This window comes from Oleiagrimonas sp. MCCC 1A03011, assembly GCF_003267965.1.
Lineage (GTDB): Bacteria > Pseudomonadota > Gammaproteobacteria > Xanthomonadales > Rhodanobacteraceae > Oleiagrimonas > Oleiagrimonas citrea.
Genome location: NZ_MSPY01000009.1, coordinates 1 through 57,671, shown reverse-complemented (window position 1 = coordinate 57,671; position 57,671 = coordinate 1). Strand labels below are relative to the sequence as shown.

The window sequence follows — 57,671 nt, the reverse complement described above, 5'->3', positions numbered from 1 at the left end:
TGGGTCTTGGGCGAGGAGTCCGTGGCGTCGAAGTTCTGGTTGCCGTAGGTGACGTTGGCGAACAGGCGGCTGCTGCTGGCGTTCAGCGAGTCCAGCGCATTGGTGCGCACGGTGCGCAGGTGTGCGGCGCTGGAAGCCAGCGGTGCTTCCGCCAGCAGCGAAGTCTGGCGAGGTGCATTGATCTCGGCCACCACGTACTGAGCGAGCAGCCGGTGCGCTGCGGTGGTCGGGTGTACACCATCCGCGAACAGGTAGGAGTCCTGCGCACCGTCGGGATAGGTATACGGGAGGCCGGAGCCCTGCGGTCCACATTGCAGCGAGGTCGAGGTCAATCCACATGCGGCATCGGTGACGTTGCTGAAACCGTAGGCCTGCGGGTTGCCGATGACTTCGCTGAAAAGACTGTAGGTATCGACCGGAATGATGTTGAGTCCCTGGTCGCTGAGTTGCTTGATGCCGGAATTCAGCGCGCCGTTGTAGACCAGCGAAAGCGAGGTCAGGCTGGCGGAGGCGCTGGCGCCTGCAGCAAGCCCGGACGGGGTCTTGCCGATGTCGGGAAGGTTGAACACCAGGACATAGTTGGCGCCGGCGGCATGCAGCTTGCCAATCAGGTTGACCTCGCCGACGGCCGCGGCACCGACCATGGTCGGGATCTGATTCGGGGCGACCGCGCCGGAGGTGGCGTAGAAAATGTCATTGGCGCCGCCCCAGACCGAGTACAGCGTATGCGCATCGGCGGTACCGCCATTCGCGGCCAGGTACATGTCCAACTGCTGGCCCAGAAGCGGGATCGGGCCGGCGCTCGAGTTGTTGTTGATGCCGGCTCCACCGAACGCGTAGTCGGTGCCGCCGGTCACGGACGGCGTCAGCATGAAGCCGAAGGAGTTGGCAATGTTCTCCACCGCGACCGTGCCGGGGTTGGTGGTGAAGCGCGTAGGTGTGGTGGAACCCAGCGCCAGCGACAGATTGCCGTTGTCGCTGAGGCTGTCACCGAAGACGACCATGTTGTTGAAATCGGTGGTGGCGGCGTGCGCGGCGCTGGAGAAGGCCAGCGTGGCGACGATAGCCGTGGTGAGGTGACGTAGACGGGGCATTGCGTGGTTCTCCCTGAACAAGCGGCTCTTGTGGGCGCACCCGTGTGGATGCGCGTGGCTGCAACATTATCGTAACGATAATCCAGTCCGTACGGCAGCGCATGTTGCGATGCGGAATCGTAGGCTTGGCTGCGTTTGCGCTTTCCCCAGGCTGTGAATATTCTTGCAAGACGCAACGCGCACGAGGCATGGAGCAACGTGCGGGACGGTTGCGTTTATCAAAATGGTAGGGGGATTCATGAAGAAGTACGTACGCATGACTGCGGCGCTGGCCGTGGCATTGATGCTGGGTGGCTGCATGTCGAGCCTGATGACCAAGACGCCGGGCGCGGCGCCTTCTCCAGAGCCGGGGAAAGCCTTGGTCATTTTCATGCGGCCGTCATCGTTCGGTGGTGCGATCCAGTCGTCGGTCTATGACACGGGCAAGCAGGGCGACGATTTCATCGGTGTCGTCTCGGCGAAGACCAAGCTGGCCTATCAGGCCGACCCGGGAACGCATCTTTTCATGGTGGTGGCCGAGAACGGCGACTTCATGAATGCGACGCTGGATGCAGGCAAGACCTATTACGTGCTGGTCTCGCCGCGCGTGGGCGTGTTCAAGGCCCGTTTCTCGCTGCTGCCGATCCATAACGATCCGGCGGCGAAGTACTCGCTGCAGTCCCAGCGGTTCCAGAGCTGGAAGAGTGAAACCAGCTTCGTCGTCAAGACGCCGGCCGCCGACCAGTGGTATGCCGAGCACAAGGCGAGCGTGAACGCCAAGCAGGCGGAGTACATGCAGAAGTGGAATCGCGCCGGCGCGCAGCAGAAAGCGGAGCTGACGCTGCATGCCGCGGACGGCATCTGAGTCGCGAGCATGACAGAATGGCCGCGCTGCCGAATGGCGGCGTGGCCATCTTCGATCAGGCGGCCCGACGACGCTTGAGGTGCACCAACAGTAGTGAGATGGCGGCTGGCGTGACGCCGCTGATGCGGGCCGCCTGGCCGATCGTGGTCGGACGTGCGTGCTGCAGTTTGGTCAGCACCTCCGCGGACAGGCCGCGCACGCATGTGTAATCGAAATCATCCGGAATCGCCGTATGTTCGTTGCGTCGATGACGCGCGATTTCCTCGCGCTGGCGTTCGAGATAGCCGGCGTACTTGGTTTGCACCTCGACTTGCAGCGCAACCTGGGCATCCTCGACGCCCGGGCCGAAGCCGTCGACACCGGTCAGCGCCGCGTAATCGAGTTCGGGGCGGCGCAGGAGATCGAGTGCGCTGGATTCCCGGCTCAAGGCGATGTCGCGATCACGGACGAGTGCATCGCCCAGCGCGTTGCCGGGTGCCACGTGCAGGGCTTGCAGGCGAGCGCGCTCGCGTTCGACAGCATCGCGCTTGCGGCATAGTGCAGTGTGACGCTCGGGCGTGACCAAACCCATCTCGAAGCCCTTGTCGGTCAAGCGCAGGTCCGCGTTGTCCTCGCGCAAGTGCAGGCGATACTCGGCGCGTGAAGTGAACATGCGGTACGGCTCCAGTGTGCCGTTGCTGGTCAAGTCGTCGATCAGCACGCCGATGTACGCCTCGTCGCGACGCGGGGTCCATGCATCGCGCTCCTGCACCAGGCGCGCGGCATTGAGGCCGGCGACGAGTCCCTGGGCGGCGGCTTCCTCGTAGCCGGTGGTGCCGTTGATCTGGCCGGCGAAGAACAGTCCGGAGATGGCGCGTGTCTGCAGGGAAGGCAGCAGGCCGCGCGGGTCGAAGTAGTCGTACTCGATGGCATAGCCGGGACGCGTGATGTGCGCATGCTCGAATCCGGGGATCGATCGGACCAGGGCCAGCTGCACGTCGAACGGCAGAGAGGTGGAGATGCCGTTGGGATAGATCTCGAAGCTGTCGAGACCTTCCGGCTCGACGAACACCTGATGCGAGGTCTTGTCGGCGAAGCGCACGATCTTGTCCTCGATCGAGGGGCAGTAGCGCGGTCCGGTGCCTTCGATCTGGCCGCTGTACATCGGGGAGCGATCAAGCCCTGCGCGAATGAGGTCGTGCGTGTGTTCGGTGGTCTGCGCGATCCAGCAGCTGACCTGACGGGGATGATGGTCCCGATGGCCGAGGTAGGAGAACACCGGCATCGGCGTGTCGCCCGGCTGCTCCTGAAGGCGGCTGTAGTCGATGCTGCGGCCATCGATGCGCGGTGGTGTGCCGGTCTTGAGGCGATCCGCAGCGACCGGCAGTTCGCGAAGTCGCTTGGCCAGTGCGGAAGCGGGTGGGTCGCCGGCGCGTCCGCCGCTGTACTGGCTCTCGCCGATATGGATGCGGCCGGCCAAAAAGGTGCCGACGGTCAAGACCACGGCGCGGGCGCGAAATTGCAGACCCATCTGCGTCACCACGCCCGTCACGCGCCCGCTCTCGATGAGCAGGTCGTCCACGCCCTGCTGGAACAGGCTCAGGTTCGGCTGGTGTTCGACAGCATGGTGGATGGCGGCCTTGTAGAGGTTGCGATCGGCCTGACAGCGCGTGGCGCGGACGGCCGGTCCCTTGGAGGCATTCAGGGTGCGCCACTGGATGCCGGCATGATCCGCGGCCTGCGCCATGATGCCGCCGAGCGCATCGATCTCGCGCACCAGGTGTCCTTTGCCGATACCGCCGATGGCGGGGTTGCAGCTCATCTGGCCGATGGTTTCGAGATTGTGCGTCAGCAGTAGTGTATCCGCGCCGCAGCGGGCCGCAGCCAGCGCGGCTTCGGTGCCGGCGTGGCCGCCACCGATCACGATGACGTCGTAGGTATGCGGATGCTGCATGGCGAAATCGGACGGAAAAGCTGAAAGTTCAGTATTTTAGCCGTCTTGATGACGACAAGCCATGGTTGCGGTGAAGCCTGTTGCGCGATGGAAGAGGGGTGATGCCGGAGGTTGGCATGAAGCGTGCATGATCGTTCCCTGCACCCTCGCCGGGCATAGGCGCTGCGCTGCGCGCGCTGAGACTGGTTTCAGGGGCCGGTCGCGTGCCGGCGAGGGGAAGCACCTGCTGTCAGGTCCGACAGCCCTGCCCCGAGCAGGAAAGGAAGGATCTGGCACCCGGCGGTCCTCAGGAACAGGGGGAATCCAGGATGACCGTGTGCCGGGTGCCAGAAACTTTTTGATCGTTGACGGCTTAATCGGCTGCGCCCCCTGCGTCAGCCTTGACCGTTCATGGGACCGATCATGGAGCAATCATCGTGAACCGAGAATGACTCCATGCCGGACATGGGGCACTTGGTGTGCGGTTGTTGGCACTTTACGACGCTCTGCGTCAGGTCGCCATAGGAAAAAAGGCTAGGTGGCATGCGCCGTTTGCACCATGGGCGCTTGGCACGATTGATGCATCCGTATCCGTGAACAAGCGGCACGTGTTCATCAGGGGATAGACCATGTTTTCGAGTGAAGAACGTAAAAACGATCCGATGGCGTTGCATCACGATCTCCTGATCGAGATGGGACGTGTGGAACTGGCGATGGAAACGCAGTCCAGCGAGGCCGATCCGCTGCGCAAGCAGCGTCTGGAATTGCGCCTGGCCAAGCTGCAGGATGCCGTGCGCCGCCTTTCGGCCTGATCGTTTCGACGCACATCGATTTCGGCGATGCGCTTCGGCGCACCGCCTGCCACGCAAAAACGCCACGCCGGCATCCCGACGTGGCGTTTTGCTTTTCTGGGCTGCAGCCGACGAACCGCTTACTCACGCTCCCGGCGTCGCCGGTCATCGACCGAGCGGCGGAGCAGCTTCGGGTTGCTGCGATGCGCAGGTTGGCGTTGCTGGCTCTGCTGGCGCTGCAAAAGTCTCTGGCCAGCCGCACCGAGGCGATTGCTGTGATGCTCGTTGCGGGAACGGGTCGGATAGGTGCGGCGCTGCGCGTGTTGGCGTCGGTCGCTGTCGCTTCGCGAGCGGTAACGGTCGTGGTCGCGGCGGTAGTCGCTGTCGCGATGGCGCCGATCATCGCGATCGCGGTAGCGCCGGTCGCGGTCATCGTGCCGGTAACGACGGTGGCCGTCCCCGTAGTAGTAGATCTGCGTGTGCACGCCCGGTCCCCAGGCATAAGGCGTGTACCACGGGTCTCCGTAGTAGGCGGAGCTGCCGCCGTAGATCACGGTCTGGCTGCGGGTGGGGGCCTGACCGTAGTAATAACCGCCGTTGCCGCCGCTGTAGCGATAGGCCGGGGTGACGCAGCCGCCCAGTGCGGCAAGAGCCAGGACCGAGGCAGCGAGAAGAAGAATGCGTTTCATGACAACCCCTGAGCGCGTCGAACGTGTGCGGAACACGGTTTCACTGTAGAACCGCACACGTTAACGGCAGGTAGACAGTGGACTCAGCCTTCCAGCGCACGTTGCACGATGTCGGCGAGGTCGCGCGACAATGCATGCTCCGAGGCCAGGGAGGCGAGCGCCTCGTGAGCGGCCTCGCGGCGCATGGGTTCGAGTCGCCGCCAGCCGTTGAAGGCATTCGCCAGCCGGGCCGCGACCTGCGGGTTCAACGCATCGATCTCGGCCAGTTTGGCGGTCAGGAAACGGTAGCCCGCGCCGTCTGCGCGATGGAACCCGGTCGGATTGGCCCGTGAGAACGAACCCAGCAGTGCGTTGACCCGGTTCGGATTGCGCAGGGTGAAGGCGCTGTCGTCCAGCAACGTCTCCACGCGTTGAAGCGTTTCCGTGCCGGGGATCTGCGCCTGCACGGCAAACCACTTGTCCATGGCCAGCGGCTGGGTGTGGTGACGTTCCCGGAACGCGGCGGCGGCCGCATCCGCGTGCGGTCCCTGCAAAAGGGTGTGCAGAGCCAGCAGGCGATCGGTCATGTTGCCGGTCTGTGCGAGCAGCGCTTCCGCGCGCCGCAGCGCGGCATCCGGGCGCACGCAGAACAGTAGGCGAAGTATGGTCTTCTTCAGGCGACGGTGGGCCTGCGAGACCGGGTCGAGATCGTCGCTGGCTACCGATTGCAGCGCGTCATAGCGATCCTCGAGACGCTCACCGCCGATGCGGCGAGCAAGGTGGTCGAGTAGCGATTCACGGGCGGCGTGCACGGCCTCGGGGTCGACATCCTGCTCGATACGCTCGGCCAGTTCGATCTCCGAGGTCGGCATCAGCAATTCAGCGAGCAGCGCCGGATCGATATCGGCGTCCTCGAACAGCCCGCACAGGGCATCGCACCATGCCTGCAGCGCGGCCGAACTGGTTTCCCCGCCAAGCATCGCATCGAAGGCGCGGCCGGACAGTTGCTGGCCCGCCGCCCAGCGGTTGAATCCGTCGGGATCGGCGCGCAGCAGCGTGGCCAGGTCCTCGGGTACGTAATCGTGTTCCAGTACGACCGGCGCGGAAAAACCGCGCAGCAGCGAAGGAATGGGCGCTTCCGGTACGTTCTCGAAGACGAACTGCTTTTCGGCGCCGTCCAGCTCCAGCACGCATTCGCGGCTCGGCACGCCTTCTTCGTCCCGCAGGTGCAGCGGCAGCATGTGACCGCCGCGATCGAACAGGGCCATGCGGACCGGAATCGGCACCGGGTGCTTGTGCGGCTGTCCCGGCGTGGCCGGCGTGCGCTGGTGCAGCGTCAGCGTGTAACGGCGTTGCGAGGCGTCGTACTCGCCCAGCGCACGCAGGCGTGGCGTGCCGGCCTGACCGTACCAGGCAAGATAGGGCGTGAGATCCATCCGGTTCGCTTCGCCGAGGGCGGCAAGGAAGTCCTCGATGGTGGCGGCCTCGCCGTCGTGACGGTCGAAGTACAGGTCCATGCCCTTGCGGAAGCGCTCGGCGCCGAGGCGGCCGGCGATCATGCGCACCAGCTCGGAACCCTTTTCGTACACGGTGGCGGTGTAGAAGTTGTTGATCTCGCGGTACTCGCTGGGCCGCACCGGATGCGCCAGCGGGCCGGCGTCCTCGGTGAACTGCGCGCGGCGCAGCAGCGAGACATCCTCGATGCGCTTGATCGAGGGCGAGTTCATGTCCGCCGAGAAGCTCTGCTCGCGGAACACGGTGAGACCTTCCTTCAGGCTCAGCTGGAACCAGTCGCGGCAGGTGACGCGGTTGCCGCTCCAGTTGTGGAAATACTCGTGCGCGACGACCGCCTCGACGTGCTGGTACTCGCTGTCCGTGCTCATGTCGGGCGTGGCCAGCAGGTACTTGGCGTTGAAGATGTTCAGGCCCTTGTTCTCCATCGCGCCCATGTTGAAGTCATGGGTGGCGACGACATGGAATACGTCCAGGTCGTAGTTGCGGCCGTAGGTCTCCTCGTCCCAGCGCATGGAGCGCTCGAGCGCGTCCATGGCGTAGCCGCACTGATCGATGGCGTCGGCCTCGGCCCACAGATTCAGCGTCACGTCGCGGCCATCGGCGGTGCGGTAGTCGCGGCTGATTTTCTCCAGGCGTCCGGCGACCAGCGCGAACAGATAGCTGGGCTTGGGATGCGGATCGACGAAGCGCGCCCAGTGGCGGCCGTCTTCCAGTTCGCCGGCGCCGTCCGGGTTGCCGCCGGCCAGCAGCACCGGGAAGCGCGTGCGGTCGGCGCGAAGGGTCACGGTGTAGGTGGCCAGCACGTCCGGGCGGTCGGGAAAGAAGGTGATGCGGCGGAAGCCCTCGGCCTCGCACTGGGTCAGCAGGAAGCCGGCCTCGGACGAGCCGGACAGATACAGCCCCTCGAGCTTGGTGTTCTCGGCCGGCTTTACCCGCACCAGCGTTTCCACGACGCTGCCGTCGCGCACGCCGTCGACCTCCAGCGCGTCGTCGTGCTGGCGGTAGCGGTCTTTGTCGAGTGTCTCGCCGTCCAGTTTGAGTTCCAGCAGCTCCAGATCCTCGCCATCCAGACGCAGCGGGCGCTGACCGTCGCCGTGCACAGTCAGCCGTGTGCGAATGCGGCTCGAGGCGATGTCGAGATCGACCTCCATCTCGACGCTGGAAACGCGCCAGTCGGGTGCGGCGTAATCGGACAGTCGGACGGGCAGAGCAGAAGCGGACATGTGCAGTCAGGGGGTGTGGGTGAGGGCCGCAAAGGCTAACATGGCAGGCATTTACAAACACTTAGGAAGCCCATGTCCGTATCGTCCGAAGGTCGAATCGCGAATCTGCCGACGCTGGCCGATGTGCGCACTGCCGCCGCGCGGCTGGCGGGGCGGGCGCGGGTCACGCCGATCCTGCGCAGCGAGGTGCTGGATGCCGCGGCCGGTGCGCGACTGCATTTCAAATGCGAGCATCTGCAGCACAGCGGCGCGTTCAAGTTCCGCGGCGCGTGCAACGCGGTGTGGTCGCTGGACGAGGCGCACGCCGCGCGCGGGGTGGTCACGCATTCGTCCGGCAATCACGGCCAGGCGCTGGCGCTGGCGGCCGCCTCGCGCGGTCTGCCCGCGCACGTGGTGGTACCGGAGGGCGCGGTGCGGGCCAAGGTCGAGGCCATTGAGGCCGCCGGCGCGCGGATCTACCGCTGCGCGCCGACCCAGGCGGCGCGCGAGGCGGAGGCCGCTCGCGTCGCGGATGCCACAGGCGCGACCCTGGTGCATCCCTACACCGACTCGCGCGTGATCGCCGGGCAGGGCACCGTGGCGCTGGAGTTGCTGCAGGCTGTGCCGTCACTGGACACGCTGCTGGTGCCGGTCGGCGGCGGCGGACTGGCCGCGGGCTGCGCGCTGGTCGGGCGCGGGATCGCCCCGAATCTCGCTCTGCTGGCGGCCGAACCGGCCGGCGCGGACGATGCCGCGCGTTCCCTGCGTGCCGGGCGGCGCATCGCCGACGTGGTGCCCGAGACCGTGTGCGATGGCCTGCGCGCGACCGTCGGCACGCCCAACTTCGACATCCTCAAGGCGTGCGGGGTCGCGGTGCTCACCGTGACCGACGCGCAGGTCCTGGCAGCCATGCGCCTGTTATGGCGGGAGTTGCGCCAGGTGGTCGAGCCGTCCAGTGCCACGGTGCTGGCGGCGATTCAGGCGCACCCTGAAGTCTTCGCCGGCCGTGAGGTGGGCGTAGTGTTGACCGGCGGCAACGTCGATCTGGATGCGCTGCCTTTCGGCTGAGACGGCGCGTTCCAGTCGGCCGGCACGCACCATGCATCCAGACGCGGCGCCCCTGCGTATCTGTGCCGTGCCCTCCCGAGTGCGGGAGCGGCGATGACACAAGAAACAGGGGTTGCCCATGATCCATCATTCGTACGATTACATGCTCGTTCTGATGTCCTACGTGGTGTCCGTGCTCGGCTCGTTCACTGCACTTCGCCTGATGGCAGGCATCCAGGACGTGCACGACAAGGCCCAGCGCTGGAAGCGTCTGGTCCTGGCCAGTCTGGTCGTCGGCGTCGGCGCCATCTGGGCGATGCATTTCATCGGCATGCTGGCGCTGAAGATGCCGGTCACTGTGGACTACGATCCCATTCTGACAGCCCTGTCCGCGCTGGTGGCCGTGGTGGCGTGCCTGATCGGGCTGTCGCTGACTTCGCGCGGTGACCATTCGCGGCTGAACCTGCTGACGGCCGGCACCTACATGGGCATCGGCGTGGCCGCGATGCATTACATGGGCATGGCCGCCATGCGCATGCCCGCGACCACGGTCTACAACGGCGCCATCACCTCGCTGTCGATCCTGATCGCGGTCGTGGCTTCGGTGGCGGCTCTGTGGATGGCCTACAAGCGCAGCAGCGCGCTGCAGTCGATGTTCGGTGCGCTGGTGATGGGCCTGGCGGTGTGCGGCATGCACTACACGGGCATGGCCGCAGCGCGTTTCGTGCTGATTGGCAAACCGGATACGGCCGGCGCCCACAGCATCGACAGCCTGTACCTCGGTCTGATGGTGTTCGGCGTCATCGTCACGATGCTGGTCGGCGTCCTGATCGCGGCGTTGAAGAACCGCCAGGTGCTCGCCATCGATCACTGAGCGAACGCGGCGGACGGGCCGGCCGCAGCGGCGGCCGCGCCTGTCGTCCGCGCGGCGGGCCGGGTAGGCTTGGCGTTCCGAATCAGGAGCGCCGCCCATGAAACGCTGCCGCTGGGCCGAAAATAGCGCCATCGAGCGCGACTACCACGACACCGAGTGGGGCACGCCGCTGCACGACGACCGCATGCTGTTCGAGTTCCTGTGTCTCGAGGGCGCGCAGGCGGGGCTGTCGTGGCGCACCGTGCTGGAGAAGCGCGCGCACTACCGCGAGGTCTATCGCGATTTCGACATCGCCCATGTGGCCGCGATGAGCGACCGCGATCTGGAACGGCTGCTGCGCGATCCGGGCATCATCCGCAACCGGCTCAAGGTCAACGCCATGCGCGAAAACGCCCGCGCCGCACTGCGCGTGATCGACGAGGAAGGCAGCCTGGACCGCTACCTGTGGTCGTTCGTCGACGGCGAGCCGGTGCGCAATCGCTGGAAGCAGCACAGTGATGTCCCCGCCAGCACGCCGGTGTCCGAACACATGAGCAAGACGCTGAAGAAGCGCGGCTTCCGCTTCGTCGGCCCGACCATCTGCTACGCCTTCATGCAGGCCACGGGCATGGTCAATGACCACTTGGCCGGTTGCTTCCGTCACGCGCAGGTGGCCGAAGGCTGAACGGCCCCGGCGCTCATTGCGCAATCTGCGGGGGTCGTCACGCTATCGCGTTTCGTTCGCGTGCCGTTTTGCCGAAATCCCGATTCGGTCAGGGAACGTTCGGTTTCTTCGGCTTAGAACACGGGGTCACGGAAACAAGGCAGCCGCCAAGTACGGTTGCCAGGCCGCAGGACAGGCCCCGATGACACCACACATGACGGGAGCGGGAACATGCATACACGAGGACATGCCGGCAGGAAGCTGCTGGTTGCTGCGCTGACGGCCCTGCTGGCCAGTGGCGCGGCCTTCGCCGACGACGGCGGCGGCGCCACCACGACCGATACCGCCGGCGGTACGCGAATCGTCACCCAGTACACGACGCTGGCCGGCTCGGACAGCAACGCTCAGGCTCTGGTCGACGGTCTGCGCAACGGTACTGACATCACCCTGAGCACCGACACCACCGCCAGCGACGGCACCACGACCACGTCGGACACCACCTTCACGCCGGCCACCGGCGCGATGGGTTACGGCAACGTCAACATCAGTCTGGCGCTGGCACAGGCCGACCTGGCCGCTGCCGGCATCACCGATCCGACTGCCGATCAGCTGGAAGCGGCGCTCAACGGCGGCACCGTCACGCTGGACGATGGCAGCACCGTCGACCTCCAGGGCGTGCTGGCATTGCGCGCGTCCGGCCAGGGCTGGGGGCAGATCGCCCAGACGCTGGGTGTGAACCTGGGCGCCGTGGTTTCGGCGTCGCACACCACGCACAGCCAGGCCGGCATGACGCACGGCAAGCCGGACGACGTGGCCGCGAAGATGTCCGATCACGCCCACAGCATGGCGTCCGCGAGCCGTCCGACGCGCCCGGACGTCGCGCAGCGGCCTGAGCGCCCGGATCGTCCCGATCGCCCGAGCAGGCCGGACCGTCCCGAACGTCCGGAGCGCCCCGACCTGCCCGATCACGCGGGCCGTCCGGGCGGTTGATCGCGCCTTCGCGCGATGCATCCATCGTCTCCCCTGAAGTACCGGCCGGGCGCTCTGCGTCCGGCCGCACCACCCCCCGAAGGACAGAATCATGATCCGCATGCGGACGCTTAGTCTCGGCCTGCTGGCCGCATTCGTCGCGATGCCGGCGCTGGCCGGCACGCCCAGCTTCACCGCCGGCGCCGACTACACCTCCGGCAAATACGGCACCGACACCACCACCGACATCTGGTCGGTGCCGCTGACGTTCGGCTACGACACCGGCAAGTGGCGCTTCAAGCTGACCGTGCCCTACATCCACATCTCCGGCACCGGCAACGTCGTGCCCGGCGTGGGCAAGGTCAACAATGGCAATCCGCGGGGTCTGGGGCGCGGCAACGGCAATGCGGGTGGCGGCACCACGACGACGACCACGCAGACCAGCAGCAGCGCTTCCGGGCTCGGCGACGTGGTGGCGAAGGCCAGCTACAACCTGTTCTACGACCAGACCGACCGCTTCGGCATGGATCTGGGCGCGAAGGTGAAGTTCGGCACCGCCGACGAGAACAAGGGCCTGGGCACGGGCAAGAACGACTACGGCCTGAACCTGGACGCCTACAAGGGCATCGGTCACTGGACCGTGTTCGGCGGCGTCGGCTACATGAACTACGGCAGCTCGCAGTACATCAAGCTGAAGAACGGTGCCAACGCCAACGTCGGCGCGAGCTACCGCTTCAGCAAGTCGGACAGTCTCGGCGCGTACTACTACTACCGCGAGCGCATCGCCGACGGCGGTTACGCGCAGAAGGAGCTGACCGGCTACTGGAACCACAACCTCGACGACAGTCTGCGTCTGCAGGCGTATGTCATGACCGGTTTCTCCGATGGCAGTCCCGACTGGGGCGGCGGCGCGTCGCTACGCTACATGTTCTGAGAAATCGTTCGATTTGCACGGATCACGGACGGGCGCCTTCGGGCGCCCGTCTTGTTTTCCGGGTTCAGCGTTTGCGCCGCGAGCCGCGCAGCTGATCGAGCGAGAAGCTGGAAATTGTCCCTGGCACCATTTTTTGGCAGGTTTGAGCGGTGCGGAGCGCCAACGCAGGTGTTGTTGGTGTTTGCGTGCAGTGAAGTCACTACACGCGACTGCAACCGCGCCCCATAGTGGACGGTCACGTATAGTGCGGCGTCGCAAAAATTGTCCCTGGCACCATTTTTACCATTTTTAACGCTGGCACCATTTTTAATTGCGGACGGTCTATGGCGTCGATCCTTGGCGGATTCAGGCGCGATTCTATGGCATTTCTTTGGGTTATGTGAGATGTAAGCTATTAGTGCTGCATCGCAGGCTTTAGGTTCGTGGCCTTGATGCACATGAGCGTATGAATCGAACCTATTTCTACTATTTTGGAGTTAAGTGGTGAAATCAAAGACTGATATGTACGAAGAAAAGTGCGATGCAATTGAGGATTACTTGCAACGGGAGTTTCCTCTGGCAACTATCGAGCAAGGCCAAGTAGATTGTGATCGTGGCTATAGGTTGAGAGAAGGAAGCACGCTATACCATCTGAAGGTGGGGCGCGATTTTATCCAAGACCACAGCGTAGAAAAAATGCTAGATCTGTTCAATTACTGGATTCTCAGCACGCTTCTCCGAGATAACTCACCGCTAGGGGTACTTGTATCAAACACCTCACGTCCATCGACATACTAATATCGGTATGCGTAAGCATCAGGCAAGGGTATGAACGTCCATCTCTGTTCGGAGGCTGCCCACGCAGGCAGAACGAAGGGCAAACAGGCTGCAAGGGGCTGTTGTCGACCCCAAGCGGCCGGCCGCATGTAGCTGTATAAACCAAGCATGTGACCCTCTGCTCCGATGCGGTGATGCCAGAACCAGAGCATCGTCGCGCATGCAAGTCGGACTCTCCGTGCTTACAGTAGGGGAACTGGACGACATCGTGTCAGGACCCATATGACCGAGCGAGCTTCTTGGTTCACGGCAAGACAATCCGATGGCACCGACATGGCGCCAGAGCTACTTCGCTTCGGCGAAACTATCGGGCTGGAGCGCGTCGCGCGTGGGCGGTACAGCCTCTTGCTCTTGCTTGGCCTGTTCGGAGGTGCGCAATCTCGCACGCAAAATCCTGCCAAAATTGTTAGAGAGATCGAAGTATTGGAAGGGCTTCGTGAGGCAAGCAACCTCAAGTCCGAAGCACAGTTTGATCGAGTCCCACTCAAGGGGCTGTGGCACAAGCACTATCTCCAGGATGGCCTTTCGTCTATGGCGCGAAATCTGCGCAAGGGGATGTATAGGAACGGCCTTCCGTGGCTTGAGCAACAAGTTGCCGCAGCGGAGGCTTCCGGGGAGGAGAGATTCCTGTCAGCGGAAGACTGCGCGCGGATCGCACATGACGCGGTCGTGAGCAACTGGGAGAGGCTCGTCCAGGATTCGGCACTCACCGGCGAGTGGCTGATTTATGCGAAGCATCAGGGCAAGAACTACTATCTTTGCCTTGGAGAACATACGGCTGGCGATGCGGTATTGCGGCAACAGATCAACACCGTCTGTCTCCAGGAGTTCCCGTTTCTCTCGCAAATACTTCATCCGCTTGCCAAATAACCGGGATATACATCAACCCCGTCATTGAGCGGACGTCTTTGAGTTGGCTGCTTGACCTGAAGGCCACCGTTCAGGTCAAGCATTGAGCTGAGGCTTCTGGCCGGAGGCTGCTCTTGCAGGCCGAGCGAAGGGCGAGCAAGCTGCAAAGGGCAATTGTCGGCCCGAAGTTGACGTTCATGGACCCGGTTCTCAGTCAGGCTATACGCTTGGTTGTTAGCCGGACCCGGCACAGATAAGCTCCCTTCAGGACAAGGAGTTACCTCATAATTTCTTGGCGCGATCATCTATGAATAACTGGACCCACGGGCCCGTGTTATTCAGCGGTTAAGCCAACTCGGGAAGTTTTATATATCTCATGACTCATGATAAGCAGAAGCCGATAGTGGAGAATTTCCACAAAGCCACCACTTTACTCGCAGAAAAGTTAGTGGGTGAAACTTCGGATAAATTTTCGACATTTCCATTTGTGGCAAAAGTAGATAGTGGTCATTATGCATTGTTCGTTCCAGGCGTAAACCCGAACATAGCAAATTACGATTACATACACGCCTTTATCGTTAATGCTGGACTCACCCTTGAGTTAAAGCTAAAGCACCTTCATATGCTGGAAAATAAAAAGACGCCAAGAGGTCACAACCTTCTTACCTTGTTTAATGAACTTGGGGAGGACACGAAAGCCTTCTTAAATAACCATGTGGAACAGCAAACCAAAAACTCCAGCGCGCATTTAGCGATAACAGAAGCTGCAAAAATAAATCTCAACATATCAATTTCTTGGAAGGCTGGTCTTATGCTTCAGAAGTCTTCATATGCGTTTGAGCGCTGGCGTTATGCATATGAAGCGCAAAACGATGGATCATGGTTTTACGGCTACATTGAGCTATATAGAGCACTCGACGCTCGTATAAAGTTGGTCTAATAGTTTTTTCACGGCGGACAGCTATGCCGCCGCTTAACTCAGCGTTGACCGTCCGCTTCTGGCCGTTTCCGGTCATATATTGAAGGCCATAAGCAAATGACACGGGCACTATCTGTCTCACGTATTCACGCTCGTCAGGTGGGCAACGTTTTACATACCTCTGGCGCTCTTGAGTGGGTTGTGCCGTCTGTGATGGTTGGAACCACAACCTGGACGAAGATCTACGCCTGTAAGTCCTCGTCATGATCGGGTTCCCGGACGGCAGCCCGAATGGGAGTGGTGACACTTCGCTGCACCGGATGCTCTGAACCCCGCCCCGGCTGCGGGACTGGCAGGCGGCATCTTCGTAAGCCGGCTTGAGCTTGGTTTTCTTAGCGCTTGCGCCGCGAGCCGCGCAGCTGGTCGAGCGAGAAGCTGGCGATTTCGCCGCCGCCCGCGGCGCGGCGCGACTGCCCGCTGGGCGGTCCCCAGGCGTGCGCGGTGACCACTTCCCAGGTGGCGGGGATGCGGCCGTCGGTGTTGCGCATGGCTTCGTAGTGGTCGAGCATGCGCTTCCAGCGGGCCTTGCCGGTCAGGCCGCGCGGGCGCGCGCTGTCGGCGTGGGTCGCGCCCAGGCCTTTCAGATCACGCGCCAGGTCGGCCGGTTCGGCGTAGGTCAGCGTGTAGCGGTCGACGTCCAGCACTGGATCGCGCAGGCCGGCGTTGATCATCGCGTCGCCCAGGTCGTGCATGTCCAGGAATCGGCCCACGTGCGACTGCTGGTCGGTCTCGGCCCAGGCCGCGCGCAGTTCGCGCAGCGTGTCGGGGCCGAAGGTGGTGACGGCCATGAAGCCGCCGGGCTTGAGCACGCGCACGAATTCGGCGAACAGCGCGGCGAGGTCGTCGCACCACTGGATGCACAGATTCGAGTGCAGCAGGTCGATGGAGTGATCGGCCAGCGGCAACTGCGTGGCTTCGCCGGCCACGCGTGCGAAGCGTCGACGCCAGCGGCTGTGGCGCGCGGCCTGCTGCAGCATCGGCACGGCCAGGTCCACGGCGATGACGTCGGCCTTCGGATAGCGCTGCTTCAGCAGCGCGCTGCCGCGGCCGGTGCCGGCGCCGAGGTCGAGCACGCGCTGTGGCGTCTCCAGATAGAAATCGAGACGGTCGTGCAGGGCGTCGAGCACTTCGCGCTGCAGCACGTCGTGCTTCTCATAGGTGGTCGCGGCGCGACCGAAGGCGCGGCGCACATGTGCGCGGTCGAGGTGGAAGTCGCTCATGCCGACGCTCCTTCCAGCAGCGGGGCCAGTGCCTCGACGACCTGGTCGGCAAAACCGATGAAGGCGGCATGGCCGGCGCGGGGAATGTCGATGTAGCGGCCCTCGCATTGCTCGGCCGCCCAGGCCATGGCCGCGCCGGGCACCAGGCGGTCGCGGTGGCCGGAGATCCATACGCTGTCCTGCTCCACGGATGCCAGCTCGGCGCGCAGGTCGCTGTGATCGAGCAACGCCAGGCCCTGCTTCAGCACGCGCTTGTCTGGTGCGCCATGCGCGAACACCAGCGCGCGCAGGTTGCGGATCTCCTCGCGCGCGTGCTCGCTGCCCATGGCTTCCAGCGCCAGGAAACGATCCAGCGTGGCCTTGTAATCCTGGTCGAGATCGTCGCTGAACTGCTCGAACACGTCCGGCTCCATACCGTACGGCCAGCCGTCCTTGCGCACGAAGCATGGTGTGCTCGAAAGCATCGCCAGACCGCGCACGTGATCGGGATGACGCAGCGCGCCGGTCAGCGCGATCAGGCCGCCCATCGACCAGCCCAGCCACACGGCGGGCGGCGTGGCCTCGGCGATGGCGCGGGCGCAGGCCTCGGGTTCCAGCAGCAGCTCGCTGTCGCGCGAACGGCCGTGGCCGGGCAGGTCGACCACGTGCATCGTGCAGCGGTCGTCGAGCGCCTCGATCAGCGGTTCGAAGACGTCGCCGTGCATGGCCCAGCCGTGCAGCAGGACGAGCTGGGTGTCGCCGCGACCGCGGGTTTGGATGAACAGAGAGGACATAGCCGATTATGATACCGAGAGGTGAACGGGCCGGCGTCGTGCGCGACGTGCGCCGGCGCATGGGGACGGGTGTCGACATGCGGTCGATCCCGGTGATGAGCAGCGTTTCAACAGGGGGAACACGACATGGCCAGTTGCGATCAGTGCGGTCGCCTGATTCTGTTCGGCGGCAAGCGCAGCGGTGACCGCGTGTACTGCGGTGCGCGGTGTGCGAGTTACGACGCGGAGATCGCCCTCGGGCGCAGTCTCCCCGACGCGCAGGTGCGCGAGGTGATGCAGCGCTGGCGCAACGAACCGTGTCCGCAGTGCAACGGGCCGGGACCGGTCGATCTGCGCGTCAGCCACAAGGTGCATTCGTTCGTCTTCATGACGCAGTGGAGCAGCCCGCAGGCGATCTGTTGCCGTCACTGCGCGCGCAAGCGGCAGCTCGGGCACGCGGTCTATAGCCTGCTGCTGGGCTGGTGGGGTTTTCCGTGGGGCCTGGTGATGACGCCGGTCCAGGTGACGCGCAACCTCAAGGCCCTGTTCGGCGACCAGGCCGCGCAGGCGTCCACGCCCGCATTCGAGCGCGCGGTGCGCCGGATCATGGTGCGGCAGTTGCAGGCGCAGCATCAGCAGGAATCCGAGGCAGGGTCGGCCTGAGTTTTGCGCGGCAGCGCGGCGAGGGCATCGAGCAGGCGGTCGACGTCGTCGTCGCGGTGCGCGGCGGACAGCGTGATGCGCAGCCGCGCCTGGCCGTCCGGCACGGTCGGCGGGCGGATCGCGCCGACCAGGAAGCCGGCCTGTTCCAGCGCGGTCGCGGCGGCGCTGGCGCGTTCGGCGTCGCCCAGCAGCAGCGGCTGGATCGGCGTGGTCGACGGCATCAGCGGCAGACCGAGCTGGGCCGCGCCGCTGCGGAAGCGTTCGATTAGTCCGTGCAGCCGTTCGCGGCGGTCGTCCGCGGCGCGGGCGATGCGCACGGCTTCCAGCGTGGCCGCGGCCAGCGCCGGCGGCGGCGCGGTGGTGTAGACGAAGCTGCGCGCGAACTGCACCAGCCCGTCGATCAGCGCGGCCGAACCGGCGACGAATGCGCCGCCCGTGCCCAGCGCCTTGCCCAGCGTGCCCATCAGGATCGGCGCGTCGTCCTGCGTCAGCCCCGCGTCGGCGAGGCTGCCCGCGCCCTGCGGGCCGAGCACGCCGAGGCCGTGCGCGTCGTCGACCATCAGCGTCGCACTTTCGCGACGGCACAGCGCGGCCAGCGCGCGCAGCGGCGCGATGTCGCCGTCCATGCTGAACACGCCGTCGGTCGCCAGCAGCGCGGCGTCATTCGGGTGCGTGGCGAGCTGGCGAGCGGCGGCGTCGACGTCGGCATGCGGATAGCGGCGCAGGGTGGCGGCGGTAGCGCGCGCGCCGTCGATCAGGCTGGCGTGGTTGAGTTTGTCCTGCAGACACAGGCCCGGCTGGCGCGTGTCGGTGCGTCCCAGCAGCGCCTGCATCACGCCGAGGTTGGCCATGATGCCGGTGGAGAACAGCAGCGCGCGCTCGCGCCCGGTCCATGCGGCGAGCGTTTCTTCCAGTTCGGCATGCGCGCGGTGATGGCCGCTGATGAGGTGCGCGCCGGTGCTGCCGACGCCGTGTTCGGCGGCGGCGCGTTGCAGCGCGGCGATCACGTCCGGGTGCGCGGCCAGGCCCAGGTAATCGTTGCTGCAGAACACGATGAACTCGCGACCGTCGAGGCGACAGCGGCCCGCCGCTGTGTGCTCGGCGGCACGCAGGCGGCGGTGCAGGCCGCGTTGCACACGTTCCTGCGTGGCATGGGCCAGCTGATCGAGCAGGTTGGGGCGGTTCATGCGCGGGCTCCGGCGCTGTTACATTGCCGGTCACGCGCGCACGGGGCGTGCAACGGGAGCCGTACATCGTGACATGCCGTCATGCCTTGATCTGTTTGATGCTGGCGCTGTTCGTCGCGTCCGGCGCGCAGGCATCGTCCGCGACGGGCGATCTGGCCGGCTACCGTCTTCAACGGCAGACGCGCGTGCAGGGCGTGGCCGACAATCTTTCGGGACTGGCCTACGACGCCCGGCACGACCGGTTGCTGGCGGTGGTCAACAATCCGTCCACCTTGCTGGTGCTCGACACCGACGGGCGCATGTTGCGTCGTATCGCGCTCGACGGTTTCGAGGACACCGAGGGCGTGGCGCTGCTCGCCGACGGTCGCGTGGCGGTGACCGAGGAAGGTCGCAACCAGATCGCGATCTTCGCGCTGCCGCCGAAAGGCATCGACCGCGCCCGGCATCGGGATGCACGTATTTTCCGGTTGGATCTGTTCGCGCATGGCAACGACGGCTATGAAGGGTTGGCCTACGACGCGCGTCACGATTGCTTCTGGATGGTCAAGGAGCGCCGTCCGCGCGGCTTGTTCCAGTTGTGCGGCCTGCTCCGTGGCGGCACGGTGCAGGCGATCACCGACCACAGCGCATGGCTGAAGGTCGCGCATCCGGGCAAGGACCTCTCCGGCATCGAGTTCGACGCGGCCAGCGGGCATCTGCTGTTGCTCAGCGACGAGTCCCGGCGTGTCACCGAGATCGCGCGCGGCGGCAAACGGATCGCGCGCCGCGCGCTGGACCAAGCCCATCCGCCGCAGCCCGAAGGCATCGCCGTGGACGGACACGGACATCTCTACATCGTCAGCGAGCCGAACCTCTTCTACCGTTACGGGCGCGACTGACACGGCGCGGCTTCACGCCGCCGATTCGGCGCGCGCCTCGCAGGCCGGCTCGACAATGTCGGCGTGTACGGTCTCGGAGGTCTCGGTGACCTGCAACGGCTTCAGGTCCAGGCGCTCGAACAGCTTGCGGTCGCGCTCGGCTTCCGGGTTCGAGGTGGTCAGCAGCTTCTCGCCGTAGAAGATCGAGTTGGCGCCGGCGAAGAAGCACAGCGCCTGCATCTCGTCGTGCATCTGCTCGCGGCCCGCCGACAGGCGCACCATCGAGTCCGGCATCATCAGGCGAGCCACGGCGATGGTGCGCACGAACTCGAACGGGTCCAGCGCCTCGGTGCCGGCCAGCGGCGTGCCTTCGACCTGCACCAGCATGTTGATCGGCACCGACTGCGGATGTTCGGGCAGGTTGGCCAGCGTCTGCAGCAGGCCGGCGCGCTGGCTGCGCGACTCACCCATGCCGACGATGCCGCCGCAGCAGGTCTTCAGGCCGGTGTCGCGCACGTGTTCCAGCGTGTCCAGGCGGTCCTGGTATTCGCGGGTCTGGATGATCTCGCCGTAGAACTCCGGCGCGGTGTCCAGGTTGTGGTTGTAGTAGTCCAGGCCGGCGTCCTTCAGCGCCTGCGCCTGTTCGGCCTTGAGCATGCCCAGCGTGGCGCAGGTTTCCAGGCCCAGGCCCTTCACCGCGCGTACGATCTCGGCGACCTTGGGAATGTCGCGGTCCTTCGGCTCGCGCCACGCCGCGCCCATGCAGAAGCGGCTGGCGCCGGCTTCCTTGGCGGCCTTGGCGCGTTCCAGCACGGCGTCCACGCTCATCAGCTTCTGCGCCTCGACGCCGGTGTGGTAGCGCTGCGCTTGCGGGCAGTACGCGCAATCCTCCGGGCAGCCGCCGGTCTTGATCGACAGCAGCGTCGACACCTGCACCGCGTTCGGATCGTGGTGCGCGGCGTGCACGGCATGCGCGCGCGCCAGCAGGTCGTTGAACGGCAGGGCGAACAGCGCGGCGACTTCCTCGCGCTTCCAGTCGTGGCGAATCTCGGCGGACATGGACGGTTCCGGTGTCGGGAAAGGCGACAAGTGTCGGAAGCGCGCCCGAGGCTGTCAACTTGAACGCTGCGTATGGAGTTGACAGTGCGGCACTTGGGAGGTCGCCGGCAAGCCGCTAGGATCGAACGATCCCACCATTACAGAGAGAGGAGTCACCCATGAGCACCGGACAAGGCAGCGCCGGCAACGTCATCGCCGCACTGTGCAGTTTCTTCATCCCCGGCCTCGGCCAGCTTTTGCAGGGGCGTGTGCTGATCGCGCTGGTCATGTTCGTGCTGGCCGCCGTGCTGTGGTGGTTCCTGCTGGGCTGGATCATCCACCTGTGGTCGATCATCGATGCGGCGTTGTTCAAGCCGAAGCGGTAGGCGTATGGAAGAACGCCGCCAGCCCTCATTGCGGTCCAAGCTCGCCGGAATTTCCCCTCAGTGTGGACGAAATGAGTTCAAGGATGGAACTTTCAAAAGATCAAACTGATTCGGTGTCACTTGCAGCGCTTGCTGCAGATGCAGGGGTACGCCTTCGGGCAGGGCAGTACGATTGGCTTGCTTCCTCGTACGGTTACGCGTTGGCATACGATCGCCCGATCCCCGATGCGATTCAGCAGGAACTTCAGGCTTCTCTGGACGAGTTGGGCGCAACGTCGCTCGTGAAGTCGGACCTCCCACCGAGGACATCGGTGGCGTATTTCAAGCCGGGTGAGTCGTTCTTGTTTGCCGTGGCAACATGTGAATTGCCTACGGATGCTTCGGGTTCGGTGCAGCTGGAATTGATCGTCACGATCAGGGATGACCGAACATATTTATGTATCGAGGGGATTAGTGCGCAATTCTGAAATTTGCATATTGCGCTTTTGATTGGAACGACAAAAAGGGTATGGCATGGAAGCCTTGAACCATCTGCGCCGAGTCGGCGCGCATCTTTCACTTCGTCTGCTGCCGCCTCGCTGTCTGCTCTGCGGCGCGCCCGGCGACAGGCTCGATCTGTGCGCGGCGTGCCGCGAGGACTTGCCGGTCAATACCGTATGCTGCGCACGCTGCGCGTTGCCGCTGGAGCATCCGGCGGCGCAGTGCGGCGCGTGTCTGCGGCGGAAACCGCGCTGGGATGCGGCATGGGTGCCGTTTCGCTATGCGTGGCCGCTGGATCGGCTGGAGGCGCGTTACAAGTTTTCCGGGCAGCTCGCCGCCGGGCGCACGCTGGCGGAACTGTGGGCGCAGCGCACGCCGCCGGCGAAGCCGCAGTGGATCGTGCCGGTGCCGCTGCATCGTCGTCGGCTGCGCGAGCGCGGCTACAACCAGGCGCTGGAACTGGCGCGCGTGCTGGCGCGGCGGCAGCGCGTGCGGCTACGGCATGACGTGCTGCGGCGGGTACGGGCAACGCAGGCGCAGACCGAACTCGATGCCACGGCGCGTCGGCGCAACGTGCGCGATGCCTTCGAATTGCGTCTGACCGCGAAGCTGCCGGCGCACATCGCGGTGGTCGACGACGTGATGACCACGGGCGCGACGCTGTCCGAATGTGCGCGGGTGCTGAAACGTGCCGGCGTGCAGCGCGTCGACGTGTGGGCGCTGGCCCGCGCGCCGCTACCGGGGCAGCGCTGAGCGAGCGATACGTCCTGACGCTTTCGGTGCCGATACCACAAGGGCGGTAACGGCAGAAGCACGGCCAGACAAGACCGTCTGGATGCGGGCGGCGTGCGCGCCCGCACCGATTTCTGTGCGCAATGGCGCGCATCGCGCCATTGTGATGGCGATGCCTACGCGGGTCAGCGGATCGCCAGCGCGATGGCCAGCCCCATCCACAGCGCGAAGCCGACCCAGTTGTTGTTGCGGAAGGCGTGGAGGCAGGGCATGCGCTCGCGCCCGCGGATCAACCACTGCTGCCACACCATCAATCCGCTGGCGGCGACGACGCCCAGCCAGTACGGCCAGGCCAGCTGCGCGCGGTGGCCGACCATGACCATCGCCAGCAGGAAGGTCGCCATCAGGATCGCGACGATCACGCGGTCGAGCTCGCCGAACAGGATCGCGGTGGATTTGGCACCGACCTTCAGGTCGTCCTCGCGGTCGACCATCGCGTACTCGGTGTCGTACATCGTCGACCACACCACGTTGGCCAGGAACAGCAGCCAGGCCATCGGCGGCACGTGGTTGGCGACGGCGGCGAAGGCCATCGGGATCGACCAGCCGAAGGCCGCGCCCAGCACCACCTGCGGCAGGTGCGTGTAGCGCTTGGTGAACGGGTAGATCGCCGCCAGCGCCGCGCCGCCGAAGGACAGCTTGATGGTCAGCGGGTTGGTCAGCAGCACCAGGCCGAAGGCGACCAGCAGCAGCACGAAAAACACGGTCAGCGCGCGCTTCGGCGTGATGCGTCCGGCGGCGATGGGCCGCTCGCGTGTGCGCTGCACCTGCGCATCCAGCTTGCGGTCGGCGTAGTCGTTGATGGCGCAGCCGGCCGAACGCATCACGAACACGCCGAGGGTGAAGATCAGCCACGGCTTCCACGGCGGAAAATCCATCGCCGCCAGCCACAGCGCCCACCAGCAGGCCCACAGCAGCAGTAGCGCGCCGACCGGGCGGTCCATGCGCGTCAGCACCAGCATGTCGTAGGTCGGCGCGCGCCAGCGCTCGGGCAGGCACTTGAGCAGCCAGCCCAGCACCTGGCCGGCGCGCTGCGAGCTGTCTTCGGTGCGTTGGACGCTGGTGCGCGCACGCGGCGGGACGCGCGGCGGCGGACGGCGGCGGGGAGCGGGGCGTGGCGGACGATTCATGCGCGCAAGTGTAGCGTGCGCCGCGCGGCATTCGAGCGGGTTCTGTCACGAGCCGGTCAAGCGTTCCGTGCTAGCGTCGAGGTACGACTCACGGAACGAGCAGACCCATGCCACGACACCTCGATCACATCGCGCTGATGGTGCGCGATCCGATGCGCACCGCCACCTGGCTCGGGACCCTGTTCGACGATGCGCGGGTCACGCCGGGCGAAGGCGACCATGACACGCGCGTGCATCTGGGCGGCGTCTGTCTGGCGCTGGTGGCGGGCGAGCCGCCGGCGAAGACCAACGGCGACCACATCGCCTTCGCGGTCGACGCGGACGAGTTGGCGACGTGTGCGCAGCGGCTGAAGACGCAGGGGCGCTGCGTGCAGCTCGCTCGTGGCGAGACGGCGTTGTACTTCACCGACGACGACAATCACGTGTTCGAGCTGGATGTCGTGGCCGAGGCCAGATAGATACGGCGCATCCGCGTCACGCCGCGTGCGATTCAGGCGACTCGCTGCAGTGCTCGACTTGCAGCACGTCGACCAGCTTGCGGGTCTGGTTGAGAATCTGCGTCAGCCTTGCGGCATCGCCGTGGACGGTCAGGGTCAGGCGCGAGACGGCGGGGTCGCGGGTGGCGGCCACATGCAGGCTGTCGATGTTGTGGCCGCGCGCCGAGAACAGTCCAGCCACGCGCACCAGCGCGCCGACTTCGTTCTGCAGCAGGATCGAGAGCGTGTGTTTCATGGTGTTCTCCGTCGGAAGGCTTCCGTCAGAACATGGCGGTGACCGACGGCGCGTTGTCGCCGTCCGCGTCGCGCGAGGGGATGAAGTCGCCGGTGATCATCTGCGCGTAGCGCGCGCCGGGGCCGATCATCGGGTAGACGCCGGCATCCGGGTCGATCATCACTTCAAGAAAGGCGGGGCCGTCGAAGGCGAGGAAGTCGGCGACAGTGGCGGCCAGTGCGCGCGGGTCGTCCAACCGTTTGGCCCATGTGAAGCCGTCGGCCTGCACGGCCTGGATGAAATCCTTGCGGTGCAGGCTCTTGTCCGAGGCCATGAAGCGACCGCGATAGAACAGCTTCTGCCACTGCCGCACCATGCCGTCGCCGCAGTTGTTGAGCACCACGATCTTCACCGGCAGGCCGTAGGTGGTGACGGTTTCCAGCTCGCCCAGGTTCATGCGGATGCTGGCGTCGCCGTCGATGTCGATGACCAGCGCGTCGGGCCGCGCGCACTGTGCGCCGACGGCGGCGGGCAGGCCGAAGCCCATCGTGCCCATCGAGCCGGAGGTCAGCCAGTGGCGCGGTTCGCGGAAGTGCAGGTACTGCGCCGCCCACATCTGGTGCTGGCCGACGCCGGTGGTGATGATGGCGCGGCCCTGCGTGTGGCGGTTGATTTCCTCGAGCACGGCGTAGGGCTGGATCAGCGTGTGCTCGCGGTCGTAGTTCATCGCGTGGCGCGATTTCAGCGCGGCGACGTGCGCGTGCCAGTCGCCGACGTCGAGCTGCACGTCGTGCGCGCGGCCCCAGGCGGTCAGCTGTTCGAGCGTTGGCGTCAGGTCGCCGACGTGGTGCCAGTCGACGGTCTTCACCTTGTCGATCTCGGCCGGGTCGATGTCGATCTGGGCGAGGAACTTCGCGCCCGGCGCGAAGGCGTCGGGCACGCCGGCGACGCGGTCGTCGAAGCGCGCGCCGAGTGCCAGCAGCAGGTCGCAGTCCTCGACTGCGTAATTGGCGTAGGCGGTGCCGTGCATGCCCAGCATGTGCAGCGCCAGCGGGTCGGTGGTGTCGATGCCGCCGATGCCCATCAGCGTGGTGACCACGGGCACGCCGAAGGCTTCGACGAAGGCGCGCAGCGCGGGCGCGGCCTCGCCGGCGATGATGCCGCCGCCGGCGTAGATCAGCGGCCGCTTGGATGCCTTGAGCGCGTCGAAGAAGGCGCGGCAGGCGTCGCCGGCGAGTCCGCCGGTGGCGCTGGTGGCGATGCGCGCGCGGTAGCCGGGCAGCGGCAGCTCGCCGTCGCCACGGAAGGTCAGTGCGGCGTTCTGCACATCCTTGGGAATGTCGACGACGACCGGCCCCGGCCGCCCGCTGCGCGCCAGCGTGAACGCGGTGCGCAGCGTGGCCTCCAGACGGTCCGGATCGGTGACCAGGAACACGTGCTTGGCGCAGGCGCTCATGATGTTGGTGATCGGCGCTTCCTGAAACGCGTCGCTGCCGATGGCGGCGGTGCCGACCTGGCCGCAGATCACCACCAGCGGAATCGAATCGGCCATGCAGTCGCGCACCGGCGTCACCGTGTTGGTTGCACCCGGTCCCGAGGTGACGATGGCGACGCCGACCTTGCCCGAGGCGCGTGCGTAGCCGGCGGCCATGAAGCCCGCGCCCTGCTCGTTGGCCGGCACCACCAGCGGCAAGGGTTCTTTGCCATCGGTGTCGGCGTGCTCGGCGTTGTGGCGGAAAATGGCGTCGTACACCGGCAGGATGGCGCCGCCGGAATAGCCGAAAAGCACGTCCACGCCCTCGCCGGCGAGCACCTGCACGACGATGTCGGCGCCGGTCGTGGCGGGCGTGGGGGCGGGCTGTTCGGCGGGCAAAGCGGAAGCGTTCACTGCAAATTCCCTGGATCTTCGAAACCAAGGGCCGGCCTCCGCGCGGGAAGCCGGCCCGCGCATCAGCCGGCTTTCTTCATCGGTTCGCCGGTGGCGGTCGCGGCCTGCTTGTCCTTGTGCAGCCAGGCCATGCGCGAGCGCAGCTGCGCGCCGACCTTCTCGATCGGATGCTCCAGATCGGCCTGCTTGAACTTTTTGTAGTTGGGCAGACCCGCGTCGTATTCGGCCGTCCATTCGCGGGCGAAGGTGCCGTCCTGGATCTCGGTCAGCACCTGCTTCATGCGCGCCTTGGTGGCCTCGTCGACGATGCGCGGACCGCGCGTGTAATCGCCGTACTGCGCGGTCTCGGACACGAATTGCAGCATCTTCGCCAGGCCGCCCTCGTAGAACAGGTCGACGATCAGCTTCAGCTCGTGCATCACCTCGTAGTAGGCGATCTCCGGCTGGTAGCCGGCTTCGGTCAGGGTCTCGAAGCCCTTCAGCACCAGCTCGCTGGCGCCGCCGCACAGCACCGCCTGTTCGCCGAACAGGTCGGTTTCGGTCTCTTCCTTGAAGTCGGTCTGGATGAGCATGGCGCGCGCGCCGCCGATGCCGGCCGCGTAGGCGCGCGCCTTGGCTTCGGCCTGGCCGGTGGCGTCCTGCGCCACGGCGACCAGGCAGGGCACGCCGCGACCGCGCTGGTATTCGCTGCGCACCAGCGCGCCGGGGCCCTTGGGCGCGACCAGGTTCACGTCGATGTCCTCGCGCGGCACGATCTGGCCGAAGTGCACGTTGAAGCCGTGCGCGAACAGCAGCGCCGCGCCGGGCTTGATGTGCGGCGCGATGGCTTCCTCGTACAGCTTCGGCTGGGTCATGTCCGGCGTCAGCACGGCGACGAGGTCGGCGTCCTTGACCGCGTCGGCGGGCGTGGCGACCTTCAGGCCGTCGTCCTGCGCGCGCTGCCAGGACGGACCGCCCTCGCGCGCGCCGACGATCACGTCGAGGCCGGACTCATGCAGGTTCAGCGCGTGCGCGCGGCCCTGGCTGCCATAGCCGAGGACGGCGATGCGGGCGTCTTTCAGAAGGTCGGTGGTGGCGGTGCTCATGGTGTTCTCCAGTGAAGTGCGGATCGATGCGGGGTCGTCGGGTTTCAGGCGGATGTGCGCCAGCGGTAGGGCGTGGAACCGTTGGTGACGGCGCCGGTCGAGGCCGAGCCGACCAGCTGCGCGTACTTGGCCAGTGCGCCGCGGGTGACTTTCGGCGGCGGGGCGTTCCAGCTTTCGCGGCGGGCGTCGAGGTCGGCGTCGGTGCTGAGCGTGCGGGCCTCGCTATCGATGACGATGCGGTCGCCGTCGCGCAGCAGGGCGATGGGTCCGCCGCGTGCGGCCTCGGGCGCGACGTGGCCGACCATGAAGCCGCGCGTGGCGCCGGAAAAGCGGCCGTCGGTCATCAGCGCGACATCGTTGCCGAGGCCACGGCCGATCAGCGCGGCGGTGACGCCAAGCATCTCGCGCATGCCCGGGCCGCCGGCCGGTCCCTCGTTGCGAATGACGAGGAAGTCGCCCTTTTGGATGCGATCGTTCTGCACCGCGGCGAAGGCGTCTTCCTCGCTCTCGAACACGCGCGCGGTGCCGGTAAAGCCGCCCTGGCCGAGGCCGGCCAGCTTCAGGATGCAGCCCTGCGGCGCGAGGTTGCCGTACAGGATCGCGTAGCCGCCGCGCGGCTTGATCGGCGCGTCGACCGAATGCACCAGGTCATGCGCGACCTGCGCCGGCGGCGCGTCGTCGAGTTCGGCGAACAGGCTGCGGCCGGTGACGGTCGGCGTGTCGACCAGCATGCCGGCGCGGCGCAGTTCGTTGGCGATGGCGGCGACGCCGCCGGCCTCGAACATCTCCACCGCGCTGTAGCGTCCGGCCGGCATCAGGTCGGCGATCACCGGGGTCTGCTCGGAGGCGGCGTTGAAGTCCTCCAGATCCAGTTGCACGCCGGCTTCGTTTGCGATCGCCAGCAGGTGCAGTGCGGCGTTGGTGGAACCGGCGGTGGCGGCGACCAGGCGCGCGGCGTTGATGAAGGCTTCGCGCGTCATCAACTGGCGCGGCGTGCGCGATTGCGCCAGGCACGCCATTACCAGTGCGCCGCAGCGGCGCGCGACGTCCGGCTTGTCCGCGTGCGTGGCCGGCACGTCGTTGAAGCCGACCGGCGACAGGCCGAGCGTGGTCAGGATCATCGCCATCGTGTTGGCGGTGTACTGACCGCCGCAGGCGCCGGCGCCGGGACAGGCGCGGGTCTCGACGCGGGTCAGTTCGGCATCGGACATCTTGCCCGCACCGTGCGCGCCGACCGCCTCGAACACGTCTTGCACGGTGATCGACTTGCCGTCCAGTGTGCCGTGGCCGATGCTGCCGCCGTACAGCGCCACGCCCGGAATATCCAGGCGCGCCAGCGCCATCGCGGCGGCGGGAATGGTCTTGTCGCAGCCGCACAGCACCACCATGGCGTCGAGGCAGTGGCCGTTGACGGCCAGTTCGATGGAGTCGGTGATGACCTCGCGGCTGACCAGCGAGGCGCGCATGCCTGGCGTGCCCATCGCCATGCCGTCGGTGACGGCGATGGTGTTGAACTCGATTGGCGTGCCGCCGGCGGCGCGGATGCCGTCGGCGACCTCGTTGGCCAGATCGCGCAGGTTGAGGTTGCACGGGCTGACGTTGGACCAGGTGTGCACCACGGCGACCAGCGGCTTGCCGATGGCGTCGTCGTCCAGGCCGGTGGCGCGCATCATCGCGCGCGCCGGGGCGCGGTCCGGGCCTTTCTTCATGGTGTCGCTTCGCATGCGCCGCCCCTCAGCCACAGGCCCGCATGCCGGCGAGAAACGCCGGCCTGCAGTCCTCGTCCAGATCCAGTGCGGCGATCACCGCGTCGCGCACTTGCGACGTGGTGGCGGTGCCGCCGAGGTCGCGCGTCCACGGACCGTGCGCGACCACATGCTCGACCGCGGCCTCGATCACGGCGGCTTCGGCTTCCAGCCCCAGCGCATGGCGCAACAGCAGCGCGGCGCTGGCAATGGCGCCGAGTGGATTGGCGGCGTTGCGTCCGGCGATATCCGGGGCCGAGCCGTGGATCGGCTCGTACAGGCCGCCGTGGCTATCGCCCAGCGAGGCCGAGGGCAGCAGACCCAGCGAGCCGGCCAGCGCGGCGGCCTCGTCGGTGAGGATGTCGCCGAACAGGTTCTCGGTGACGATGACGTCGTAGCGCGACGGCTGGGTCAGCATCAGCATCGCCATCGAGTCGACCAGCTGGTGCTCCAGATGCACTTCCGGGTAGTCGCGCGCGACCTGCTCGGCGGTGTGCCGCCACAGGCGCGAGGTCTCCAGCACGTTGGCCTTGTCCACCGAGGTCAGGCGGCGGCCGCGCTGGCTGGCCAGCTCGAAGCCGCGGCGCAGCACGCGCTCGATCTCGGTCACGGTGTATGCGCATTCGTCGGTGGCGCGGTCCTTGTCGCGGGTCTTGGCGCCGAAGTAGGCGCCGCCGGTGAGTTCGCGCACGACCACGAAATCGACGTCCTTCAGACGCTCGGTCTTCAGCGGCGAGCGCTCGGCCAGGCGCGGATGCACCTTCAGCGGCCGCAGGTTGGCGAACACGCCGAGCGCCGCGCGCAGCGCCAGCAGGCCCTGCTCGGGACGCACCTTGGCGTTCGGGTCCGACCACTTCGGACCGCCGACCGCGCCCAGCAGCACCGCGTCGGCGGCCAGGCAGGCGTCGCGGGTGGCGTCGGGCAGCGGCGCGCCGGTGGCGTCGATGGCGGCGCCGCCGATGGCGTGCTCGCTGAAGCGGAAATCGTGGCCGTGGTGGGCGGCGACGTGCTTGAGCACATCGACGGCGGCGGCGGTGACCTCGGGGCCGATGCCGTCGCCGGGGAGGGTGACCAGGTGGGCTTGCATGGTGCGTGATCCTTGAAGTGGCAATGCGGTGCGAAGGGAATGCGAGCGTTGGTGTCAGGCCGCCTCGGCGCGCTGTTCGTAGGCTGTGATGGCGCCGGCGTGTTGCTGGAGGAAGCCGAGCTGGTCCACGCCCTGCAGCAGGCAGTGGCGGGCGAAGCCGTCCAGCTCGAAGGCGAAGCGGCCGCCATCGGGCAGTTCGATGAAGCTGCCGGCGACGTCGATGGACAGTTCCACGCCGGGGTGGTCCAGCAGCCAGCGGTGCTCGGCTTCGCTGACCACCACCGCGAGCAGGCCGTTCTTCAGCGCGTTGGAGCGGAAGATGTCGGCGATCTCGCTGGACAGCACCGCCTGGATGCCGAAGTCCAGCAGCGCCCAGGGCGCGTGCTCGCGCGAGGAGCCGCAGCCGAAGTTGCGGCCGGCGACGAGGATGCGGCAGTCGCGCGCTTCGGGTCGGTTGAGTTCGAAGTCCGGGTCGTCGCTGCCGTCGGCGCGGTAGCGCCAGTCCTCGAAGGCGTGTCGGCCCAGGCCGGTGCGCTCGGTAGTGGTCAGGAAGCGCGCCGGAATGATGCGGTCGGTGTCGATGTTGGCGTGCGCCAGCACGGCGGTGCGCGAGCGGATGCGGGTCAGCGGTTTCATGGGCGGTCTCCGCGGAAAGAGAAGGTTGTTCCCGGTCCCCGCGTGAGGGGACGGTCGCGCGCGGGCAGGGGCCGGAACCGCGCGTCGGGCGTCGGGAGGAGACGCACGCGCACGGGCCGTCGGCGTGGAGTGGCCTGCCGGCGGGGACCGGGAACAAGCGGGATCGGACGGACGCGCGTCATGCCGCGGCCTCCGAGGTCTGCAGCAAGCTGCGTGGGTCGGCGATGCGGCCAGCCACGGCGGAGGCGGCGGCGGTGGCCGGACTGGCCAGCACCGTGCGCACGCCCTTGCCCTGGCGGCCCTCGAAGTTGCGGTTGGAGGTCGACACCACCAGCTGGCCGGGCTGGGCCAGGTCGCCGTTCATGGCGATGCACATCGAGCAGCCCGGCACGCGCCATTCGGCGCCGGCGGCGGTGAAGACTTCATGCAGGCCCTCGGCCTCGGCGGCGCGACGCACCGATTCGGAGCCGGGCACCACCAGCATGCGCACGCCCTCGGCGACGCTGCGCCCGCGCAGCACCTCGGCGGCGGCGCGCAGGTCGGGCAGGCGCGAGTTGGTGCAACTGCCGACGAACACCACGTCGACCGGCATGCCGGCCATCGCCTTGCCCGCGCGGACCTGCATGTACTCCAGTGCGCGGGCTTCCTGGGCGTTGGCGGCGGCGGGCACGGGCGCGTCCATCGCTGCGGCCATGCCTGGATGGGTGCCGTAGGTGACGGTCGGGCGCACGGCGGCGGCGTCGATGCGCACTTCGCGGTCGTAGCGTGCGCCGTCGTCGCTCTTGAGCGTCTGCCAGTGCGCGACGGCGCGGTCCCAGGCGTCGCCCTGCGGCGCGCGCGGGCGCTTCTTCAGCCAGTCGAAGGTGGTTTGGTCGGGGGCGATCATGCCGGCGCGCGCACCGGCCTCGATGGCCATGTTGCACACCGTCATGCGTTCTTCCATCGACAGCGCCTCGATGGCCGGGCCGCGGAATTCCAGCACGTGGCCGGTGCCGCCGCCGACGCCGATGGTGGCGATCACGTGCAGCACCAGGTCCTTGGCTGAGACGCCGGTCGGCAGGGCGTTGTCGACGTGGATGGCGAAGGTCTTCGGCTTGCGCTGCAGCAGACACTGCGTGGCCAGCACGTGGCCGACCTCGGTGGTACCGATGCCGAAGGCCAGCGCGCCAAACGCGCCGTGCGTGGCGGTGTGGCTGTCGCCGCAGACGATGGTCATGCCCGGTTGCGTCGCGCCCAGCTCCGGGCCGATCACGTGGACGATGCCGCGCGCGTCGCTGTCCCAGCCGTGCAGCTCGACGCCGAAGGCGGCGCAGTTGCTTTCCAGCGTGCGCACCTGCGCCTCGGCCTGCGGCGTCACGTAGGGACGCGTGCCGTCGGCGGCCGCGGGCAGGGTCGGCGTGGAATGGTCCAGCGTCGCCAAGGTGCGGTCGGGACGGCGCACGCGCAGCTCGCGGAGGCGCAGTTCATCGAAGGCCTGCGGCGAGGTGACCTCGTGCACCAGGTGCAGGTCGATGTACAGCACGGCCGGCGCATCGGCTTTTTCGGCGACGACCTGGTGGGCGTCCCAGACTTTCTCGAACAGGGTGCGTGGGGTAGTCATGCGGAGGCCTCCATCGAATCCGGCGCTTCTCGAACAGTGCGGTCACGGATGGCCGCTTTGTGCTTTTCGCGGTCAGGGATGACCGCTGAGATAGATGCAGCGTGTCTCGGGTCCCTTGCAGCGCTTGTCGAAGCGGGCTCGTCCAGTCCCGTGAGCCAGCCCCAGCGGTCTTCGGTGCGGCCGTCGAACAGGCCGAAGAAGGCGTCCTGCAGCGCGCGCGTGATCGGACCGACGCCGCCGCGGCCGACGGGCGCGCCGTCGACCGAGCGCACCGGGGTGATCTCGGCGGCGGTGCCGCACAGGAAGATCTCGTCGGCGTACAGCAACGCCTCGCGCGGCAGCGCGCGCTCGACGAAGGGGATGCCCAGCTCGCCGGCCAGCGCGATGACGCTGTCGCGGGTGATGCCGACCAACACGCCGGCGCTGGTCGGCGGCGTGACCAGTTCGCCGTTCAGCACCAGGAACAGGTTCTCGCCCGCGCCTTCGCTGAGCAGGCCGTCGCAGCCCAGGGCGATGCCCTCGGCGTAGCCGCCGCGGCGCGCTTCGAGTGCAATCAGCTGGCTGTTGAGGTAGTTGCCGCCGGCCTTGGCCCAGCTGGGGAAGGTGTTCGGCGCGGCGCGGTTCCAGCTGCTCACGCACACGTCCGCGCCCTGCTCGCGCGCGTCGCCGTGGTAGCTGCCCCACGGCAGTGCGAGCACGGCGACGTCGACCACGTCGTCCTTGGGCAGGATGCCCAGGCCGCCGGCGCCGCGGAACACCACCGGGCGCACGTAGGCCGCGTCCATGCCGTTGGCGCGCACGACGTCGCGGCAGGCGTCGTCGATCTGCTGCGGCGTGTAGCCGATGTCGATGCCGTACACGCGCGCCGAGGCGAACAGGCGCCGGGTGTGGTCGGCCAGGCGGAAGAAACGCGGCCCGTCGGGGGTGGCGTAGACGCGCTCGCCCTCGAACACCGAGGAGCCGTAGTGCAGCGCGTGCGCGCTGACGTGCACCGTGGCCTCGTGCCAGGGCTTCAGCGTGCCGTTCTGCCAGATCAGGGTGGAGTCGCTCATGGGGTCCTCGCGGGGGGGTGCGTGGGTGTTTCGTGGTGTGCGAAGAAAAAGCTGTCCGTCATTCCGGCGAAAACCGGACAAGCGCGAAGCGTGCAGAACGTCCGAAGAACGGCTCTGAAGGGGCGAGTACAGCGAGTCACCCAGGGCCTTGACCGCGCATCGAAGTCACTGGGTTCCGGCTTTCGCCGGAATGACGACCGGAGGAAGTGCCTGTGGTGCGACCAGAGGAAGTGCGCGCGGCATGAACTGCTGGCAGGCGTATGACGTGATCGATGTGCGTGACCCGGATGTATGCGCCAGCGCGGAGACTTCATGCGGACGGTTGGCGTACTCATGCGGTAGCCACCTTCGCGGCGGGGGATTTGCGGGCCTGGCGCGCGTGGTCGCGGGCGATGGCGTTGGCCACATCCAGCGCGGCCAGCGCGGCGGCTTCGACGATGTCGGTGGACCAGCCGTGGCCGCGCCACTGGCGCTGTTCGCGGTCGACCACGAGCACGGCCTGGCCCTGCGCGTCGCCGCCCTCGCTGGCGGAGAGGATGCGGAAGTCGGTCAGCGGCAAGGCCTCGCCGGTGGCGCGCTCGACCGCGCGCACCACGGCGTCGACCGGACCGTCGCCGATGGCCGCCTCACTGACCTCGCGGCCGTCGTCGTGGCGCAGTTTCAGCGAGGCCGAAGCACCGCCGCGCAGATGCGAGGCCGCATGCAGCTGCTCGATGCGCCACGGGCCGGGCTGGTCCGGATCGCGGCCCAGCGCCAGCGCTTCCAGGTCGCCGTCGTGGATCTCGCGCTTGCGGTCGGCGAGTTGTTTGAAGGCGTCGAAGATGGCGCCGAGGCGGGTTTCGTCGGGCGTGTAGCCCAGTTCTTCCAGCCGCTGACGCAATGCGTGGCGGCCCGAATGCTTGCCCAGCACCAGCCGCGTGGGCGGCACGCCGACGTCCTCGGCGCGCATGATCTCGTAGGTGCCGCGATGCTTGAGCATGCCGTGCTGGTGGATGCCCGATTCGTGCGCGAAGGCGTTCTCGCCGACTACGGCCTTGTTGCGCGGAAGCGCCTGGCCGGTCAGCCGCGACAGCAGGCGCGAAGTCGGATACAGACGGCGTGCATCGATGCGCGTGTCGACGGCGTAGTGCGGCGCTCGCACGCGTAGCGCCATGACGATTTCCTCCAGCGCGGCGTTGCCGGCGCGCTCGCCGATGCCGTTGATGGTGCATTCGACCTGGCGTGCGCCGGCGCCGATGGCGGCCAGGCTGTTGGCGACGGCCAGGCCCAGATCGTCGTGGCAATGCGCGGAGAACACCGCGCGTTCGGCGCCGCGTACATTCGCGCGCAGCCAGGTGAACAGTTCGGCGACCTCGGTCGGCGTGGTGTAACCGACGGTGTCCGGCGCGTTCAGCGTCACGGCGCCGGCGTCGAGCACGGCGGAGAAGATCTCGGCGAGGAACTCGTGCTCGGTGCGCAGGGCATCCTCGGCGGAGAATTCGACGTCGTCGCACAGCGCGCGGGCGCGGCGCACCGCGTCGACGGCGGTGTCGATCACCTGCTGCTTGCTCATGCCGAGCTTGTGTTCGCGGTGTAGCGGACTGGTCGACAGGAACAGGTGGATGCGCGCGGACTTCGCCTGTTCCAGTGCGCGCGCGGTGGTCTCGATGTCGCCGGGCAGGCAGCGCGACAGGCCGCACACGGTGCTGTGCCGGAGTTCGCCGGCGATCTGCGCCACGGCGGCGAAGTCGTCGGGCGAGGCCTGCGGGAAGCCGGCCTCGATCACGTCCACGCCCAGCTCCTCCAGCGCGTGCGCCAGGCGCATCTTCTGCGCGCGGTTCATGGAGAAACCGGGCGCCTGCTCGCCGTCGCGCAGGGTGGTGTCGAAGACGCGTACATGATCGTCGACGGCAACGCGGTCGTCGTCGGTGGCGCGTGGCGATGTGGGGTTCTGCTGGTTCATCCGAGGCTCCGCTGGGCGGGTTGGGAGCGTGGGTCGTAGAAACCGATCGGTCTGCAAAGCCGTCTGCGCGGTCCATGCTTCCGCCGCTTCTTGACCCATGGCGATGGCCATGGGCCGGCGAATCGTCGAAAACCTGTCCTCACGCAGTCGACTTTTCGCCTCGATCGTTTCTACGGCCCACGCTCCAAGGCAACAAAAAACCCCGCATCCGTTTCCGGGTGCGGGGTTTTTGACTGTGTCCGTGTTGCGCTAATCGTGGACGCGTGCCCTTAACCCGCACCTCCGCTGGTAATAATGACTACGACTAGGATTAGGGCTAGCTCGATGCGCACGAGCGCGACGTCACGCAGCGACGACAGCAGCGCGCGGACCGGGGCAAAGCCGGTCGGGGCGTTTTCGTGCTGGCGCGTGTGCTGCGACATGTCTACCGAACCTACGCAGGGTTGACGGGGGTGTCAATGAAAAGCATGCGTGAATGGATGGACGTCCATATGGCTAAATCGAATATAAGGGCGGTAGCGTGACCTAGTGCGTATCGTGTGCGCGGATCAGTCCAGTGCAGTCAGCACGTCGCGCAGTGCGTCGTCCGTCGGTGCCAGCAGTGCGGTGGCGGAAGGGCGTTGCAGCAAAGCCTCCAGCGCGGTCGGGACGGGGACTGGATGGCCGATCAGCGGCTCGATCACGCCCTCGAACTTGGCCGGGTGCGCGGTGGCCACGGCGACGCGCAGGCGCGACGGGTCCACATCGCGAAGCTGTGCGAGCACATGCAGTGCGGTCGCGGTGTGCGGGCACACGATGAGATCGTGCGCATCAGCGAACGCGCGCACGGTGTCGCGGATGGTGGCGTCATCGACGCTCTGCGCGGTGAAGCGCGCGCGCAGGGTGTCGTCGTCGAACATCCAGCGCAGGCGTTCGGCGTTGCTCGGCGCGCCCACGTCCATGGCGTTGGCCAGCGTGGCGACGCTGGCGCGTGGCTCGTAGTCCGCGCCGGCGAGGAAGTCGGGCAGCACCGTGTTCGCGTTGCAGGCGAGATGCACGTTGCCGATCGGCAGCCCCATCTCGCGCGCCCAGATGCAGGCCAGCGCGTTGCCGAGATTGCCGGTCGGCACCACGAAATCAGGGGCGACGCCGTGCTCGGCATGCAGGCGCAGCGCGGCCTGCGCGTAGTAACTCATCTGCGGCAGCAGGCGGCCCAGGCTGATGCTGTTGGCCGAACTCAGCGGTGTGCGTGTTTGCAGGTCCGTGTCGCCAAGGGCCGTCTTCGCCATGCGCTGGCAGTCATCGAAGCTGCCGGCGACGCGGAAGGCGTGCACGTTGTCGCCGAAGCAGCCGAGCTGGTGTGCCTGGCGCGGCGACACGCGGCCGTCCGGATACAGGATGACGACGCGAAAGCCCGGCAGGCGGTGGAAGGCCGCGCCCACGGCCGCCCCGGTATCGCCGGAGGTGGCAACCAGGATGGTCAGCGGTGGGTCGTCTGGTGCGCGCAGCCGGCGCATGCAGGCGGCGAGGAAGCGAGCACCGATGTCCTTGAAGGCGGCGGTCGGGCCGTGGAACAGCTCCAGCAGGTAGGTGTCATTCCGCGGCAGCGGGCGCAGCGGCGTGTCGAACGACAGCGCCTCCTGGCAAATCGCGTCGAGGTGCGGGGCCAACGGATCGCCCGTGAACCACGGCCGCAGCAGCCAGGCGGCGATGTCGGCCAGCGCGGCGTCCGGCGTGATCGCGTCGAGGTCCGCGCGCGGGAACGCGGCGGGGACGTACAGGCCGCCGTCCGGCGCCAGGCCGGCGGCGATGGCGGCGCTCAGACCGACGGCAGGCGCGTCGCCGCGGGTGCTCAGGATGCGCATGATTCGAGCCGTGCGGCGGGGCCGTTGATCGGCGCGACGAAGCGGTCGCTGGCGAGACCGTGATCGGCGAAGGCGCGAGCCATGGCGACGGCGGCGGCTTCGGCTTCGGCGCGTCGCTCGAACCAGCCGAACACGCTGGGGCCGGCGCCGGAAATGCTGGCGCCCAGTGCGCCGTGATCCAGTGCGGCGCGCTTCACGGCATCGAAGCCGGGAATCAGCGGCGCGCGGCGTGGTTCGACCAGCACGTCGCGCAGGCCGTCGCGCACCAGGTTGGCGTCGCCGAGCTGGCAGCCGGTCAGGACCAGGGCGAGGTGCGCGCTCTGGGCGACGAACTCGCCGATGGCGTAGGCCCCGGACAGCGCCTCGCGCGCGCGGCGCGTCTCCACTACGACGTGCGGATGCACCAGCGCGCAATGCCAGGCGTCGGGCACGTCCAGGCGGATCAGGTGTTGCTCGGTGGTCAGCACCAGCCCGCCGAGCAGCATGCAGCCGACATTGTCGCCGTGGCGGCCGCCGCTGGCCACGGCCTCGCCGTCGAGCGCGAACGGGTACAGCGCCTCGCGTGACAGCGGTTCGTCCAGCAGCGCATTGGCGGCGACCAGCGCGGCCACGCAGGAGGATGCCGAACCGCCCATGCCCGAGCCCAGCGCGATGCCCTTGTGCAGGTGCACGGCGAAGCCGAACGGCAGGTCCAGCGCTTCGCGCAGGGCGATCAGGGCCTGGCCGGCGGTATTGGCGGCGGCTTCGCGCGGCAGATCGGCGACGCAGCCGTCGATGTCGTCGATGCGCACGACCGGCGCGTCGATGCGGCGCACGCGGGCGCGGTCGCCGGCGCCGTCCAGGCTGTGGCCGAGGATGTCGAAGCCGATGCCGATGTTGCCGACGCTGGCCGGCGCCCAGGCGCAGGCTTCGTGTCGAATGTCCGCGCTCATGCGCGCGCCTCCGCGGCCACGCGCAGCAGATCGGTGAACACGCCACCGGCGGTGACGTCGGGACCGGCGCCAGGACCCTGCACGCGCAGCGGCGTGTCGGCGTAGCGGCGGGTGTGGAATTGCACGATGTTGTCTGCACCGCGTGCCTGTGCGAAGCCGTGTTCGGCGGGTAGCGCAACCAGACCGACGCGCGCGCGGCCGTCCGCATCGAGGTGGCCGATGTGCCGCAGCACCGCGCCTTCGGCGGTGGCCTTGGCGTGCAGCGCCGCCATGGGGTCGTCCAGCAGGTGCAGGTGGTCCATGAAATGCTCGCGATCGACGTGGCGCAGGGCGTCCGGCACCAGAGACTGCACCGAGACGTCGTCGAGGGAAAGCCCGCGACCGCTTTCGCGCGCCAGGATCACCAGCTTGCGCGCCACGTCGAGACCGTCCAGATCGGCGCGCGGATCGGGTTCGGTGTAGCCCCGCTCGTGGGCCTCTCGCACTAGCGCGGAGAACGGGCGCTGGCCGTCGTAGGCGTCGCACAGCCAGGCCAGGGTCCCGGACAGCATGCCTTCCAGCGCGACCAGTTCGTCGCCGGTGTCGAGCAGGTCGCGCAGGGTCTGCACCACCGGCAGACCGGCGCCGACCGTGGCCTCGTAGCGCAGCTGCACGCGCTGTGTGCGGGCCAGGTCCTGCAGCGCGCGCCAGTGCGGCAGCGGCCCGCTGGGCGCGAGCTTGTTCGGGGTGACCACATGCAGGCCGGCGGTGAGCCAGTCGGCGTAGCGCGCGGCGACGGTCTCGCTGGCGCTGCAGTCGACGATCACCGCCCCCGGCGCGCCGTGCAGGCAGGCCGCGACATCGTCGAGGCTGGACGGTCGCCAGATCTGCGCGCCGCCGTGGCGCGCGTTCAGCGCGTCGTCGTCGCTGTCCAGCCACATGCGCCGGCTGTCGGCGACCACGCGCAGATGCAGATCGATGTGCTGTTCGCGGCGCAGACGCTCGCGCGCCGCGCGCAATTGTTCCAGCAGCGCGCTGCCGACGCGGCCGGGTCCGACCACGCCCACGGTCAGCCGTCGCAGCGCGGGCGTCGGCGCGGCCGCAGATGGCTGCAGACAGTCGGGGTCCAGTTGCGATGCGTGCATGTTCACGGTGTTGCCTCCCTGGAGAGGGCCGTGTCCTGCGTCGTCGGGGTCGCGTCACGGCCCCGTCCGGTGCGGGGCGGGCCGTTTGCGTGATGGAATCAGTCGCGCACGAACACTCGCCCCGGGCAGGTGGTACCGGTGGTCGTAATGGCCGTGGTCGTCGTGCACGCCGCCGCTGCGCTTCGGCCGGAAGCCGAAGGATCGAGGAATCGATGCGGGCGTGCGTCAATGTGCATGCTTCGAACCTAGTGCGGCGCGTGCACGTTGGTCAATGAAGCAAATGGCATAAGTGGGCGTATACGTGACCGGGTCGTTGCTCACGGGCAGGATTCGGTGTGGTGAACCGGGTGGCGTGGCCGGCCGGGAACCGGCTAGGTCCGTGGATGTATGGCCGCTCCCGAACGCTTCCGAAGAACGTGGCCATCCCTGCGAAAGCCGGGATCCAGAGTCTTTGCATCTCTGGAAGAATCGACAGGCACTGGGTCCCGGCTTTCGCCGAGATGACGACCGAAGGGCATATCTGTGGTGCGGTCCAGACGAGGTTCCTGTCGCCGGATCAGTCCTACTTTTTGCTGAGGTCGATGGCGTAGGTGGCCAGGCCGTTGCCATCGTCGTGCAGTTTGCGCACGGCGCCGACGTGGTCGCCGCGGGTGACGTTCAGCGCGTCGGTCGGAGCGATGATCGTCACCGGGCCCTTCGTCTTCAGCGGCACGAACTGCCACGGGCGCGGGCCGAAGTCGGCGCGGGTGACGTGCGGATGGGCGCGAATCCACTGCACCAGGATTTCGCGGTTGGCGTCAGGCGCGTCAAGCACGGTGGCGTGGCCGTCCAGGCCGGGGAAGTGGCCGCCGCCGCTGGCGCGGTAGTTGTTGGTGGCGACGATGAAGGTCTGGTCGGCGCGCACCGGCTTGCCGTTGAAGGTCAGGTCGCGGATACGCTGGCCGACCGGCTGGCTGACGTCGATCCGGTAGTGTACGCCGCCTTGGATCTGGTCGAAGTTGTAGCCGGTGTAGTTCGGATTGATGAGCGCCTGCGGCTTGCTCTGGCTCGGGTCGATGCGCCGGAAGCGCTGGGCGGCATGCTCCAGCCAGGCTTTCAGGCCGGCGCCGTCGACGCGCACCGCGGCCAGGGTGTTCGGGTAGTAGTACAGATCGGCCGCGCTGCGCAGGGTCAGCGCGCCCGGCGGCACGTCGGTGTAGTCGTCCGGACCGCCGAAGCCGGTGCGGAAGGCGGCGGCGGCGGACAGCACGGGCACGCCTTTCAGGTCCGGGCGGTTCTCGGCGATCCAGTGCTTCACGTAGTCGCGCTGCGCGGCGTTGACGATGCTCAGCGCGCTGACGTTGCCGAGGTCGGCGAACACGCTGGTCATGCGGAAGTCGGTGTGACCGATGGGCGTGTTGACGTAGGCCACCGTGGCCTTCTGCACTGCGGCCACGCGCGGAGCGATGTGCGGGTCGGTGGGGACGCAGTCGGTCTTGCCGGCGCAGATCGGCAGCACCTGGCTGCGTGCGGCGGCGCGGTCGGACACCCAGCGGCCGTCCTTGCGCACCAGCTTCAGGTGGATCACGCCGAGGTCCTTGCCGAAGAAACCGCCCATCACCGCCGGCATGCCATGCACGGTGCCGCGTTCGGCGTCGACGCCGGGCATGCCCTTGAAGTGCGGGCCGGGGAAGGCTTGGTGCTGATGGCCGAGCAGCAGGGCGTCGATGGCCGGCACGTCCTTGGCCAGGTACCAGCCGGCGTTCTCCATCTTCGGTGTGTACGGACTGTCGTCGAGGCCGCCGTGGACCAGGGCGACGATCAGGTCGGGATGCTGTGCTTGCAGTTGCGGCAGGTACTTGCGCGCGGCGTCGACCACGCCCATCACCGTGACATTGCCTTTCAGGTGACGCTTGTCCCACTGCATGATCGGCGGCGGCGCGAAGCCCAGCACGCCGATGCGCAGCGGCACGCGAACGGTCTGGCCGTCGGGCGTGGTGGCGGTGACGGTCTTCTCGATCACGCGCCATGGGCGGTAGATCGGCTGGCCGTTCTCGGTGCTGAACACGTTGGACAGCACCAGCGGGAAGTGCGGGCCGGCGCAGCGGCGGTTCTTTACGCCGGTCACGTGCATGCGCTGGTCGGTGACCTGGGCCAGGAATGGCAGGCCGTAGTTGAACTCGTGGTTGCCGATGGTGCCGGCGGCGTAGCCGAGTGTGTCCATGGCGCGGTAGATCGCCAGTTCACGGTCGCACGGCACCGGATGCGCCAGCGCCTGGTAATCGGCCAGCACCGAGCCCTGGATGGTGTCGCCGTCGTCGAACAGTAGCGTGTTCGGATACTTCGCGCGGGCGCGGCGGATCAGCGTCGCGGTGCGCTCCAGACCGACATGCGGGTCCGCCGTCAGCTTGTAATAGTCGTAGCTCAGGATGTGGCTGTGCAGGTCGGTGGTTTCCAGCAGCGTCACGCGTGCGGTGGTGCCGGCGGGCACGGTGGCGGCGAACGCGGCGGTGGCGAGGCACAGGCCGGTCAGCAGGCTCAGCCAGGAAAGAAAGGGGCGGCGCAGGGACATGACGGGGCGGAAGTCGACAGGAGGTCGTCCATCACAGCATCGGAATGTTTCGCTCGCAAGTCACGGCGCGGAAGGCGGCCGCCCGCGAGCGGTCCGCGCGGAACAAACGATCGTTTCACCGCGTATGCGCTTTGGTTATGATCGATACATGGTGCGTTCCGGGGGGAGCGCATCGCTATCCGACGTCGGTGGCCACGGTCCGCCGGCGGCGCGTTTCCATCTTGGGGAGGACATTCGATGAGGCATTCGCATTCCGGCGCGCAGGCGTCACGGATGGTGCGTCGCGCGCTGGCAGTGGCGGTGGGACTGGCGCTGCTGGTGCCAACGGGCGCTGCCTTGGCGGGCCACGCGCCGGCGCCGCAGGCCACGGACAACGGCCCGGCTTCGGCCGCGTCTGCCTCGGAGGCGCCGCAGGCGGTGAACCTGCACAGCATCACCGTCACCGCGCAGAAGCGCGAGCAGCAGGTCACCGACGTGCCGATCGCGATGTCGGCGTACTCGGGCACGTTCCTCAAGGACATGAACATCCAGAACGCGCAGGATCTCAGCGACTACGTGCCCGGCTTCAACGCCGAGCTGCAGAGTCCGAACACGCCTGGCTACCAGATCCGCGGCCTGACCTCGGACGACACCGCCGCGACGCAGACCTCGCGCGTGTCGATCTTCCAGGACGGCGTCGACATCAGCCGCCTGCAGGGCTCCAACGTGGCGATGTTCGACATGCAGCGCATCGAGGTGCTGCGCGGTCCGCAGGGCACGCTGTTCGGCCGCGGCGCGGAGAGCGGCGCGATCTCGCTGATCGAGAACAAGCCGGTCGACGCGACCCGGGCCGGTTACGATCTGAGCATCGGCAACTACCAGGCGATGCGGTTCAGCGGCTTCGCCAACGTGCCGCTGAGCGACCGGGTCTACGGTCGCCTGGCGGTCTACAGCGCCTCGCACGAAGGCTATTACGAGAACCTCAGCGGTGGCCGGTTGAACGGTCAGAACACCATCGCGGTGCGGCCGAGTCTGCTGTTCAAAGTGGGCGACGACAGCAGCATCACGCTGATCGGCAACGTCCAGCGCGATACGCCGCCCGGCACCGATTTCCACAGCCGCCTGATCCCGAACCGTTACGGTTCGACCGACGTGTGGGGTCCGGCCGATCTCAACCGCGGCAAGCAGCTGGGCATCGACCGCCGGCTCGGTGGCCTGACCATGCTCGGCGACTTCCGCCTCAACGACGATTGGCGCCTGACCAGCATCACCGGCTACCGCCACGTGGATTCGGCCGAGAAGCTGGACGCCGACGGTTCGCCGTTCAATCTGGTCGAGATCAACACGCACGTGCGCTCGCACCAGTTCAGCCAGGAATTCCGCTTCAACTACGACGCCGGCGGGGCGCTGACCGCGTTCGGCGGCCTGAGCTACTTCCAGGACGACGCGCTGGAACACGTCACTATCCACTTCGACGAGAGCCAGTTCTTCCCGTATGTCATCGTCAACGGCCTGTCGCGCTTCTTCCCGTCCGGCTACGTGCCGGGCGCGCTGCTGGGGCAGCCGACGGACCTGCCGGTGCCCTACGTGCAGCAGTTGCTGAACCAGCAGCTGGCGGCGTATCCGTCGATCAACCCGGTGGCTTCGCTGCTGTACAGCATGCCGGTGCCGTTCAACACCGACATGAGCGAGGGCTATGCCGACAGCAGCAACACACGCGCGCTGGATGCGTTCGCTGATGGCACCTGGCACGTCACCGACCGCTTCGACCTGACCGCCGGCGTGCGCGTCTCGCGCGAGCGCATTCGCTCCGGCTACCAGGTCTACAACACGCCGGTGCCGGGCACGCTGGGCTTCCTCGGCCTCAACAACGGCTTCATGCCGGTGACGCCGAACGATCTGTTCGCGCCCACCAACGGCAAGAAGACCGGCCAGGGCACCTTCACCAGCGTGGTCGGGCGACTGGTCGGTGCGTGGCGGGTCAGCGATCACGTCAATGCCTACGCCAGCGTCGCGCGCGGCCGCAAGCCGAACGTGATCCAGGTCAGCGCCGACGGTAGCGAGACCCTGCCGCCGGAGATTCTGCTCAGCGCCGAAGTCGGCGTGAAGGGCGATGCGGCGAACGGGCGCTTCCTCTACGACGTGGCGTTGTACCGCTACCGCTACAGCGACTTCCAGAGCACGATCTACCAGGACGCGCGCTACATCGTGCGCAATGCCGGGCGGGCCAACGCGCACGGTCTGGAGATGTCGCTGCAGGGCAAGCTCAGCGACCACGCCAGCCTGCTGTTCAACTACAACTACATCCACGCGCGCTTCGCCAACACCGACAAGAACGGCAATCCGCAGCAGTGGGCCGGCAACCGGTTGCGCCTGACACCGGACAACTCGGCCTCGCTGGCCCTGCTGTGGGACATCCCGATGGACGGCGGTCGTGGGTTCTACGTGCGTCCGAGCTACAACTGGAAGTCGGCGGTCTACTTCGAGGACGACAACAATCCCGATTACTACCAGAAGGCCTACGGTCTGCTGAACCTGCGTCTGGGCATGACCTTCGATCACGGTGCCTGGGACGTGGGCGTATGGGGTCGCAACCTGACCGGCGAGAAATATCTGCTCGACGCCGGCAACACCGGCGCGACGTTCGGGCTGCCGACGTACATTCCGGGTGCGCCGCGGACGTACGGCATCAGCCTGTCCGGCCGCTTCTGAGCCGGTGATGGCGCGAGGACGATGGCTGATCGTGCCGGCGGTCGCCGCGGCGATCGTCGGCGCACTGCTGGGCGAGCGCGGCCTGTGGCTGTACCAGGCCGCCAAGCCGCTGGCCACGTTGCTGATCCTGGTCGGCGCGTGGTCGGTGTCGACGGCGCTGTCGTCGTGCTACCGCACAGCGATCGTCGTCGGGTTGGCGTGGTGTCTGCTTGGCGACATCTGCCTGCTGCCGCCCTGGAACGCTTTCCTGCCCGGACTGGGTTGTTTCCTGATCGCGCATCTGACGTTCCTGGTCGCCTTCGCGCAGGGCGTGCGGCGGCCGGCATGGTGGCCGGCGACGCTGCTCTGTCTGGCGCTCGGCGCGACGGTCGTCGCCGCGTTGTGGCCGGATCTGCCTTCGACGCTGCGCGCGCCGGTGTCGGCCTACGTTGCCGTGATCGGCGTCATGGCGGGGCAGGCGATCGGGCGGGCGTGGCGCTGGCGTGGGCAGGGTGCGAAGGCTCGCGGTGCGCGCTTCGCCGCCGCTGGTGCGGCGCTGTTCCTGCTCAGCGATACACTGTTGGCATGGGATCGCTTTCACGCCCCGTTGCCGCTGGCGTCGTTGTGGATTCTCGGCACCTACTACGCCGCTATCGCCTGCATCGCGCATTCGGTGCGTCTGCCGTCCGTTGCGTCGGCGGACATGCGCGGCGTGGAGGGCTGACATGAATACCGCCGCCGTCATCATGCTGTATGCGATTCCCGGCTTCTTCCTGCTGATGGCGGTCGAAGTGGCCGTGGCCGCCTGGCGCGGACACAAACGCTATCGCCTCAACGATGCCATCAACAGCATCGGGTTGGGCATCCTCTCGCAGCTGACCGGCGTGTTCACCAAGACGCTGACCATCGGCATCTACGCCTGGTGCGCGACGCGCCTGGCGTTGTTCGAGCTGCCCGCTGACAGCGTATGGGTGTGGGCCGGTGCATTGCTGGGCTACGACTTCTGCTACTACTGGCTGCACCGCATGGGGCATGAGGTCAACGTGCTGTGGGCCGCGCACGTGGTGCATCATCAAAGCGAGTGCTACAACCTCAGCACCGCGCTGCGTCAGACCAGCAGCGGTGCGCTGTTCGGTTGGCTGTTCTATCTGCCGCTGGCGGTACTGGGCGTGCCGGTGGAAGTGTTCGCCGTGGTGGCGCTGATCGATCTGCTGTACCAGTACTGGATTCACACCGAGGAGATCGGCCGGCTGGGCTGGTTCGACTACGTGTTCGCCTCGCCGTCGAATCATCGCGTGCATCACGCCGTCAACGACCGCTACGTGGACCGTAATTACGGCGGCATCCTGATTCTGTGGGACCGTCTGTTCGGCACTTTCCAGCCGGAGCGGGCCGACGATCCGCCGCAGTACGGCACGCGTTCACCGCTGCGCAGCTGGAATCCGCTGTGGGCCAACGCCGAGGTGTACTGGGCGACGTGGCTCGATGCCGTGCATGCGCGCCGTTGGCGCGACCGGCTGCAGGTCTGGCTGCGCCGGCCGGGTTGGCGACCGGCCGATGTCGCGGCGCGGTATCCGAAGCCGGCGTTCGCGCTGGGACGGCCGATCTACGATCCACCGATGTCCGCGGCGTTGAAGGTCTACGGTGCGCTGCAATTCCTGTTGTTGCTGGGCATGGCGCTGCAGTTCCTGATGACGCAGGCGCAGCTGAGCACACCGACGCTGCTGGCATATTTTGCCTACATGGCGTTGTCGTTGATGTTGCTGGGCGGGGTGCTGGAAGGGCGCGCCTGGGCGCGTGGTCTGGAAGGCGCGCGGCTGGTGGGCAGTGCGGTGCTGGCGTTGATATCGGCCAGCTGGTTCGGTGCGTCGCTGCCCGCTTGGGCGCGCGGCGGCGTGCTGGTTTTGGCCGGGGTCAGCGTCTGCTTGCTCTGGTGGGTGCATCGTGGCCGAAGCACCTCGTCCCTATCGGCGGTGTAGACGGCCGTTCGCAGCTTTTTCGGCGGTTTTTCTGGACGTTAGACGACTGGTTTCTGGTTCTTCCGCTCAGCAAGCGGAATTTCTTTCTGGTATGTTTGTGCACTGTTGTGCAACAAAAGCGGCCTGAAAGACATGTTGGGTCGCGTTGCGTGAACAATGGGTGTGCAACCCTCTTCGGATCGAGTGCGGTGCCGGCTCGGTCCGAGTCATGTAGCGGTGCCGCGACGCGCAGTGTCGGGCACGGCGAGGGCACATTTGCGCACTGGGGAATGCGCCGAGGGCGCGACAAGGCACCGTGGTTCCGCGTGGCGTGAGGCCGAAGGCCCGCTACATCACATTCCGTATCCACATCCATCTCACTCCAAGGGGTAATGCATGGGATTCTGGTCCAAACTGATCCGACGCAAATCTGTCGAACAGTTGCAATCCGACGCCGGTGCCAGCACCGATTTCCGCCGCACCATGGGCGTGTGGCAGCTGACCGCCATCGGCATCGGCGCCATCGTCGGCGTGGGTGTATTCGTGCTGGCGCCGCACGAGGCCGCGCTCAATGCCGGTCCGGCCGTGGTCATCAGCTTCCTGGTGGCTGGCATCGGCAGCGCCTGCGCGGCGCTGTCCTACGCCGAATTCGCCGGCATGATTCCGGTCACGGGCAGTGCCTACACCTACGGCTACGCCGTGCTGGGCGAGTTGCCCGCCTGGATCATCGGCTGGGACCTGCTGGTCGAGTACGCGCTGATCGTGGGCGTGGTCGCGGCGGGTACGTCGAACTACTTCCAGTCACTGATCGCCGACCTGACCGGTCTGCATCTGCCGATCTGGCTGCAGGGTGCCTACGATCCGGCGCATCCGGACAGCGGCCGGGTGGTGAACATCATCGCCGTGGCCGTGGCGCTGGGCATGGCCTGGATCCAGATCATGCGTACCGAGATCGGTGCGCGCCTGAACACCATTGTGGTGACCATGAAGGTGATCGGCGTGGCCATCGTCATTGTCGCCGGCGCCTTCTACGTGCACACCTCGAACTGGACTCCGTTCATTCCGCCGGAAGTGCATGACGCGGCGGCCAGCGGCGGTTCCCGCTACGGCTGGAACGGCGTGCTGGCGGCGGCCAGCATCGTGTTCTTCGCGGTATTCGGCTATGACACCCTGACCACGGCCGCCGAGGAAGCCAAGAATCCGCAACGCGATCTGCCGCTGGCGGTGGTCGCCTCGCTGGGTATCTCGATGCTGATGTATCTGGCCATCTCGCTGGTGCTGACCGGCATGGTGCCGTACAACGGCTGCGTCGATCCGAGCCAGGCCGCCGGCCACTGCAGCGAGATGATCCTGGCCAGCCAGGCGCCGGTGAGTGCGGTGTTCGCGGCGCGTGACCTGCACTGGATCAGCGCCATCATCGACATCGCCGCGGTCTGCGGCATCGCCAGCGTGGTGTTCGCCTTCATGCTGGGCGCAGCGCGCATCTGGTTCGCGCTGTCGCGTGACGGTCTGCTGCCGGGCTGGTTCGCCAAGAGCCATCCGAAGTACGGCACGCCGTATCGTCCGACCATGGTGCTGGGCGTCTTCACCGCGCTGGCGGCCGGCTTCCTGCCGATCCGCGAGCTGGCCGAGCTGGTCAACATCGGCACGTTGTCGGCGTTCATTCTGATCTGTTCCTCGGTGTTGATCCTGCGTGTTCGCCGGCCCGATCTGGAGCGGCGCTTCCGTACGCCCGCGCTTTGGCTGCTGGCACCGCTGGGCGTGGTCTTCTCGCTGTTCCTGATCATCGGCTGGCCGTGGTTCGAAAACGGCGAGTACCACCCGATCGGCGGTCTGGACATCGTCACGATCTGGCGTTTCGTGATCTGGATGGCGATCGGCCTGGTGATTTACCTGGCCTACGGCATGCGTCACAGCAAGGTCGAAGAGCAGAACCAGGGCAAGTAAGTCCCGGGAAACTGCGTGTTTCGCGCCCGCTGTCGCTTCGTGCGGCAGCGGGCGTTTTCGTTTGGGTCCGCCGTTTTCGGGCCTCCGGATTCGCCGGCTGCATGACCTTTGGCATGCGGGGCCGGCCGCGTGTGTGATCTAGGATGGTGGAATCGCCCATCGCCTGCGCACGTCGCGCGAGGGCACGTTTCGCAGTTTCCGTCCGGCAGCGCGGTTCACGCGTCTGCATGGCTGTCTTCCTGGAGTCCGTATGTCATCCGTATCGTTCCGTCCGCTTCTTGCCGCGCTGGCCGTTTCGGCCGCGCTGCTCGCGGCGCCGGTCCTTCGTGCCGAGTCGCCCGTTGCTGCACCGTTGCATCACAAGCATCCCAGCGATCATCCCTACCCGGGCGGCACGCTGCGCGTGCACGTGGACATGACCCGCGCGCCGGAGCGCATCTTCGACGTGCGTGAGACGATCCCGGTCGCGAAGGCCGGGGACTTCACCCTGTACTACCCGAAGTGGATTCCGGGCGAGCATGCACCCACGGGGCCGATCAACAACATCGCCGGTCTCATCATCAAGGCCAACGGCAAGCAGCTGCACTGGCGCCGCGATCTGGCCGACATGTACACCCTGCATCTGAAGGTGCCCGAGGGCGCGAAAGCACTGGATCTCAGTTTCCAGTTCCTGTCGCCGGGCGACGGCGGCCTGTTCGGCGCGGGTCCTTCGACCAGCAACGAGCTGGCGGACATCGAATTCAACCAGGTGGCGTTCTACCCGGCCGGCTACTATTCGCGGCAGGTGATGATCCAGCCCACCGTGGAGCTACCGACGGGCTGGAAGTTCGCCAGTGCGCTGCGGGTGGACCATCGGTCCGGCAACGAGGTGGCGTTCAAGCCGGTCAGCTTCAACAACTTCGTCGATTCGCCGCTGATCGCCGGCAAGTATTTCACCCGCGTGGACCTGGCGCCGGGCGCGAAGGTGCCGGTGCACCTGAACATCGTCGGCGACACGGCCGACAGTGTGAAGATCAGCAAGAAGCAGATCGACGATCACCGCAATCTGGTCACGCAGATCCTGGCGTTGTTCGGCAGCCATCACTACGACCACTACAACTTCCTGCTGACGCTGTCCGACCATGTCGATCATTTCGGGCTGGAGCATCACCAGTCCAGCGACGACCGTCTGCCGAGCAACTACCTGACCAGCAAAGCGATGTACCTGCGTGTGGCGACCCTGATGCCGCACGAGTGGGTGCATTCGTGGAACGGCAAGTTCCGTCGTCCGTACGATCTGTGGACGCCGAACTTCAACATGGTCAAGCGTGACGACCTGCTGTGGGTGTACGAGGGGCTGACCGACTACTGGGCCGGTGTGCTGACCACGCGTTCGGGTCTGTGGACGACGCAGCAGTACCACGACTCGATCGCCGGCATCGCAGCGGCGATGGCGCACCGTACCGGTCGCACGTGGCGCTCGCTGCAGGACACGGCCGATGCCGCGCCGCTGACCTACGCCGGCGCCAGCGGCTGGAGCAACTGGCGTCGTCGCACCGACTTCTATCCGGAAGGTCAGCTGCTGTGGCTGGATGTGGACACCAAGATCCGCGAGCTCAGCCACGGTCGCAAGTCGCTGGATAACTTCGCGCATCTGTTCTACGGCATGGACAACGGCAGCTACGTGACGCGCACCTACACCTATCAGGATGTCCTCGACACGCTGAACAAGGTGCAGCCGTACGATTGGAACACCTTCCTGCGCAAGCGCCTGGACTACACCGGCGATCAGCTGCCCGAGACGGGTCTTGCCCGTGGTGGCTGGAAGCTGGTCTACACCGACCAGCCGTCGGGGCTGGAGAAGGCCACGGCCGCGGTCAGCCATGGCGTGAACCTGGCGTATTCGGCCGGCTTCTCGGTCTCCAGCAGCGGCCATGTCTACGATGTGCAGTGGAACGGGCCGGCCTACAAGGCAGGACTGGTGCCGGGCATGACCGTGGTCGCCGTCGACGGCAAGGATTTCGACACCGATGCCCTCAAGCACGCCGTGACCGCCGCCAAGTCCGACAAGGCGCCGATCAAGCTGCTGGTCAAGAACATCGACCAGTACCGCACGATCGCCATCGATTACCACGGCGGCCTGCGCTACGCGCATCTGCAGCGCATCAAGGGCACGCCGGATCGGCTCGACAAGATCCTGAAGGCGCGCAAGTAACCCTTTCCCCGCCGCCCGCGCCATGCATCCGGCGCGGGCGACCCACGACGATTCACAGGAGGCTCTCTCGTGAAAATCCGTTTCATCGCCGCCGCCGTGCTGGCGGCCACCGTCGGTCTGACCGGTCTGCCCGCGCACGCCAGCGCCGGCCCGCAGCCGACGCCGAATGAATTCACCATTCCGGCACCGCGCGACATCGCCTATCCGGGCACGATCCAGCTGCACGTGGACGCGACCGACCTGGCGCACCGCATCTTCAATGTCAGCGAGACGATTCCGGTCAGCTCCGGCCCGTTCACACTGCTGTACCCGGCCTGGATTCCCGGCAACCACTCGCCGACCGGCCCCATCGACAAGTTCGCCGGTCTGGTCATCAAGGCCAACGGCAAGGTGCTGGAGTGGACCCGTGACCCGGCCAACGTCTACGCGTTCCACGTCGACGTGCCGCAGGGCGTGTCCTCGCTGGACGTGCAGTTCAAGTACCTGTCGCCGCAGAACCGCAGGCAGGGCCGCGTGGTGATGACGCCGGAGATGCTGAACCTGCAGTGGAACACGGTGGCGCTGTACCCGGCCGGTTACTTCAACCGCGACATCACCGTGAAGGCCGGCGTCACGCTGCCCGAGGGCTTCAAGTTCGCCACCGCGCTGGAAACCGCCAGCCAGTCGGGCAACAAGATCGAGTTCAAGCCGATCGACTTCGAGAACCTGGTCGATTCGCCGATGTTCGCCGGCAAGTACTACAAGCGCTTCGATCTGAACCCGGGCGGCAAGGTGCCGGTGCACCTGAACGTGTTCGCCGACCAGCCGAAGGATCTGGACGCGAGCAAGGAAGCCATCCAGAAGCACCGTAATCTGGTGGTGCAGATGAAGCGCCAGTACGGCAGCTTCCACTTCAACCACTACGACTTCCTGCTCGCGCTGAGCAAGAAGATGAGCGGTATCGGCCTGGAGCACCACCGTTCCAGCGAGAACGGCACTTCGACCAACTATTTCACCGAGTGGAAGCAGAGCTGGGCGCGCCGTGATCTGCTGGCGCACGAGTTCAACCATTCGTGGGACGGCAAATACCGTCGTCCGGCACGTCTGTGGACGCCGAACTTCAACGTGCCCAAGCGCGATCATGGTCTGTGGGTCTACGAGGGCTTCACCCAGTACAGCGGCTACGTGATGGCCGCGCGCTCGGGTCTGTGGGACAAGAAGCAGGCCATGCAGATGCTGGCCTTCGTCGGCGGGCGTTACGATCGCGGGCGGCCGGGCATGAAGTGGCGCAACATTCTCGACACCACCAACGATCCGACCATCGCGCAGCGCGCGCCGCTGCCGTACCGCAGCTACCAGATGAGCGAGGACTACTACTCCGGCGGTCAGCTGATCTGGATGGCGGTGGACGCGAAGATCCGCGATCTGACCCGCAACAAGCGCAACCTCAACAACTTCGCGCGGGACTTCTTTGGCGTCGACCCGGGTGCATGGGACATCAATACCTACACCTTCGACGACATAGTCAGCGCGCTGAACAAGGTCGCGCCGTACGACTGGAAGTCCTTCCTCAACAAGCGTCTGACCGGTCACGTGAACCTGTCCAAGGCCTTCGAGGCCGAGGGCTGGAAGCTCGTCTACACCCACGAGGAAAGCGCTGCGGTGAAGGCACTGGAAAGCCATTACCACATGGCTGACCTGACCTACTCGCTGGGCATCGCCGTCAACAACAAGGGCGAGATGCGCGACGTGTTGTGGGACAGCCCGGCGTTCAAGGTGGGCCTGTCGCCGGCCATGACCATCGTCGCGGTCGACGGCAAGGACTTCAGCACTGAAGGACTGAAGAACGCCGTCAAGCAGGCGGCCGACAGCAAGGCGCCGATCAAGCTCCTGGTGAAGAACTTCAACGAGTACAAGACCGTCGAAATCAACTATCACGGCGGCCTGCAGTACCCGAGTCTGGAGCGCATCAAGGGTCGTCCGGATTACCTGTCTCAGGTGCTGACACCACTCAAGCGCACACTGAAGGCGGTCAAGTAAAGCGATTGCGTCGCACGCCTTTGCGCATGGACGAAGACCCTCGCCGTTACCGGCGAGGGTCTTTTTTTTTTGCGTCCGGTCAGCCGATGCGCGTGAAGGTCGACGGGTAGATCGCGGTGGCCATCCAGTCCGGCGTCTGCGCGTCGGCGTTCTGCTGCAACAGATAGGTGGTGGCGATCTGGTCCTGGCCGTCCTTGTGCTGCAGCAGCCCGGTGAAGCCCGACACCCAGTGCCAGGACGGGTCCGGTTTGCCTTCCAGGCTGCGCCAGCTGACCGCGAACGAGATGGCCACGCTGTCGCCGTCCGGATGCGGGTCGGCGACGCCAACCACCGGATAATCGCCGCTGGCGCCGGTGCTCGACGTGTAGCGGCCACGGAAGCAGCCGTCGGCGTCGAGTGGGCCGATCTCCAGCGTTGAACCGAAACCGTTTCTCCACAGGCCGGTGACGCGCGAAGACGTGTGCCGGCGGGGCGTGGCCAGCGCCACGATGCACGGTCCGGCATCCGACGGCTGATACCAGAAAATGCTGTAGACCCAGTCCAGGAACACCGAGCCGACCACGAGCATTTCGTCCGGCAGGCCTTCCAGCACATGCACGCCGGCTTCCCAGCGGTGCGCGCCGAGGCGCTGGAAATACTGCGGCGGCGTCAGGGTGTAGACAACCCCGTTGAGTTTGACTTCGATGTCCGGATAGGCGGCCAGCGCGGTCGCGTCATGCACCGTCAGCGGGCGCTTGCCGCCGTCGGTGATGGCGTTCTGGAAGCGCGCGATCACGGCTGCGCCCCCCTTGAAGCGCGACGAGCCGGTGTCCAGCACCAGCGCGCTGTCCTCGGCCACCACGCCGCTGCCGCAGCGCAGCGCTTGCATCGGCACGTTCCACAGGTAGGCGAGATCGCCTTCCAGTGGCTGCACCGGCAGAACGTTGAGGCTGCCCGGATCGAAACGATGCAGGTCGATCGCGCCCATCGTGCACTGTCCGCGACCGTGCAGCGGATCGACGTCGAACGTCGCGATGGCATGGTCGATGAGTCCCTGGCGGGTGAGCTGTTCAAGCAGGGCGCTCGGCTGTGCCGAGGGCACGGCCGGGATCGCCAGGCCGCCATCGCTGTCCAGCATGGCGAACTGCACGCCGTTGTAGTCGGTGGCCAGGTAGAAGCTGATCGGCTCGTCGAGCGGCGTAGTGCGGACCTGACCGCCGACGTCGCGCTGCAGATGGCAGACGTCGTAGCCCAGCTCGACCTGCATCGTGCCCCAGGGGCCGAAGTCGACGGACTTGGGCGGATCGCCGCTGGCGCGAAAGGTGCTTGAGGCCGCGCTGTCGAAGGCGCGGTGTGCGCGGCAGGCATGCGTGGTGCAGGCGCTCGACGTCACCCAGGTGTTCAGGGTGCCAGTGTCGAGCATGAAGCGCAGCGGCTGCGCGGGGTTGCCCAGGCCGAGCGTGCAGGTCCAGGGCGTGGCGCCGTTGTCCGTGATGGCTCCGCGCCGAAGCGGAAAGCGGACGCGCGGCGTGTCCGGTCTGGCGATGACGCCGGCGTCGAGCGCGGTGATGAAGGCGTGTGCGGCGTCCATGCCGTGGCGGGTCATGAGGGCTCCCGGGTCTCGTGGGGCGCGGTGTGCTGCGGCGGTGGCGGAAATGGCAGCGCATTGCAGATCTGGTTGCGGCCGCATTCCTTGGCGCGATACATGGCACGGTCGGCCGCTTCGGCCAGTTGCTCCGCGGTGGCCACATGTTCGGGCACCGCCGCCACGCCGATGCTCAGGGTGATCCCGACCGCTTCGCCGCTCGGCAGCTTCAGAGGCATGGACTGCATGGCTTGCTGCAGCGTCTCGGCGATGCGGGTGGCCGCTACCGCGTCCATGCCCGGGAGCACCATGACGATCTCGTCGCCACCGAAGCGTGCGGCCAGGTCGTTGGTGCGCAGGTGGTCGCGGATCATGCGGCTGACCTGGCGCAGCACTTCATCGCCGGCGAGATGGCCATGCACGTCGTTGATCTGCTTGAAGTCGTCGATGTCGATCCACAGCAGGGAAAGCGGCTTGCGTTCGTGCTCGGCACGTTCGACGGCTTCCTGCAGGGCCATTTCCAGCTCGCGGCGATTGCGCAGGCCGGTCAGCGGGTCCTGCACCGCCAGCTGTTCCAGTTGCCGTTCCATGCGCTTGCGGTCGGTGATGTTGACGATGATGCCTTCCAGGTGCGGGCCGTCTTCGGCCTGCACGGCGCGGCCCTGCTCCCAGACCCATCGATGCTGGCCGTTGCGATGCCGGATGCGGTATTCGAGGGCGAACGCCTGATTTTCGCGCAGCGCATGATGGGTCTCGTGCTGCACGCGTTCACGATCCTCCGGGTGCACCAGCGAGGCGTAGGACATGCTGCGGTTCTCGACCAGATCGTCGGCCGCGTAGCCGGTCAGTCCGAGACAGCCGCTGGACACGAAGCGCAGCGTCCATTCGGTGTTGCAGCGCCGACGGTAGACCATGCCAGGCACGTTCGCCATCAGGATCGCCAGCTGACGGTCGCGGGCGCGCAGCATCTGCTGCATCTGCTTGTGCTCGGTGACGTCGCGGCCGATGGCGATGGAGCCGAGTTCTTTCTTCTGGTCGAAGAACCGGCGAGAACTCCAGTCGATGATCTTCTGCTGCCCGTCGCGACAGCGGATGCGGGTTTCCAGGTTCTCCACCTCGACACCCTTGGCCAGGATCTCGTTGACTTTGGCGACCACGCTCTGCCGGTAATCGCTGTCGGGGTAGAGGTGCTCCCAGATGTCGCTGCGGCCGACGACCTCGTCGCGGCTGTACCCGCTGATCTGCTCGGCCGCCTTGTTCCACAGCATTACCTTGGCCGAGGAGTCGAGCACGTTGATCCAGATGCTGGCGTTGTCGATCACGCTCTCGCGGAACTGGTTGAGCATGTGTACGTCGCTGCGCTGCTCCGCGTAGCGCTGCAGCAGGCCCGCGTCCTGGCGGAACAGGCGATAGAGCAAGCCGAACAGCAAGGCACCCGTGGCCAGTGCGAAGAACCAGCCTTTCCATGTCTGTACCTGCATCAGCAACGCGTGGTCGGTGATCCAGCCGTGAAGCAGGGCATCGGAACCTGCGATCAAGATCGCACTGAGCACTACATAGGTAATCGCGAACCTTGCGGCTCGCTGCAAGGGCGGGCGCGGCATCCGCGAACCGTCCGTCCGTGTCGTCTTCGATCCTTCCACTGACATTGCATCCGTGGCGACGGTATCCCCTTCCGTCGAAGAACGATTGTAGACCCAGGTCGATGCCGGGCGCCACGTCGCATCCAGGATCACCCAAAACCGCACAGTGGCGCCGTTTCGCGAAGGCCCCGCACCGGGGGCGTAGGCGCAGCCGCACGCCTCGGCTACAATGCGCGCCTACGCGCTCGTAGCTCAGCTGGATAGAGTACTGCCCTCCGAAGGCAGGGGTCGTGGGTTCGAATCCCGCCGAGCGCGCCACATTCCTTTCCGAGAAAGTCCAAAGAAGTCCAGGGAAGACGCTGAAATCCAGTATACAAACGCTTCTTCTGTCCAAGGCTGTCCAGGGCTGTTCAGTTGCATCCAGCATCGATGTGAGTAAAGTGGTGAGTACGGGGCAGCAATGCCTCGGTGTTTACTCACAGGGCCGTTACTCACATGCTGTCGGATGCCAAAGTACGCGCGATGAAGCCGCGCGAAAAAGTCTATCGGGTCGCCGATGCCAATGGTTTGTGCGTCGAGGTGCGCCCGACCGGCGCGAAGCTTTGGCGCTACCGCTATCGGCACGCCGGCAAACCCAGCATGCTGGGTCTGGGTGAGTACCCCCTCATGTCACTGGCCGAAGCAAGGGCCGAGCGCGACAAGGCGCGCGCCCTGGTGAAAGCCGGGACCAATCCAGCACATGTTGCGAAAGCTGAACGTGCCGCCCTGCAGGAGCGAGCAGAAGTCACTTTTGCAGCCGTAGCCTTGGAGTTCGTCGCCAAGCGCGAACGAGAAGGCATGGGTGCGGGCAGTGTCGCGCGCGCGCGCCGTTTGGTCGAAAAGGACCTTGCCAGCATCGGCTGCCTGCCAGTGGCGGACGTAACCGCGCCGCTGCTGCTTTCGGCCCTGAGGAAGATGGAGGCGCGAGGCGTCGTGTCGTCGGCTCACCGGGCAAGAGGATTGGCAGGACAGGTCTTTCGGTACGCCATCGCTACCGGACGCGCTGAGCGTAATCCAGCCGCCGATCTCATCGGTGCTCTCGAACACCGCCAGCCCAGGCACTTCCCCAGCATCATCCTCCCTTCCAAGATCGGCGAGTTGCTTCGTACGATCTATAGCTATCAGGGATCCCCTGTAACTATCGCTGCTCTCAAGCTAGCTCCCCTGGTCTTTGTGCGACCAGGGGAGCTACGGCATGCAGAGTGGTCAGAAATCGACCTGAATGGAGCGGTTTGGGATATCCCGGCAGAGAAGATGAAGATGAAGCAGCCGCACGTTGTGCCCCTGTCCAGGCAAGCCGTTTCCATCCTGCGTGATCTTCATTCCCTGACTGGCCGCGGGAGATATGTGTTCCCTGGCGTACGCAGCATTCGTCGCCCAATGAGCGAGAACACTATCAATGCCGCACTGCGTTACATGGGATACGACAGTGACACCATGACAGGCCATGGTTTTCGGGCAATGGCCAGAACCGTGCTCGATGAAGAGCTTGGCTTCCCGGTTGATTACATCGAACACCAGTTGGCTCACGCGGTTCGGGATGTCAACGGTAGGGCCTACAACCGGACGACGCATTTACCTGCACGTCGGAAAATGATGCAAGCATGGTCGGAATATCTGGATAACCTACGGCTTGCTAAGGGTGAAGCTCCGCAACGGCTTTCAAGCGTTGGGTAGAGCCGAGTCCACCAGTAATCGAAAAGAGTCGGTAAATTGCTGTTTTATTGGGATAGATTTGGTTTGTCGTCGAGATGTGACTCACAATCTGACTCACTTTCTGTGAGGCGAGTTCATCCGACACCTGAGCAGCTTTAGCGTACTACGCATTTATACAGCATTGGACCAGTGTTCGAGCAGT

The 57,671-nt window shown here is 66.4% G+C and carries 46 protein-coding genes and 1 tRNA gene (1 of these 47 running past the window's edge); 23 read left to right on the top strand and 24 right to left on the bottom strand.

Features of this window, described 5'->3' with window-relative positions; translation table 11 throughout:
- Positions 1–1,094 carry the 5' portion of an autotransporter domain-containing protein gene (locus tag BTJ49_RS14255; RefSeq protein WP_113066097.1) on the bottom strand. It extends 760 nt beyond the left edge of the window, so the window shows 1,094 of its 1,854 coding nt (coding positions 1–1,094); it begins with the start codon at positions 1,092–1,094; the stop codon falls past the left edge of the window.
- A gap of 238 nt (positions 1,095–1,332) precedes the next feature.
- Here BTJ49_RS14255 and BTJ49_RS14250 point away from each other — a divergent pair, with 238 nt between their 5' ends.
- Positions 1,333–1,938 carry a hypothetical protein gene (locus BTJ49_RS14250; RefSeq protein WP_113066096.1) on the top strand — a complete coding sequence of 202 codons (606 nt, stop codon included), beginning with the start codon at positions 1,333–1,335 and terminating at the stop codon, positions 1,936–1,938.
- A gap of 55 nt (positions 1,939–1,993) precedes the next feature.
- Here the strand turns inward: BTJ49_RS14250 and mnmG are convergent, their stop codons facing one another.
- On the bottom strand, positions 1,994–3,871 hold the full coding sequence (gene mnmG, locus BTJ49_RS14245; RefSeq protein ID WP_113066095.1) for a tRNA uridine-5-carboxymethylaminomethyl(34) synthesis enzyme MnmG: 1,878 nt from the start codon (positions 3,869–3,871) through the stop codon (positions 1,994–1,996).
- 608 nt (positions 3,872–4,479) lie between these two features.
- On the opposite strand from mnmG, the gene BTJ49_RS15585 reads away from it, so the two are divergent.
- Entirely contained in the window at positions 4,480–4,662 is a 183-nt protein-coding gene (locus BTJ49_RS15585) for a hypothetical protein (protein ID WP_146742354.1), read from the top strand.
- Positions 4,663–4,781: 119 nt separating this feature from the next.
- On the opposite strand, the gene BTJ49_RS14240 is transcribed toward BTJ49_RS15585, so the two are convergent.
- Together BTJ49_RS14240 and pepN are read right to left on the bottom strand one after the other, a co-directional pair.
- Positions 4,782–5,330, bottom strand: coding sequence for a hypothetical protein (locus BTJ49_RS14240; protein ID WP_113066094.1), 549 nt, complete (start codon positions 5,328–5,330; stop codon positions 4,782–4,784).
- Between the two features lie 83 nt (positions 5,331–5,413).
- The gene (gene pepN, locus BTJ49_RS14235) at positions 5,414–8,047 is read right to left on the bottom strand and encodes an aminopeptidase N (protein WP_113066093.1); all 2,634 of its coding nucleotides are present in this window, start codon (positions 8,045–8,047) and stop codon (positions 5,414–5,416) included.
- A 72-nt stretch (positions 8,048–8,119) separates the two neighbouring features.
- Between pepN and BTJ49_RS14230 the strand changes: the two genes are divergently transcribed.
- The 7 genes from BTJ49_RS14230 to BTJ49_RS15580 all read left to right on the top strand — a co-directional run bounded on the left by BTJ49_RS14230 (position 8,120) and on the right by BTJ49_RS15580 (position 15,098).
- Positions 8,120–9,094, top strand: coding sequence for a pyridoxal-phosphate dependent enzyme (locus tag BTJ49_RS14230; RefSeq protein ID WP_113066092.1), 975 nt, complete (start codon positions 8,120–8,122; stop codon positions 9,092–9,094).
- A 118-nt stretch (positions 9,095–9,212) separates the two neighbouring features.
- A complete protein-coding gene (locus BTJ49_RS14225; protein ID WP_240601847.1) occupies positions 9,213–9,947 on the top strand; it encodes an MHYT domain-containing protein in 735 nt (244 codons plus the stop codon).
- A gap of 97 nt (positions 9,948–10,044) precedes the next feature.
- A complete protein-coding gene (locus BTJ49_RS14220) occupies positions 10,045–10,611 on the top strand; it encodes a DNA-3-methyladenine glycosylase I (protein ID WP_113066090.1) in 567 nt (188 codons plus the stop codon).
- Positions 10,612–10,821: 210 nt separating this feature from the next.
- Positions 10,822–11,580, top strand: coding sequence for a hypothetical protein (locus BTJ49_RS14215; protein ID WP_113066089.1), 759 nt, complete (start codon positions 10,822–10,824; stop codon positions 11,578–11,580).
- A 91-nt stretch (positions 11,581–11,671) separates the two neighbouring features.
- Positions 11,672–12,493 (top strand): transporter, encoded by an 822-nt coding sequence (locus BTJ49_RS14210; protein WP_113066088.1) that lies wholly within the window; start codon positions 11,672–11,674, stop codon positions 12,491–12,493.
- A 1,038-nt stretch (positions 12,494–13,531) separates the two neighbouring features.
- The gene (locus tag BTJ49_RS14205) at positions 13,532–14,179 is read left to right on the top strand and encodes a hypothetical protein (RefSeq protein WP_206098430.1); all 648 of its coding nucleotides are present in this window, start codon (positions 13,532–13,534) and stop codon (positions 14,177–14,179) included.
- Between the two features lie 355 nt (positions 14,180–14,534).
- Positions 14,535–15,098 carry a hypothetical protein gene (locus tag BTJ49_RS15580; RefSeq protein WP_146742353.1) on the top strand — a complete coding sequence of 188 codons (564 nt, stop codon included), beginning with the start codon at positions 14,535–14,537 and terminating at the stop codon, positions 15,096–15,098.
- Positions 15,099–15,469: 371 nt separating this feature from the next.
- Here BTJ49_RS15580 and bioC read toward each other — a convergent pair whose 3' ends face one another.
- On the bottom strand, positions 15,470–16,357 hold the full coding sequence (bioC, locus tag BTJ49_RS14200) for a malonyl-ACP O-methyltransferase BioC (protein WP_113066086.1): 888 nt from the start codon (positions 16,355–16,357) through the stop codon (positions 15,470–15,472).
- Complete coding sequence (bioH, locus tag BTJ49_RS14195; RefSeq protein ID WP_113066085.1) at positions 16,354–17,130, bottom strand: pimeloyl-ACP methyl ester esterase BioH; 777 nt, start codon at positions 17,128–17,130, stop codon at positions 16,354–16,356. The genes bioC and bioH overlap by 4 nt, the downstream gene beginning before the upstream one ends.
- 126 nt (positions 17,131–17,256) lie before the next feature.
- Here bioH and BTJ49_RS14190 point away from each other — a divergent pair, with 126 nt between their 5' ends.
- A complete protein-coding gene (locus BTJ49_RS14190) occupies positions 17,257–17,772 on the top strand; it encodes a hypothetical protein (protein WP_113066084.1) in 516 nt (171 codons plus the stop codon).
- On the opposite strand, the gene bioF is transcribed toward BTJ49_RS14190, so the two are convergent.
- Positions 17,742–18,959 (bottom strand): 8-amino-7-oxononanoate synthase, encoded by a 1,218-nt coding sequence (bioF, locus tag BTJ49_RS14185; RefSeq protein WP_113066083.1) that lies wholly within the window; start codon positions 18,957–18,959, stop codon positions 17,742–17,744. The two genes, BTJ49_RS14190 and bioF, sit on opposite strands and share 31 nt — an antisense overlap.
- Positions 18,960–19,027: 68 nt before the next feature.
- Here bioF and BTJ49_RS14180 point away from each other — a divergent pair, with 68 nt between their 5' ends.
- Positions 19,028–19,837, top strand: coding sequence for an SdiA-regulated domain-containing protein (locus tag BTJ49_RS14180; RefSeq protein ID WP_146742352.1), 810 nt, complete (start codon positions 19,028–19,030; stop codon positions 19,835–19,837).
- Positions 19,838–19,849: 12 nt separating this feature from the next.
- Here the strand turns inward: BTJ49_RS14180 and bioB are convergent, their stop codons facing one another.
- Positions 19,850–20,875, bottom strand: a complete 1,026-nt coding sequence (gene bioB, locus BTJ49_RS14175; protein WP_113066081.1) for a biotin synthase BioB — start codon at positions 20,873–20,875, stop codon at positions 19,850–19,852.
- Positions 20,876–21,033: 158 nt separating this feature from the next.
- Between bioB and BTJ49_RS14170 the strand changes: the two genes are divergently transcribed.
- From BTJ49_RS14170 to BTJ49_RS14160, 3 genes are all read left to right on the top strand, one after another.
- Positions 21,034–21,240, top strand: coding sequence for a hypothetical protein (locus BTJ49_RS14170; protein WP_113066080.1), 207 nt, complete (start codon positions 21,034–21,036; stop codon positions 21,238–21,240).
- An 83-nt stretch (positions 21,241–21,323) separates the two neighbouring features.
- The gene (locus BTJ49_RS14165; RefSeq protein ID WP_146742351.1) at positions 21,324–21,707 is read left to right on the top strand and encodes a hypothetical protein; all 384 of its coding nucleotides are present in this window, start codon (positions 21,324–21,326) and stop codon (positions 21,705–21,707) included.
- Between the two features lie 46 nt (positions 21,708–21,753).
- Positions 21,754–22,473 (top strand): ComF family protein, encoded by a 720-nt coding sequence (locus tag BTJ49_RS14160; protein WP_113066078.1) that lies wholly within the window; start codon positions 21,754–21,756, stop codon positions 22,471–22,473.
- Between the two features lie 164 nt (positions 22,474–22,637).
- Here BTJ49_RS14160 and ubiA read toward each other — a convergent pair whose 3' ends face one another.
- Positions 22,638–23,642 carry a 4-hydroxybenzoate octaprenyltransferase gene (gene ubiA, locus BTJ49_RS14155; RefSeq protein WP_113066077.1) on the bottom strand — a complete coding sequence of 335 codons (1,005 nt, stop codon included), beginning with the start codon at positions 23,640–23,642 and terminating at the stop codon, positions 22,638–22,640.
- A 107-nt stretch (positions 23,643–23,749) separates the two neighbouring features.
- Between ubiA and BTJ49_RS14150 the strand changes: the two genes are divergently transcribed.
- A complete protein-coding gene (locus BTJ49_RS14150; protein WP_113066076.1) occupies positions 23,750–24,100 on the top strand; it encodes a VOC family protein in 351 nt (116 codons plus the stop codon).
- Between the two features lie 16 nt (positions 24,101–24,116).
- On the opposite strand, the gene ilvN is transcribed toward BTJ49_RS14150, so the two are convergent.
- The 13 genes from ilvN to BTJ49_RS14085 all read right to left on the bottom strand — a co-directional run bounded on the left by ilvN (position 24,117) and on the right by BTJ49_RS14085 (position 41,839).
- The gene (gene ilvN / locus BTJ49_RS14145) at positions 24,117–24,374 is read right to left on the bottom strand and encodes an acetolactate synthase small subunit (RefSeq protein WP_113066075.1); all 258 of its coding nucleotides are present in this window, start codon (positions 24,372–24,374) and stop codon (positions 24,117–24,119) included.
- Positions 24,375–24,399: 25 nt separating this feature from the next.
- Positions 24,400–26,241 carry a biosynthetic-type acetolactate synthase large subunit gene (gene ilvB / locus BTJ49_RS14140; RefSeq protein WP_240601846.1) on the bottom strand — a complete coding sequence of 614 codons (1,842 nt, stop codon included), beginning with the start codon at positions 26,239–26,241 and terminating at the stop codon, positions 24,400–24,402.
- A 62-nt stretch (positions 26,242–26,303) separates the two neighbouring features.
- Positions 26,304–27,326, bottom strand: coding sequence for a ketol-acid reductoisomerase (gene ilvC / locus BTJ49_RS14135; protein WP_113066073.1), 1,023 nt, complete (start codon positions 27,324–27,326; stop codon positions 26,304–26,306).
- A 44-nt stretch (positions 27,327–27,370) separates the two neighbouring features.
- Positions 27,371–29,050, bottom strand: a complete 1,680-nt coding sequence (gene ilvD, locus BTJ49_RS14130) for a dihydroxy-acid dehydratase (protein ID WP_113066072.1) — start codon at positions 29,048–29,050, stop codon at positions 27,371–27,373.
- A 10-nt stretch (positions 29,051–29,060) separates the two neighbouring features.
- Positions 29,061–30,158, bottom strand: a complete 1,098-nt coding sequence (gene leuB, locus BTJ49_RS14125) for a 3-isopropylmalate dehydrogenase (protein WP_113066071.1) — start codon at positions 30,156–30,158, stop codon at positions 29,061–29,063.
- A 54-nt stretch (positions 30,159–30,212) separates the two neighbouring features.
- The gene (leuD, locus tag BTJ49_RS14120) at positions 30,213–30,794 is read right to left on the bottom strand and encodes a 3-isopropylmalate dehydratase small subunit (RefSeq protein WP_113066070.1); all 582 of its coding nucleotides are present in this window, start codon (positions 30,792–30,794) and stop codon (positions 30,213–30,215) included.
- 178 nt (positions 30,795–30,972) lie between these two features.
- Positions 30,973–32,394, bottom strand: a complete 1,422-nt coding sequence (gene leuC / locus BTJ49_RS14115) for a 3-isopropylmalate dehydratase large subunit (protein ID WP_113066069.1) — start codon at positions 32,392–32,394, stop codon at positions 30,973–30,975.
- Complete coding sequence (locus BTJ49_RS14110; protein ID WP_113066068.1) at positions 32,391–33,446, bottom strand: branched-chain amino acid transaminase; 1,056 nt, start codon at positions 33,444–33,446, stop codon at positions 32,391–32,393. The genes leuC and BTJ49_RS14110 overlap by 4 nt, the downstream gene beginning before the upstream one ends.
- Before the next feature lie 331 nt (positions 33,447–33,777).
- Entirely contained in the window at positions 33,778–35,388 is a 1,611-nt protein-coding gene (locus tag BTJ49_RS14105; protein WP_113066067.1) for a 2-isopropylmalate synthase, read from the bottom strand.
- A 548-nt stretch (positions 35,389–35,936) separates the two neighbouring features.
- Positions 35,937–37,232, bottom strand: a complete 1,296-nt coding sequence (thrC, locus tag BTJ49_RS14100; RefSeq protein WP_113066066.1) for a threonine synthase — start codon at positions 37,230–37,232, stop codon at positions 35,937–35,939.
- The gene (locus BTJ49_RS14095) at positions 37,220–38,164 is read right to left on the bottom strand and encodes a homoserine kinase (RefSeq protein ID WP_113066065.1); all 945 of its coding nucleotides are present in this window, start codon (positions 38,162–38,164) and stop codon (positions 37,220–37,222) included. The genes thrC and BTJ49_RS14095 overlap by 13 nt, the downstream gene beginning before the upstream one ends.
- Positions 38,161–39,288, bottom strand: coding sequence for a homoserine dehydrogenase (locus tag BTJ49_RS14090; RefSeq protein WP_113066064.1), 1,128 nt, complete (start codon positions 39,286–39,288; stop codon positions 38,161–38,163). Before BTJ49_RS14090 ends, BTJ49_RS14095 begins: the two co-directional genes overlap by 4 nt.
- A 562-nt stretch (positions 39,289–39,850) precedes the next feature.
- A complete protein-coding gene (locus tag BTJ49_RS14085) occupies positions 39,851–41,839 on the bottom strand; it encodes a bifunctional 2',3'-cyclic-nucleotide 2'-phosphodiesterase/3'-nucleotidase (protein WP_113066063.1) in 1,989 nt (662 codons plus the stop codon).
- Between the two features lie 237 nt (positions 41,840–42,076).
- Here BTJ49_RS14085 and BTJ49_RS14080 point away from each other — a divergent pair, with 237 nt between their 5' ends.
- The 6 genes from BTJ49_RS14080 (at position 42,077) to BTJ49_RS14055 (ending at position 52,627) form a co-directional block, all read left to right on the top strand.
- Positions 42,077–44,530: a TonB-dependent receptor gene (locus BTJ49_RS14080; RefSeq protein ID WP_146742350.1), complete on the top strand. Its 2,454-nt coding sequence runs from the start codon at positions 42,077–42,079 to the stop codon at positions 44,528–44,530.
- Between the two features lie 7 nt (positions 44,531–44,537).
- Entirely contained in the window at positions 44,538–45,233 is a 696-nt protein-coding gene (locus tag BTJ49_RS14075; protein WP_113066061.1) for a lysoplasmalogenase, read from the top strand.
- A gap of 1 nt (position 45,234) precedes the next feature.
- Entirely contained in the window at positions 45,235–46,488 is a 1,254-nt protein-coding gene (locus BTJ49_RS14070; RefSeq protein WP_113066060.1) for a sterol desaturase family protein, read from the top strand.
- A 375-nt stretch (positions 46,489–46,863) separates the two neighbouring features.
- Positions 46,864–48,414 (top strand): amino acid permease, encoded by a 1,551-nt coding sequence (locus tag BTJ49_RS14065; RefSeq protein WP_113066059.1) that lies wholly within the window; start codon positions 46,864–46,866, stop codon positions 48,412–48,414.
- A 250-nt stretch (positions 48,415–48,664) separates the two neighbouring features.
- Positions 48,665–50,608 carry a M61 family metallopeptidase gene (locus BTJ49_RS14060; RefSeq protein WP_113066058.1) on the top strand — a complete coding sequence of 648 codons (1,944 nt, stop codon included), beginning with the start codon at positions 48,665–48,667 and terminating at the stop codon, positions 50,606–50,608.
- Between the two features lie 126 nt (positions 50,609–50,734).
- Entirely contained in the window at positions 50,735–52,627 is a 1,893-nt protein-coding gene (locus BTJ49_RS14055; RefSeq protein ID WP_240601849.1) for a M61 family peptidase, read from the top strand.
- A 79-nt stretch (positions 52,628–52,706) separates the two neighbouring features.
- Here the strand turns inward: BTJ49_RS14055 and BTJ49_RS14050 are convergent, their stop codons facing one another.
- Entirely contained in the window at positions 52,707–54,212 is a 1,506-nt protein-coding gene (locus BTJ49_RS14050; RefSeq protein WP_168184759.1) for an avidin/streptavidin family protein, read from the bottom strand.
- Positions 54,209–55,729, bottom strand: coding sequence for a diguanylate cyclase (locus BTJ49_RS14045; RefSeq protein WP_168184758.1), 1,521 nt, complete (start codon positions 55,727–55,729; stop codon positions 54,209–54,211). The genes BTJ49_RS14050 and BTJ49_RS14045 overlap by 4 nt, the downstream gene beginning before the upstream one ends.
- Positions 55,730–56,015: 286 nt before the next feature.
- Between BTJ49_RS14045 and BTJ49_RS14040 the strand changes: the two genes are divergently transcribed.
- Together BTJ49_RS14040 and BTJ49_RS14035 are read left to right on the top strand one after the other, a co-directional pair.
- Positions 56,016–56,092 (top strand) — tRNA-Arg (locus BTJ49_RS14040).
- Between the two features lie 177 nt (positions 56,093–56,269).
- Positions 56,270–57,490 carry an integrase arm-type DNA-binding domain-containing protein gene (locus BTJ49_RS14035; protein ID WP_113066054.1) on the top strand — a complete coding sequence of 407 codons (1,221 nt, stop codon included), beginning with the start codon at positions 56,270–56,272 and terminating at the stop codon, positions 57,488–57,490.
- Positions 57,491–57,671 lie beyond the last annotated feature (181 nt).

Coding starts and splice junctions, on each gene's coding strand:
- BTJ49_RS14250 (WP_113066096.1), top strand. CDS start 1,333: ATGAAGAAGTACGTACGCATGACTGCGGCGCTGGCCGTGGCATTGATG.
- mnmG (WP_113066095.1), bottom strand. CDS start 3,871: ATGCAGCATCCGCATACCTACGACGTCATCGTGATCGGTGGCGGCCAC.
- BTJ49_RS15585 (WP_146742354.1), top strand. CDS start 4,480: ATGTTTTCGAGTGAAGAACGTAAAAACGATCCGATGGCGTTGCATCAC.
- BTJ49_RS14240 (WP_113066094.1), bottom strand. CDS start 5,330: ATGAAACGCATTCTTCTTCTCGCTGCCTCGGTCCTGGCTCTTGCCGCA.
- pepN (WP_113066093.1), bottom strand. CDS start 8,047: ATGTCCGCTTCTGCTCTGCCCGTCCGACTGTCCGATTACGCCGCACCC.
- BTJ49_RS14230 (WP_113066092.1), top strand. CDS start 8,120: ATGTCCGTATCGTCCGAAGGTCGAATCGCGAATCTGCCGACGCTGGCC.
- BTJ49_RS14225 (WP_240601847.1), top strand. CDS start 9,213: ATGATCCATCATTCGTACGATTACATGCTCGTTCTGATGTCCTACGTG.
- BTJ49_RS14220 (WP_113066090.1), top strand. CDS start 10,045: ATGAAACGCTGCCGCTGGGCCGAAAATAGCGCCATCGAGCGCGACTAC.
- BTJ49_RS14215 (WP_113066089.1), top strand. CDS start 10,822: ATGCATACACGAGGACATGCCGGCAGGAAGCTGCTGGTTGCTGCGCTG.
- BTJ49_RS14210 (WP_113066088.1), top strand. CDS start 11,672: ATGATCCGCATGCGGACGCTTAGTCTCGGCCTGCTGGCCGCATTCGTC.
- BTJ49_RS14205 (WP_206098430.1), top strand. CDS start 13,532: ATGACCGAGCGAGCTTCTTGGTTCACGGCAAGACAATCCGATGGCACC.
- BTJ49_RS15580 (WP_146742353.1), top strand. CDS start 14,535: ATGACTCATGATAAGCAGAAGCCGATAGTGGAGAATTTCCACAAAGCC.
- bioC (WP_113066086.1), bottom strand. CDS start 16,357: ATGAGCGACTTCCACCTCGACCGCGCACATGTGCGCCGCGCCTTCGGT.
- bioH (WP_113066085.1), bottom strand. CDS start 17,130: ATGTCCTCTCTGTTCATCCAAACCCGCGGTCGCGGCGACACCCAGCTC.
- BTJ49_RS14190 (WP_113066084.1), top strand. CDS start 17,257: ATGGCCAGTTGCGATCAGTGCGGTCGCCTGATTCTGTTCGGCGGCAAG.
- bioF (WP_113066083.1), bottom strand. CDS start 18,959: ATGAACCGCCCCAACCTGCTCGATCAGCTGGCCCATGCCACGCAGGAA.
- bioB (WP_113066081.1), bottom strand. CDS start 20,875: ATGTCCGCCGAGATTCGCCACGACTGGAAGCGCGAGGAAGTCGCCGCG.
- BTJ49_RS14170 (WP_113066080.1), top strand. CDS start 21,034: ATGAGCACCGGACAAGGCAGCGCCGGCAACGTCATCGCCGCACTGTGC.
- BTJ49_RS14165 (WP_146742351.1), top strand. CDS start 21,324: ATGGAACTTTCAAAAGATCAAACTGATTCGGTGTCACTTGCAGCGCTT.
- BTJ49_RS14160 (WP_113066078.1), top strand. CDS start 21,754: ATGGAAGCCTTGAACCATCTGCGCCGAGTCGGCGCGCATCTTTCACTT.
- ubiA (WP_113066077.1), bottom strand. CDS start 23,642: ATGAATCGTCCGCCACGCCCCGCTCCCCGCCGCCGTCCGCCGCCGCGC.
- BTJ49_RS14150 (WP_113066076.1), top strand. CDS start 23,750: ATGCCACGACACCTCGATCACATCGCGCTGATGGTGCGCGATCCGATG.
- ilvN (WP_113066075.1), bottom strand. CDS start 24,374: ATGAAACACACGCTCTCGATCCTGCTGCAGAACGAAGTCGGCGCGCTG.
- ilvC (WP_113066073.1), bottom strand. CDS start 27,326: ATGAGCACCGCCACCACCGACCTTCTGAAAGACGCCCGCATCGCCGTC.
- ilvD (WP_113066072.1), bottom strand. CDS start 29,050: ATGCGAAGCGACACCATGAAGAAAGGCCCGGACCGCGCCCCGGCGCGC.
- leuB (WP_113066071.1), bottom strand. CDS start 30,158: ATGCAAGCCCACCTGGTCACCCTCCCCGGCGACGGCATCGGCCCCGAG.
- leuD (WP_113066070.1), bottom strand. CDS start 30,794: ATGAAACCGCTGACCCGCATCCGCTCGCGCACCGCCGTGCTGGCGCAC.
- leuC (WP_113066069.1), bottom strand. CDS start 32,394: ATGACTACCCCACGCACCCTGTTCGAGAAAGTCTGGGACGCCCACCAG.
- BTJ49_RS14110 (WP_113066068.1), bottom strand. CDS start 33,446: ATGAGCGACTCCACCCTGATCTGGCAGAACGGCACGCTGAAGCCCTGG.
- BTJ49_RS14105 (WP_113066067.1), bottom strand. CDS start 35,388: ATGAACCAGCAGAACCCCACATCGCCACGCGCCACCGACGACGACCGC.
- thrC (WP_113066066.1), bottom strand. CDS start 37,232: ATGCGCATCCTGAGCACCCGCGGCGACGCGCCTGCCGTCGGTCTGAGC.
- BTJ49_RS14095 (WP_113066065.1), bottom strand. CDS start 38,164: ATGAGCGCGGACATTCGACACGAAGCCTGCGCCTGGGCGCCGGCCAGC.
- BTJ49_RS14090 (WP_113066064.1), bottom strand. CDS start 39,288: ATGCACGCATCGCAACTGGACCCCGACTGTCTGCAGCCATCTGCGGCC.
- BTJ49_RS14085 (WP_113066063.1), bottom strand. CDS start 41,839: ATGTCCCTGCGCCGCCCCTTTCTTTCCTGGCTGAGCCTGCTGACCGGC.
- BTJ49_RS14080 (WP_146742350.1), top strand. CDS start 42,077: ATGAGGCATTCGCATTCCGGCGCGCAGGCGTCACGGATGGTGCGTCGC.
- BTJ49_RS14075 (WP_113066061.1), top strand. CDS start 44,538: ATGGCGCGAGGACGATGGCTGATCGTGCCGGCGGTCGCCGCGGCGATC.
- BTJ49_RS14070 (WP_113066060.1), top strand. CDS start 45,235: ATGAATACCGCCGCCGTCATCATGCTGTATGCGATTCCCGGCTTCTTC.
- BTJ49_RS14065 (WP_113066059.1), top strand. CDS start 46,864: ATGGGATTCTGGTCCAAACTGATCCGACGCAAATCTGTCGAACAGTTG.
- BTJ49_RS14060 (WP_113066058.1), top strand. CDS start 48,665: ATGTCATCCGTATCGTTCCGTCCGCTTCTTGCCGCGCTGGCCGTTTCG.
- BTJ49_RS14050 (WP_168184759.1), bottom strand. CDS start 54,212: ATGACCCGCCACGGCATGGACGCCGCACACGCCTTCATCACCGCGCTC.
- BTJ49_RS14035 (WP_113066054.1), top strand. CDS start 56,270: ATGCTGTCGGATGCCAAAGTACGCGCGATGAAGCCGCGCGAAAAAGTC.